The organism is Saccharothrix sp. NRRL B-16314, from assembly GCF_000716595.1.
Taxonomy (GTDB): Bacteria; Actinomycetota; Actinomycetes; order Mycobacteriales; family Pseudonocardiaceae; genus Actinosynnema.
Genome location: NZ_JNXC01000032.1, coordinates 1 through 57,671, shown reverse-complemented (window position 1 = coordinate 57,671; position 57,671 = coordinate 1). Strand labels below are relative to the sequence as shown.

General features: G+C 72.2%; 42 protein-coding genes and 2 tRNA genes (1 of these 44 running past the window's edge). 26 read left to right on the top strand and 18 right to left on the bottom strand.

From position 1 onward, the window contains the following. The 3 genes from OQ02_RS32245 to OQ02_RS46230 form a co-directional block, all read right to left on the bottom strand. A protein-coding gene (locus tag OQ02_RS32245; RefSeq protein WP_033442423.1) for a non-ribosomal peptide synthetase crosses the window boundary here: on the bottom strand, positions 1-2,195 show its 5' portion. Its footprint begins 5,521 nt before the window's first position; the window shows 2,195 of its 7,716 coding nt (coding positions 1-2,195); its start codon is at positions 2,193-2,195; the stop codon falls past the left edge of the window. Between the two features lie 92 nt (positions 2,196-2,287). Beyond that, positions 2,288-3,556: a serine hydrolase domain-containing protein gene (locus OQ02_RS32240; protein ID WP_051773061.1), complete on the bottom strand. Its 1,269-nt coding sequence runs from the start codon at positions 3,554-3,556 to the stop codon at positions 2,288-2,290. 378 nt (positions 3,557-3,934) lie between these two features. Further along, on the bottom strand, positions 3,935-4,513 hold the full coding sequence (locus tag OQ02_RS46230; RefSeq protein ID WP_051773060.1) for a CGNR zinc finger domain-containing protein: 579 nt from the start codon (positions 4,511-4,513) through the stop codon (positions 3,935-3,937). Between the two features lie 92 nt (positions 4,514-4,605). Between OQ02_RS46230 and OQ02_RS32230 the strand changes: the two genes are divergently transcribed. Both OQ02_RS32230 and OQ02_RS32225 read left to right on the top strand, forming a co-directional pair. Further along, positions 4,606-5,028 (top strand): nuclear transport factor 2 family protein, encoded by a 423-nt coding sequence (locus tag OQ02_RS32230; RefSeq protein WP_197043598.1) that lies wholly within the window; start codon positions 4,606-4,608, stop codon positions 5,026-5,028. 2 nt (positions 5,029-5,030) lie between these two features. Next, positions 5,031-5,726 (top strand): MOSC domain-containing protein, encoded by a 696-nt coding sequence (locus tag OQ02_RS32225; protein WP_033442421.1) that lies wholly within the window; start codon positions 5,031-5,033, stop codon positions 5,724-5,726. 46 nt (positions 5,727-5,772) lie between these two features. On the opposite strand, the gene OQ02_RS32220 is transcribed toward OQ02_RS32225, so the two are convergent. Then, positions 5,773-6,234 (bottom strand): VOC family protein, encoded by a 462-nt coding sequence (locus tag OQ02_RS32220; RefSeq protein WP_033442420.1) that lies wholly within the window; start codon positions 6,232-6,234, stop codon positions 5,773-5,775. 243 nt (positions 6,235-6,477) lie between these two features. Next, positions 6,478-7,092 carry a GTP pyrophosphokinase gene (locus OQ02_RS32215; protein ID WP_033442440.1) on the bottom strand — a complete coding sequence of 205 codons (615 nt, stop codon included), beginning with the start codon at positions 7,090-7,092 and terminating at the stop codon, positions 6,478-6,480. Positions 7,093-7,273: 181 nt separating this feature from the next. On the opposite strand from OQ02_RS32215, the gene OQ02_RS32210 reads away from it, so the two are divergent. After that, positions 7,274-8,119, top strand: a complete 846-nt coding sequence (locus tag OQ02_RS32210) for an EamA family transporter (protein ID WP_033442419.1) — start codon at positions 7,274-7,276, stop codon at positions 8,117-8,119. A gap of 77 nt (positions 8,120-8,196) precedes the next feature. Here the strand turns inward: OQ02_RS32210 and OQ02_RS32205 are convergent, their stop codons facing one another. Together OQ02_RS32205 and OQ02_RS32200 are read right to left on the bottom strand one after the other, a co-directional pair. Then, positions 8,197-8,697: a hypothetical protein gene (locus tag OQ02_RS32205; protein ID WP_033442418.1), complete on the bottom strand. Its 501-nt coding sequence runs from the start codon at positions 8,695-8,697 to the stop codon at positions 8,197-8,199. 411 nt (positions 8,698-9,108) lie between these two features. Further along, the gene (locus OQ02_RS32200; RefSeq protein WP_033442417.1) at positions 9,109-9,654 is read right to left on the bottom strand and encodes a YceI family protein; all 546 of its coding nucleotides are present in this window, start codon (positions 9,652-9,654) and stop codon (positions 9,109-9,111) included. 94 nt (positions 9,655-9,748) lie between these two features. On the opposite strand from OQ02_RS32200, the gene OQ02_RS32195 reads away from it, so the two are divergent. The 5 genes from OQ02_RS32195 to OQ02_RS32175 all read left to right on the top strand — a co-directional run bounded on the left by OQ02_RS32195 (position 9,749) and on the right by OQ02_RS32175 (position 17,499). Beyond that, entirely contained in the window at positions 9,749-10,240 is a 492-nt protein-coding gene (locus tag OQ02_RS32195; protein WP_033442439.1) for a MarR family winged helix-turn-helix transcriptional regulator, read from the top strand. 178 nt (positions 10,241-10,418) lie between these two features. Further along, positions 10,419-12,599 carry a hypothetical protein gene (locus OQ02_RS32190; protein WP_156077450.1) on the top strand — a complete coding sequence of 727 codons (2,181 nt, stop codon included), beginning with the start codon at positions 10,419-10,421 and terminating at the stop codon, positions 12,597-12,599. 67 nt (positions 12,600-12,666) lie between these two features. Next, positions 12,667-13,653 (top strand): AAA family ATPase, encoded by a 987-nt coding sequence (locus OQ02_RS32185; RefSeq protein WP_051773059.1) that lies wholly within the window; start codon positions 12,667-12,669, stop codon positions 13,651-13,653. Then, a complete protein-coding gene (locus OQ02_RS32180; protein WP_033442415.1) occupies positions 13,650-14,807 on the top strand; it encodes a DUF58 domain-containing protein in 1,158 nt (385 codons plus the stop codon). Before OQ02_RS32185 ends, OQ02_RS32180 begins: the two co-directional genes overlap by 4 nt. 559 nt (positions 14,808-15,366) lie before the next feature. Beyond that, positions 15,367-17,499, top strand: coding sequence for a DUF3488 and transglutaminase-like domain-containing protein (locus tag OQ02_RS32175; protein ID WP_033442414.1), 2,133 nt, complete (start codon positions 15,367-15,369; stop codon positions 17,497-17,499). Positions 17,500-17,503: 4 nt separating this feature from the next. Here OQ02_RS32175 and OQ02_RS41525 read toward each other — a convergent pair whose 3' ends face one another. Further along, the gene (locus OQ02_RS41525) at positions 17,504-19,132 is read right to left on the bottom strand and encodes a serine/threonine-protein kinase (protein ID WP_197043594.1); all 1,629 of its coding nucleotides are present in this window, start codon (positions 19,130-19,132) and stop codon (positions 17,504-17,506) included. 210 nt (positions 19,133-19,342) lie between these two features. On the opposite strand from OQ02_RS41525, the gene OQ02_RS32165 reads away from it, so the two are divergent. Continuing rightward, positions 19,343-20,635, top strand: coding sequence for an MFS transporter (locus OQ02_RS32165; protein WP_033442413.1), 1,293 nt, complete (start codon positions 19,343-19,345; stop codon positions 20,633-20,635). An 18-nt stretch (positions 20,636-20,653) separates the two neighbouring features. Here OQ02_RS32165 and OQ02_RS41520 read toward each other — a convergent pair whose 3' ends face one another. Then, complete coding sequence (locus OQ02_RS41520) at positions 20,654-21,406, bottom strand: hypothetical protein (protein WP_051773057.1); 753 nt, start codon at positions 21,404-21,406, stop codon at positions 20,654-20,656. An 80-nt stretch (positions 21,407-21,486) separates the two neighbouring features. On the opposite strand from OQ02_RS41520, the gene OQ02_RS47020 reads away from it, so the two are divergent. From OQ02_RS47020 to OQ02_RS32140, 6 genes are all read left to right on the top strand, one after another. Next, a complete protein-coding gene (locus OQ02_RS47020) occupies positions 21,487-21,783 on the top strand; it encodes a hypothetical protein (RefSeq protein WP_331281564.1) in 297 nt (98 codons plus the stop codon). A 219-nt stretch (positions 21,784-22,002) separates the two neighbouring features. After that, a complete protein-coding gene (locus OQ02_RS47015) occupies positions 22,003-22,326 on the top strand; it encodes a hypothetical protein (RefSeq protein ID WP_331281563.1) in 324 nt (107 codons plus the stop codon). Continuing rightward, complete coding sequence (locus OQ02_RS47010; RefSeq protein WP_331281562.1) at positions 22,308-22,739, top strand: cytochrome P450; 432 nt, start codon at positions 22,308-22,310, stop codon at positions 22,737-22,739. The genes OQ02_RS47015 and OQ02_RS47010 overlap by 19 nt, the downstream gene beginning before the upstream one ends. Then, complete coding sequence (locus OQ02_RS32150) at positions 22,739-24,433, top strand: cholesterol oxidase substrate-binding domain-containing protein (RefSeq protein WP_033442412.1); 1,695 nt, start codon at positions 22,739-22,741, stop codon at positions 24,431-24,433. Before OQ02_RS47010 ends, OQ02_RS32150 begins: the two co-directional genes overlap by 1 nt. 43 nt (positions 24,434-24,476) lie before the next feature. Continuing rightward, positions 24,477-26,801, top strand: a complete 2,325-nt coding sequence (locus tag OQ02_RS32145; RefSeq protein ID WP_231500318.1) for a glycoside hydrolase family 95 protein — start codon at positions 24,477-24,479, stop codon at positions 26,799-26,801. Next, positions 26,776-28,806 carry a HEAT repeat domain-containing protein gene (locus tag OQ02_RS32140; RefSeq protein WP_033442411.1) on the top strand — a complete coding sequence of 677 codons (2,031 nt, stop codon included), beginning with the start codon at positions 26,776-26,778 and terminating at the stop codon, positions 28,804-28,806. Before OQ02_RS32145 ends, OQ02_RS32140 begins: the two co-directional genes overlap by 26 nt. A gap of 291 nt (positions 28,807-29,097) precedes the next feature. On the opposite strand, the gene OQ02_RS32135 is transcribed toward OQ02_RS32140, so the two are convergent. Then, positions 29,098-31,299 (bottom strand): ATP-binding protein, encoded by a 2,202-nt coding sequence (locus OQ02_RS32135; RefSeq protein ID WP_033442410.1) that lies wholly within the window; start codon positions 31,297-31,299, stop codon positions 29,098-29,100. A gap of 299 nt (positions 31,300-31,598) precedes the next feature. Between OQ02_RS32135 and OQ02_RS32130 the strand changes: the two genes are divergently transcribed. After that, entirely contained in the window at positions 31,599-32,552 is a 954-nt protein-coding gene (locus OQ02_RS32130; RefSeq protein ID WP_033442409.1) for a hypothetical protein, read from the top strand. Here OQ02_RS32130 and OQ02_RS32125 read toward each other — a convergent pair. From OQ02_RS32125 to OQ02_RS32110, 4 genes are all read right to left on the bottom strand, one after another. Further along, positions 32,527-33,390: a toll/interleukin-1 receptor domain-containing protein gene (locus tag OQ02_RS32125; RefSeq protein ID WP_033442408.1), complete on the bottom strand. Its 864-nt coding sequence runs from the start codon at positions 33,388-33,390 to the stop codon at positions 32,527-32,529. The two genes, OQ02_RS32130 and OQ02_RS32125, sit on opposite strands and share 26 nt — an antisense overlap. Beyond that, entirely contained in the window at positions 33,374-35,998 is a 2,625-nt protein-coding gene (locus OQ02_RS32120; RefSeq protein WP_156077449.1) for a CHAT domain-containing protein, read from the bottom strand. The genes OQ02_RS32125 and OQ02_RS32120 overlap by 17 nt, the downstream gene beginning before the upstream one ends. A gap of 5 nt (positions 35,999-36,003) precedes the next feature. Continuing rightward, positions 36,004-39,210, bottom strand: coding sequence for a hypothetical protein (locus OQ02_RS32115; protein WP_156077448.1), 3,207 nt, complete (start codon positions 39,208-39,210; stop codon positions 36,004-36,006). Positions 39,211-39,478: 268 nt separating this feature from the next. Next, complete coding sequence (locus tag OQ02_RS32110) at positions 39,479-41,569, bottom strand: cellulase family glycosylhydrolase (RefSeq protein WP_231500317.1); 2,091 nt, start codon at positions 41,567-41,569, stop codon at positions 39,479-39,481. A gap of 422 nt (positions 41,570-41,991) precedes the next feature. On the opposite strand from OQ02_RS32110, the gene OQ02_RS32105 reads away from it, so the two are divergent. Beyond that, a complete protein-coding gene (locus OQ02_RS32105; protein ID WP_051773056.1) occupies positions 41,992-43,086 on the top strand; it encodes an ABC transporter substrate-binding protein in 1,095 nt (364 codons plus the stop codon). Here the strand turns inward: OQ02_RS32105 and OQ02_RS32100 are convergent. After that, positions 43,053-43,523, bottom strand: a complete 471-nt coding sequence (locus OQ02_RS32100) for an allene oxide cyclase barrel-like domain-containing protein (protein WP_033442404.1) — start codon at positions 43,521-43,523, stop codon at positions 43,053-43,055. The genes OQ02_RS32105 and OQ02_RS32100 overlap by 34 nt on opposite strands. A gap of 241 nt (positions 43,524-43,764) precedes the next feature. On the opposite strand from OQ02_RS32100, the gene OQ02_RS32095 reads away from it, so the two are divergent. The 3 genes from OQ02_RS32095 to OQ02_RS32085 all read left to right on the top strand — a co-directional run bounded on the left by OQ02_RS32095 (position 43,765) and on the right by OQ02_RS32085 (position 46,860). Then, entirely contained in the window at positions 43,765-44,484 is a 720-nt protein-coding gene (locus OQ02_RS32095; protein ID WP_033442403.1) for an SDR family NAD(P)-dependent oxidoreductase, read from the top strand. Positions 44,485-44,859: 375 nt separating this feature from the next. Next, entirely contained in the window at positions 44,860-45,435 is a 576-nt protein-coding gene (locus OQ02_RS32090) for a TIGR00730 family Rossman fold protein (RefSeq protein ID WP_033442402.1), read from the top strand. A gap of 63 nt (positions 45,436-45,498) precedes the next feature. Next, complete coding sequence (locus OQ02_RS32085; protein ID WP_033442401.1) at positions 45,499-46,860, top strand: serine hydrolase domain-containing protein; 1,362 nt, start codon at positions 45,499-45,501, stop codon at positions 46,858-46,860. On the opposite strand, the gene OQ02_RS32080 is transcribed toward OQ02_RS32085, so the two are convergent. Then, a complete protein-coding gene (locus tag OQ02_RS32080; RefSeq protein WP_033442400.1) occupies positions 46,844-47,497 on the bottom strand; it encodes a pentapeptide repeat-containing protein in 654 nt (217 codons plus the stop codon). The genes OQ02_RS32085 and OQ02_RS32080 overlap by 17 nt on opposite strands. Positions 47,498-47,758: 261 nt before the next feature. On the opposite strand from OQ02_RS32080, the gene OQ02_RS32075 reads away from it, so the two are divergent. Further along, positions 47,759-47,831 (top strand) — tRNA-Val (locus OQ02_RS32075). Positions 47,832-47,833: 2 nt separating this feature from the next. After that, positions 47,834-47,910: transfer RNA gene (locus tag OQ02_RS44325), tRNA-His, on the top strand. Positions 47,911-48,200: 290 nt separating this feature from the next. Here the strand turns inward: OQ02_RS44325 and OQ02_RS32070 are convergent. Both OQ02_RS32070 and OQ02_RS32065 read right to left on the bottom strand, forming a co-directional pair. Further along, positions 48,201-50,837 (bottom strand): RNA repair domain-containing protein, encoded by a 2,637-nt coding sequence (locus tag OQ02_RS32070; protein WP_033442433.1) that lies wholly within the window; start codon positions 50,835-50,837, stop codon positions 48,201-48,203. After that, positions 50,837-52,498: an RNA ligase family protein gene (locus OQ02_RS32065; RefSeq protein WP_033442399.1), complete on the bottom strand. Its 1,662-nt coding sequence runs from the start codon at positions 52,496-52,498 to the stop codon at positions 50,837-50,839. The genes OQ02_RS32070 and OQ02_RS32065 overlap by 1 nt, the downstream gene beginning before the upstream one ends. 186 nt (positions 52,499-52,684) lie before the next feature. On the opposite strand from OQ02_RS32065, the gene htpG reads away from it, so the two are divergent. The 4 genes from htpG to OQ02_RS32045 all read left to right on the top strand — a co-directional run. After that, positions 52,685-54,505 carry a molecular chaperone HtpG gene (gene htpG / locus OQ02_RS32060; RefSeq protein WP_051773063.1) on the top strand — a complete coding sequence of 607 codons (1,821 nt, stop codon included), beginning with the start codon at positions 52,685-52,687 and terminating at the stop codon, positions 54,503-54,505. Between the two features lie 84 nt (positions 54,506-54,589). Continuing rightward, positions 54,590-55,183, top strand: coding sequence for a hypothetical protein (locus OQ02_RS32055; protein WP_156077447.1), 594 nt, complete (start codon positions 54,590-54,592; stop codon positions 55,181-55,183). Between the two features lie 149 nt (positions 55,184-55,332). Beyond that, positions 55,333-56,388 carry a LacI family DNA-binding transcriptional regulator gene (locus OQ02_RS32050; protein ID WP_331281561.1) on the top strand — a complete coding sequence of 352 codons (1,056 nt, stop codon included), beginning with the start codon at positions 55,333-55,335 and terminating at the stop codon, positions 56,386-56,388. A 455-nt stretch (positions 56,389-56,843) separates the two neighbouring features. Continuing rightward, a partial coding sequence (locus tag OQ02_RS32045) for an endo-1,4-beta-xylanase (RefSeq protein ID WP_033442431.1) occupies positions 56,844-57,671 on the top strand: 828 nt, incomplete at its 3' end.

Sequence of the window (57,671 nt, the reverse complement as noted above, 5' to 3'; positions counted from 1 at the left end):
TCGGTGGGCAGGTCCAGCGACTCGATGCCGTCCAGCCGCTCGCGCCAGTAGGCCGGGTCGCCCTCGGACCTGCTCCGGTCCCAGACCGCGAAGTCGGGGTATTGCACCTCGGGTTCGGCCGGCTGCCCGCCCGAGTACAGCTCCGCGAGCTCTTCCAGGAGCACCTGCACCGACCAGCCGTCGGTGACGATGTGGTGCTGCACCAGGACCAGCAGGTGCTCGTCCGGCCCCAGGGGGCAGAGCACCGCACGGGTCAGCGGCCCGCGCCGCAGGTCGAACGGCTGGTCCAGGCCGAGCGCCGCCGGGTCGGAGGTCGGCAGCACGCGCAGCGGGATCGTGCCCTTGGGCGCGACCACCTGCACCGGTTCGTCGCCCAGCACGTCGAAGGTGGTGCGCAGCGCGTCGTGCCGAGCCGCCAACGCGTCCAGCGCCGTCGCCAAGCGGGGCACGTCCAGCGCACCGGTCAGTCGCAGCCCGACCGCGGTGTTCTGCTCGGCGGTGCCGTCCAGCGAGAACAGGCGGCGCTGCGCCGACGACAGCGGTAGCGGCATCCCGTCGGGCACGCGGGCGATCGCCTTCCGCTCACCGGCGGGCCGGGCGGTGCCGTCCGGCAGGGCTTCGGCGAGCGCGGCGACCGTGCGGTGGTCGAACATGGCCCGCACCGGCAGCCCGCCGAGCCGGGACAACGCCCGCACGGCCAGGATCGAGTCGCCGCCCAGGGCGAAGAAGTCGTCCAGCGCACCCACCCGCGGCACGCCCAGCACGTCCGACCACACGTCGGCGACCCGGCGTTCGGCCGGGGTGCGCGGCTCGACGTGACCCTCAGGGGCGGTGCCGACGACCGGCGCGGGCAGCGCGGCCCGGTCCAGCTTCCCGTTGGGGGTCAAGGGGAACGCGTCCAGCTCGACGAACGCCGACGGCACCAGGTAGTCCGGCAGCCGCGCCGCGAGGTGGTCCCGCAGACCGGCGGTGGCGCCGACCACGTAGGCGACCAGCCGCTTCGGCTCGTCCCGGGCCACGACCACGGCGTGCTCGACACCGGGGCACCCGCGCAGCAGCGCTTCGACCTCGCCCGGCTCGACCCGGAAGCCCCGGATCTTCACCTGGTGGTCGGCGCGGCCGACGAACTCCAGCACGCCGTCGTCACGGCGCCGGACCACGTCACCGGTGCGGTACATGCGGGTGCCGGGCCGGCCGAACGGGTCGGCCACGAACCGCTGCGCGGTGAGGCCCGGCCGGCGCAGGTAGCCGCGCGCCAGGCCGACGCCCGTGACGTACAGCTCGCCCTCGGCCACCGGGCGCAGGTCGTCGTCCAGCACCCGCACCTCGGTGCCGGGGATGGGCCTGCCGATCGGTGGCGTGCCACCGGGTTCGAGCGCCTCACTCCATGACGTGACCACGGTGGACTCGGTCGGGCCGTAGGCGTTGATCATGCGGCGGCCGGGCACCCACTTCGCCACGAGGTCCGGCGGGCAGGCGTCACCGCCGACGACGAGCGTGCGGAACGACGGCGGCGCCGGGTCGGGCACGGTGGCCAGCGCGACCGGCGGGATCAGGGCGTGCGTGACGCCGAAGTCGGTGATCACCCGGGCGAGCTGGTCGCCGAGCAGTGGTCCGGGCGGCGGGACGACGAGGGTCGCGCCGGCGGGCAGGGCCATGCACAGCTCCAGCACGGAGGCGTCGAAGCTGGGGGAGGAGAACTGGAGCACCCGGTCGCCGGGCCGCACGTCGAAGTGCGCGATCTCGGCTCTGGCGAACGCGGGTAACCCTCTGTGCGGCACCACGACGCCCTTGGGGCGGCCCGTCGAGCCGGACGTGTAGATCACGTACGCCGGGTCGTCCGGCCGGATCGTCACCTCGGGCGCGGTGGCGGGCTGGTCCGACGACTCGGGCAGGTCGTCGAGGACGAGCAGCGGTTGCGCGTCCTCGACCATGAACGCGATCCGGTCGGCCGGGTAGTCCGGGTCGATCGGCAGGTAGGCGGCGCCGGTCTTCAGCACCGCGAGCCGCGCGACCACGTTGTCCACCGAGCGGGGCAGCGCCAGCGCCACCACCCGTTCCCGGCGTGCGCCCCGCGCGATCAGCAGGTGCGCGAGCCGGTTCGCCCGGTGGTCGAGTTCCCGGTAGCTCACCACTTCCTCGGCGGACATGACCGCGGGCGCTCCGGGAGTGCGCAGCGCCTGCGCGGCGATCATTTCCGGCAGACTGTGGGCGTGCGTCATCGCGTGAGGTGCCTTTCTGGCCGAAGGGCGCGCGTACCCATTGCGCGAAGGGTTCAAACGTCGGATCAAGACATTGTCGGGACCTGCCTGCGGGCGAGTCGCCCGCCGATCTGGATCCACCGGATCCCGCCGTCTCCCGGGTCGCGCAGGAAACGCCCGGTCTGGTTGGTGTCGCCGGTGTCGGAATCACGCATCGCGAACACCAGCCCGTCGAACAACGAGAGGTCCGCGAACGGCTCGCCGTCCACGGTGAGCGCCAGCCGTTCCCGGTCCACCGCTCGCACAGCGTATTCGACATCGCCGTTGCGAAAACGGCCCGCGCAGTCCGGCGGCGGCGCGATGCGGTGGTGCAGGCCGCTCATTCCGTCGTAATCCGCCACCGGCAGGCCCGCCGCGACCAATTCCGGAACCAGGTCGCGCCACAATGCGAAACCGGTGCTGCCGTTGGTGGTCAGCGCCACCACCGTGCCGTCGGCCGGGTTGACCCGGAGGTGGCAGGACGTGCCGTCCGCCGTGCCGTCGTGACCGACCCAGCGGACGCCGTCCCGGTGGAACAGGGCGAGGCCGAGGCCCCACCCGTCGGCCATCCCGAACGGCTCGGCGTGCCGCACGGGTTCCCTCATGAGCGCCAGCTCGCCCGGGTCGATCAGGCGCGGCTCGGCGCCGCCCAGCATCCGGCCGAACACGACCAGGTCGGTCGCGCTGGCGGCCAGTGCCCCCGCCGGCGCGTCGACCGGGGCCAGTGACTGCCGCACCGGGACGACGCGGCCGGTCGCGGGGTTGACCGCGTGGCCGGTGACGACGGCGGAGTCCGGGCTGGTGGTGAATCGCGCGTGCAGCCCGAGCGGGCGGAGCAGGACCGCCTCCACCGCCTCCGACCAGGACATCCCGGTGGCCACCTCGATCAGGTGGCCGATGAGGCAGTACCCGATGTTCGAGTAGGAGAAACCCGCGCCGGGCCGGTGCAGGGGGTGCAGTTCGCGGAGGGCCTGCCGGACGTGGCGGCCGAGCGAGGTGGCGCGCACGTCGTCCGGGTCCGACGGGAGTCCGCCGGTGTGGCTGAGGAGGTGGCGCAAGGTGAGACCGTCGGCCACCACGGGCAGGTGGTCGGACAGCGGCGCGTCCAGGGCGAGGTCGCCGTCGGAGACGAGCGCCATGGCGATGGTCGCGGTGAACGTCTTGGTGATCGAGCCGATCGGCACGGCGGCCTCGGCGGGCAGGCCCACCTCGTGCGTCCACGTGCTCCCGCCGCGGTGCACGGCGATCTGCACGCCGGGCACCAGGTGGTCACGCGTGAGCGCCGTTAATCGGGTGACGATCCGGTCGGTGTCCATGATTGATCCTCTGAATTGAGCCACGATGAGCACAACGGCGGCTGCGGCCACAACGTTGGCTGTCGCCGGGAGACTGTCGCTACCGCCGAACGGAGCATTCCCGGAATGGGAATAACCCATTTACGTCGACTGTAACCCCGGGTTAGAAGGCGGCTTCGGCGGTTCACTCGAATGGCTGGTTTGGACCGCGTCGTCTCGTAAATGGCAGGCCGTGCGCGAGGACTGTTCACAATCGCACGGCAACATTTTTGCGGTCTCGGACCTGATCCTACACGCCGTAACGCGGATCACACGAAATGTGCGGGGTGGTCCGTTCAGCTGGATTTCCGCAATTCCGGGTGAAGCGTCGTAACCTTTTTTGATCGACGTCGTTTGAGGTTACCCGGCCGTAGCGGAGGTTCGGCGGTAGTGCCGGGCGGCCCGGACCCGATTGCCGCACCCCGGCGAGCACCACTCGCGCCTCGGGTGATCCTTCATGAAGTACAGGACGCAGTGGGGCGCGTAACAGGCGCGCAGCAGCGTCCGGCGGTCGCCGGTGAACAGGTCGACCGCCTCGGCGGCGGTGCCCGCCAGCGCGGAGGCCGCGGCGGAGGCGTCGGTCGTGATGATCCGGCGCGGCTCGCCGTCGCTCAGCGTGAGTTGGGGCCACGCGGACGCGGAAGTGGCCGCCCGGTTGATCTCCGCCACGGCCCGCTCGACGTCGTGGCCCGTCGCGATCGGGCGAGTGTCACCCGCCAATAGGGCGGCGAGGGCGCGCAGTGCTGCACGGAGTGATCGGAAGGCGACGAGATCGGCCTCGGCCGCCGGTGCCCCGCCCAGCCAGGCGGTCAGTTCGCCGGTGGTCGTCAGGTGGTCGTGCACGCCGGAGCGGTCCGCGCGGACGGTGTTCATCAGGCGGATCGGCCGGGGTTCCCCGGACTGCCCCGGCGGTTCGGGGCGCGCGTCCAGTGGCTGCACGCTTCTAACGCTAACACGGGCTTGCATCCGTTAGTGGTTCGTTCTAACGTTTGTTGAGTCGACCAAACGTTAGAAGGAGTGCCGTCGTGCTGCTGGTGCCACCGTTCACCGAGGACTCCGCCCGCGCCAAGGTCCGCGCGGCCGAGGACGTCTGGAACACCCGTGACCCGCAGCGGGTCGTCGCCGCGTACACATCGGACTCGGTGTGGCGCAACAGGTCCGAGTTCGTCCGCGGTCACGACGAGATCATCTCGTTTCTCACCCGGAAGTGGCAGCGGGAGCACGACTACGTGCTGCGGAAGTCGCTGTGGGCGTTCACCGGCGACCGCATCGCGGTCCGGTTCCAGTACGAGTGGCACGACGACGAAGGCCGGTGGTGGCGCAGCTACGGCAACGAGAACTGGGAGTTCGCGCCCGACGGCCTGATGCGCCGCCGCGAGGCGAGCATCAACGACGTGGAGATCGCCGCGGCCGACCGCCGCCTGCCCGGCCCGACCGAACTCCCGCTGGCGTAGCCGTGCGCGTCGACGGTCTGTGGCGGTACCCGGTGAAGTCCCTGGGAGGCGAACGCCTGACCGCCGCCGCGCTCACCGAGGACGGCGTGGCGGGCGACCGGCTGGTGCACGTGCGGGGTGACCGCGGCCCGTTGACCGGGCGCACCCGGCACGGCCTGCTGACCATCCCGGCGTCCACCGGACCCGACGGCACTCCGCTCGTGGCCGGGCACCGGTGGGACAGCGCGGCGGCCGACGCCCTCGTCGCACCGCACGGCGGGCGGCTCGTGGCGGACGCCGGTCCGGCGCGGTTCGACGTGCTGAACCTGTTGGTGGCGACGGACGGCGCCGTGGCGCACTGGGGCGCGGACCTCCGGCGGCTGCGGCCGAACATCCTCATCGGCGGCGTCGGACCGCGCGAGGAACGCGACTGGCCGGGGCACGCGCTCGTCATCGGGGAGGCCGTGATCGGGGTTCACTCGGTGCGCGGGCGGTGCGTCGTCACGTCGATCGACCCCGACACCGGCGCGCAGGACCTGGACGTGTTCCGCCGCATCCGCACCGAGTTCGGCAACGAGCTGTGCCTGAACTGCTGGGTGATCGAGCCGGGGGAGATCCGCCCCGGCGACCGGGTCGGGCTGGTGCCGACCGACGAGACGCCGGAGCGGGTCGGCGGCTGGATCACCGGCGCGCCCTACCAGCCCGACAACCGGCCGTGACCGCCCAGCCGTGACCGCCCAGCCGTGGCCGCTCAGCCGTGGCCGCTCAGTCCAAGCAGAACTCGTTGCCCTCGGGGTCGGTCATCACGATGAAGCCGGCGCTCAGCGGGGGAGCGGGCTCGTCGCGGCGGACCCGCGTCGCCCCGAGCGCGACGAGCCTGGCGCACTCGGCTTCCAGAGCGGCCATCCGCTCCTCGCCCTGGAGGCCGGGTGCCGCGCGGACGTCGAGGTGGACCCGGTTCTTGGCGACCTTGTCCTCGGGCACCTGCTGGAAGAACACCCGCGGACCGTCGCCGTCCGGGTCCTCGATGGCCGATCGCGTGTTGCGCTGGTCCTCCGGCACCCCGACCCGCGCGAGGAAGTCGTCCCACGCGGCCAGCGGGTCGGCGCCCTCGGGGAGGTCCACGCCAGGTGGGCCGGGGTGGACGTAGCCCAGCGCGTCGCGCCAGAAGGACGACAGTGCGCGCGGGTCGTGGGCGTCGAAGGTCACCTGGATGTGGCGGCTCATCGCAAAGCTCCGTTCGTGGTGGCGTCCATGCGGTCACCCTGACACCGATAGCGGACAGGTTTGGTCCGGGTAGGGGGATGGTGCACCGCAGACCGCGACCACGCCGGCGCGGACGTCGGCCACGCCGGGCGTCGGTCGCGTCGGGCGTCGGTCGCGTCGGGCGTCGGTCGCGTCGGGCGTCGGTCGCGTCGGGCGTCGGTCGCGTCGGGCGTCGGTCGTGCCGGGCCTCGGCCATGCCGGACCTCAGTCGCGTTGCACCTCGGTGTGCAGGGATTCCATCCGGGCGTCCAGCTCGGCCGCGATGGCGGCGGTGGCGGTCAGCTCCTCGACGAAGCCTGCGGGCACCTGGTCGTCGTACTTGTAGTACAGCTTGTGCTCCAGCGTGGCCCAGAAGTCCATCGCGATGGTCCGCAGCTGCACCTCGACCTTCACGTGCTCCACCCGGTCCGACAGGAACACCGGGATGCGCACGATGAGGTGCAGGCTGCGGTAGCCGTTGGGCTTGGGCGCGGCGACGTAGTCCTTGGTCTTCAGGATCTCCACGTCGTTCTGCCGCGCCAGCATGTCCCGCACCCGGTACACATCGGACACGAACGGGCAGACCACCCGCACGCCCGCCACGTCGTCCAGGTGCTCGGCCGCCAACGACAGGTCCGCCGGCAGCCCCTTGCGCCTGAGCTTGTCGAGGATCGCGTCGGGTCGCTTCACCCGCTGCGTGACGTGCTCGATGGGGTCGTGCCGGTGGACGAGGTCGAACTCCTCGCTCAGGATGCGGAGCTTCGTCATCAACTCGTCGACCGCGAACTTGTACACCACGAGCGACTGCCGCAGCACGTCGTCCGCGACGCCTGTGTCCATGATCCCCACGATACCGGCACGCCGCCCGGCTAGGATGCCGGTCGTGAACACCCACTGGCACGTGGTCCTTCCGCCGCCGTGCGCCTGACCGGGCGCACTCGCTGAAGCACACCCGCACCCACGCCTGACTCCCGCAGTGCGCCCGTTCGCGCCCTCTTCTCGTCTCGCGAACGGAGACCTCGTGTCGACCCTTGCCGTACGACTACGCGCTCGATTCACCCGCGGACCGCTGCCGATCCTGGCCGCCTGCGTCCTGTGGGGCACCACCGGCACCGCCAGTTCACTGGCACCCGACTCCGCACCGGCCTCCGCCGTCGGCGCGGCGGGTCTCGTGCTCGGTGGCTTCCTGCTCTTCGTGACCGCACGCGGCACCAACGCCGTGCTGCGGACCGCCGACCGGCGGCTGCTGTCGCTCGGTGCGCTGACCGTGGCCGGCTACGCGCTCGCCTTCTACCCGGCGGTCGAGCGCACGGGTGTGGCGGTCGCCACCACCGTGGCGTTGGCCACCGCGCCGATCGTGCTGGGCCTGCGTTCCCGACCGCTCGTCACGTCGGCAGCCGTGGTCGGCTGCGCGGTGCTCGTGCTGGGCGGCGGTGACGCGCACGTCGACCTGGTCGGCGTGGCGCTGGCCGTCATCGCGGGCCTGTCGTTCGCCGTGTACTCGGTGATCTGCGCGCACCTGATCGGGCTCGGGCACCCGTCCGGGGCGGTCGTGGGCGCGGTGTTCGGCGGCGCGTCGGTGCTGACGCTGCCGGTGCTGCTGCTGCTCGGCGTCGGGTGGGTGGCAACCCCGTCGGGCCTCGCGGTGACCGCGCACCTGGCGGTGTTCACCACGTTCGTGGCCTACCTGCTGTTCGGACGAGGCCTCCGGCGCACGAGCGCGGCGACGGCGACCACGTTGACCCTCGCCGAACCGGCGGTGGCGGCGGTGCTGGGAGTGGTCGTCCTGCACGAACGGCTGCCGTTCGCGTCGTGGTGCGGCATGGGCGTGCTGGGACTCGCCCTGCTCGCCCTCGCCCGCGGATAGATCACGCGAAACGGCCCGGCCGGCGCTCCCGCTGCGGGGCGCCGGCCGGGCCGGTCCGTTCTGGTCAGTGCTGGTCGCTAGTCGCCGCGGTGCGCGCCGCCGCCCAGCCCGTAGAGGATGCGCTGGATCACTTCCGGGTCCACGTTCGGCTCGTCGCCCAGCGCCTCGGCGGCGGGGGAGCGGCGCGGCTCACGGCGCGGCAGGGGCACGGACGAGGCGTCCATGCCGCTCGGCAGGGCCAGCTCGCACCACGCCAGGCGGCCACCCGCGGTGAGGTCGACCAGTCCCGCGCGGGTGCCGGTCAGCTCCGGCGGCAGCGCGACGCGGTTGCCCTCGACCTCGACCACCAGGTACGCGCCGGTCAGCCGGAGGCGCACGAGCAGAAAGCCGGGCGCACGCCGGTCGGCCACCTCGACCGCGGCGGCGACGAGCCGGCGGACCGTCTGCGCTGCCTCGTCCTGCATCGCCCGCAGCCGCCACTCGCCCAGCGAGAAGCGCACGAACATGTCCGCGACGCTCACCGCGGTGGGCAGCGCGACGAGTCGAAGGTCGTCGACCTGTTCGGTCTGGGCGTTCACACCGATCCTCCTCGCCTGCGTCCGGCGCGTGCTACGCCAGATGGTGCCATGAGTGCGTCCGATGTCACCCACGTGGTCTACCGACCGTGAGCGGACTGTGTCCGCTTCGAGTTCTACGCCTTCAGTGTTCACCGAAGGAAAGCCCGGGATTCACGATCTACTACGGCTGGAGACTGTGCGCGGTTCACATACGGTTGCGGCGACGCACCGGAAAGTACCGAAATGCAGGGTGAAATGGAATCACGAGCTTGTTCGCCCGGACGAGCGACTTGACCTACGCACCGTAGGGGACGAGCAGCACGAAGGGGCCACCGGCACTCCGGTGGCCCCTTCCGTGGATCGCGGCCGGACAGGCCCGGCTGATCCCGCCGGTACTGATCCCGACGGCGCTGCTCCCGCTCGCGCGGGACGTCAGGCCTGCTGCACGGCCTCGATCTCCAGCAGAATCGTGATCTTGTCGCCGACGACCGCGCCCGCCGCGCCGCCGGTCACGCCGAAGTCGCGGCGGTTGATCTCGGTGGACGCGGAGAAGCCCGCGACCTTCCCGCCGCCCATGCCGTCGCCGAAGCCGTTGATCTCCAGGCCCAGCTCGACGGTCTTGGTCACACCGCGCAGCGACAGCTCGCCGTCGACGACGAAGCCCTCGCCCTTGGCGCGCACGCCGGTGGAGGTGAAGGTCAGCTCGGGGTGCTTCTCGACGTCCAGGAAGTCCTCGCCCTTGACGTGGGCGTCGCGCTGGCCGTTGCGGGTGTCGACCGAGGCGGCGTCGATCTTGGCCTCGACGGTCGACTCCAGCGGGTTCTCGGCGGTCACGATCGTGCCCTCGAAGGTGCCGAAGTGGCCGCGGACCTTGGACACGCCGAGGTGGCGGACCACGAACGAGACGTCCGAGTGCACCGGGTCGATGGCCCACGTGCCGGTGAGGTAGCCGGGGATCTGAACGGTCTGCGTCGTCATGGGGAGAATCCTTCGCGGTTGGTTTTGTTGAACTCTCAATCGAATATAGCCCACGTTGGTTGAGGGTTCAACCACGCGGCGTATGATGTGGGACATGAGCGACGTGCGGTGGCTGAGCGCCGAGGAGCAGCAGGTGTGGCGTGCCTTCATGACCGCCGTGACCAAGTTCACCGACCACTTGGACCGGCAGTTGCAGCGGGACGCCGGGATGCCGATGGCGTACTACGAGATCCTGGTCGCGCTGTCCGAGGCGCCGGGCCGGGCGCTGCGGATGAGCGAGCTGGCGTCCGTGTGCCACTCCTCCAGGTCCCGGCTGTCGCACGCGGTGGCCCGGCTGGAGAAGGAGCACTGGGTCGAGCGGCGCGCGTGCCCGTCCGACCGGCGCGGTTCCATCGCGGCCCTCACCGACACCGGGTTCGCCGTGCTGGAACAGGCGGCGGAGGGTCACGTGACGGCGGTGCGCGAGCACCTGTTCGACGTGCTGACCCCCGCGCAGCTGCGGTCGCTCGCGGAGATCAGCCGGGCGGTGGACGCGGGCCTGGCGGTGGAGTGCGCGTCGGCGCGCGAAGAGCTCGCCGACTTCTGACGCCCGCCGACTTCTGCCGACTTCCGACTCCGGACGTCCGGCCGTCCGACCCTCCCGACGTCCCGCGCGGTGTCCGATGTGGACAGGTCGTGCATCCGGCGCAGCGCGCCATCGGCCGAGCGGAGCAGGGCCGCAACTGTGCCCGAAAACGTGATGCCGCCCGGTTAGCATCCGCTCCGTGGTAGTGAAGCTGGGTACGATCGCGCGTCGCGTCGTCGGTGCCGGTCGACGTGAGTCGGCCAGTGTCGGGGTGGCCGCGTTAGGGCTGTTGCTGTTGGCCGGAGCCGCGTTGGGCGACGGCATCGCGCGCACGGCGGTGGACGTGTCCGACGGGCTCACGTGGTTGGACGACGACCAGCGGGGCGAAGTCGTGCAGGTCAACCCCAGCTCGGCGAAACCGCAGATGCGGTTGCAGGTCAGCGGTGCGGACGCGCAGCTGGAGATCGCGCAGTCCGACGACACGTTGCTCGTGCTCGACCGCCGCACCGGGCAGATCACCGTGATCGACCTGGCCACGCTGCTCTCGTCCGGCCGACGGCAGGCGCCGCCCGGACCGTCGGCGAAGGTCCTCATCGTCGGCGACCGGGTGTTCGTGGTCGACCGCACGGCGGGATCGGTGCACCACGCCGACCCGATCACGTTGGCCGACATCGGCGCACCGTGGCTCGCGGGCCAGCCGCTGGCCGACGTGGTGGCCGACGACGACGGCGTCGTCTGGGCCGTCGACCACGGCGGCAACCTGCACGCGCTGCGGTGGTCGGAGGAAGAGCAGAACTTCTCGGAGCGGTCCAACAAGCCGGTCGCGGGCGCCGGTCCGCGCACCGCGCTGGTGCCGCACGAGCGCGGCGTGACGCTGCTCGGGTTGGAGGGCGGCGTGGTGGTGCGTGACGGCACCGGCCGCGACCTCACCGCGAGCACCGCGTCGTTGGTCGGCGAGGTGCTCGCCGCCCAGACGAGCCCGACGGGACTGGTGCCCGCGTCGGTGCCGGACGCGTCGGCGGTGGTGCTGCTGAGCGGTGACGAAGTCGTCCGGGTCGACACCGGGCAGCTCGGCTGCCCCAGGCCGGGGCGACCGGCGGTGTTCCGCGACCGCGTCTACGTGCCGTGCCGGGGTTCCGGCAAGGTCGTCGTGCTGGACCGGTCCGGCCGGCGAGGCGCGGACGACGTGCGCACGGGCGGCTCCGGAGAACCGGCGCTCGTGTTCGACGACGGCAAGCTGTTCATCAACACGCCCGGCGCGAACGAAGGCGTGATCGTGGACGCCGACGGCCGGACGCGCGGCGTGGTGATCCGCGACCCCGAGCTGCCGGTGATGGACCCGGAGCGGTCGCCGATCCCGAGCGTGCCGAGCCCACCGCCGCCGCGTCCGGACCCGCCGACGCGGAACAACCCGCGCGGTGGCCCCAACCCGCCGGCCGGCGGCACCGAGACGACGACGCCCGCGCCGCCACCGACGACGACGAGCGCCGCCGTGGCGGGCGTGGTGCCGGGACGCCCGTCCGGTGTGACGGTGTCGCAGCGCAGCAACAACGGCACGTCGGTGGTCGTCGCGGTCAGCTGGAGCGCGGTGCCCGGCGGTGGTGAGCCGATCTCCGGGTACTCGGTGACGGCGACCGGCGGGTTCGCCGGCGGCAGCAAGGAAGTCCAGGTCTCGGGCACGTCGACCGAGTTGACGCTGGCGTGCACGGGAACGTTCTGCACGAGCGGCAGGCTCGACGTGGCCGTGGCGGCGTACAACCGGTTCGGCGCGGGTGAGGCCGGCGCGGCGTCGTGGACGGTCCGCCCCGTGGCGCCACCGCCGACCACCACCCAGGCGCCGGTGCCGACCACGACCACCACGCCGCCCCCGCCTCCACCTCCGCCCCCGCCGCCACCGACCACCACGACCACGCCTCCTCCGCCCCCACCGCCCAGCCTGCCCACGGCGGGCGCCGCGGTGATCGTCTCGATCGTCAACAACGGCGGCATGTTCGAGCGGCCGGTGAACCTGGCCCCGCCGGCGGACTGGGCGAGCCACAACGGTCCGTGCGAGGTCGTCAACCTGACCCACGGCTTCGCCCAGCCGATCGCGTGCTCGGCCACGTCCACCACCATCGGGGTCGACTACGGCCAGAACGTGATCGTCGTGCGGGCGCACGCCGCGACGGGCACCGGGTCGGTCGACTCGGCGGCCCGCAGCACGACCGTGCGCGACATCGACGAGTGCGGTGGTCGGATCTGCTACCCGAAGAGCGTCCCGGCGTCCGCCGAGGGCAATCAGCTGGTCGGCGGCGGCATCGGACTGCTCGCGACCGCGTGGCTGCTGACGTACCGGAACCGGCGCGAGCGGCGCGGCGAGTCGGAGCGAGACCCCGAGTGAGACCGGCGGTGAGACCCGGCCGCTGCCGGTCGGCGGTGTGCGTGGGTGACGAGCACGAGGGGCGAATGTGACGACGACGGCGGCTCCGGCGATCGGCGCGGACGACATCGCGGCGTTCCGCGCGCTGCACGCGCGGCTCGGCGACGCGGTCGAGTCCGCGATCCGGGGCAAGCGGGACGTGGTGGACCTCGTGCTCGTGTCGCTGTTCGCGGGCGGGCACGTGCTGCTGGAGGACGTGCCCGGCACGGGCAAGACGACACTGGCCCGTGCGGTGGCGGGAGCGTTGGGCGGGGTGTCGCGGCGGGTGCAGTTCACGCCCGACCTGCTGCCGTCCGACGTCACCGGCACGTCCGTCTACGACCCGCAGACCGGTGAGGTCCGGTTCCGGCCGGGGCCGGTGTTCGCGAACGTCGTGCTGGCGGACGAGATCAACCGGGCCGCCGCCAAGACGCAGTCCGCGCTGCTCGAAGTGATGGAGGAGCACACGGTCACGGTCGACGGCGTCGCGCACGCGGTGCCCGCGCCGTTCCTCGTGGTCGCCACGCAGAACCCGATCGACCTGGACGGCACGTACCGGCTGCCGGAGGCCCAACTCGACCGGTTCATGCTGCGGACGTCCATCGGCTACCCGGCGGTGGAGCACGAGATCGACGTGCTGCGGCCGGGCAGCGGCGCCGGCCAGGTCGGCGCGGTGCCCACCGTGAGCAACCCGCACGTGGTGGCGGAGCACGGGCGTCGACTGGCGATGCTGCACGTGGCCGACCCGTTGCTGCGGTACATCAGCGACATCGGTGTGGCATCCCGCGAGGACGGCCGGTTGCGGTTGGGCGCGAGCACCCGTGGCCTGCGGGCCCTGGTGCGGTGCGTGCAGGTGTACGCCGCCGCGCAGGGCAGGCACTTCGTGGTGCCGGGCGACGTGCAGGCGCTGGCGGTGCCGGTGCTGGCGCACCGGCTGGTGCTGACCCGCGAGGCGCAGCTGGCCGGAACCACGACCGAAGAGGTCCTGGCCGACGTGCTGGCGGGTGTGGCGGTGCCGAGACCGGCCGCGCGATGACCAGGGTGCGGCTGACGGCACGCGGGCTCGGTGCCGTGCTGCTCGGCGTGCCGTTGGTGGGGTTGGGGTTGTGGTGGCGTTATCCGGGGGTGGCGGGGTTCGGCATCGCGCTCCTCGTGCTCGTGGCGGTCGGGGTGGCGTCGGTGTCGTCGCGGGCGCAGGTCGCGCCGACGCGGGTCGTGCGGCCCCGGACAGTGCAGCGGTTGGGCGCGTGCACCGGGGTCGTGGAGTTGACCGGCACCAGCAAGCGGTTCCCGGTGTGGTTCGACGCCACCGACGAGGTCGCGGGTGAGGCCGTCGCGGTGGACATCCCGCTGCTCGCGCCGGGGCAGACGGTGAAGGTCGAGTACCCGATCCCGACGCACGCCCGAGGCCTGCTCCGCATCGGACCGCTGACGTTGAGCCGTCGTGGGCCGGCAGGTCTGGCGCACGCCCGCACCGTGGTCGGTGATGTGGTGGAGGTCCGTGTGGTGCCTCGGGTGCTGCCGGTGCGCGGACTGCCCGGTGGGGTGCGGCGCGGGCACATAGGGGCGGACGAGCGGGTGGAGCGTGGCGGTACCGACCTGGTCGGGCTGCGCGAGTACGTGCCTGGTGACGACTTGCGGCGGCTGCACTGGGCGACGTCGGCGCGGACCGGGACGTTGATGATCCGCGAGGACGCAGACCCGGCCCGGCCGCACCTGGCGGTGGTGCTGGACGACCGTGCGGAGGGGTATGCGTCGGTCGCGGATTTCGAGGACGCGGTGGAGGTGGCGGCGTCGCTGGTGACGGTGGCGATCGCCGAGGGGCACCCGGTGCGGTTGGTGTCGTCGTCGGGTGCGGTGGACGTGGAGCTGCCGGCGGGGGCCGTGGGTGCGGACGCGTCGGTGGTGTTGGCGGCTTTGGCTGATCTTGCGGCGGTGGACGAGCCGTCTCCGTCTTCGGGGGCGCGACCGTTGCCGATCCGGGACCTGGACGTGGTGGCGGTGGTGTGCGGGGCGGTGGCCGAGCTGTCCGGGTTGGTGTTGGAGGCGGGCCGGGCGTCGGTCGGAGTGGTGCTCGTGGTCGATCCCGAGCCGGCGCTCGCGGTTTCGGCGGTGGGATCGGTGCTGGTGCTGCGTCACGTGAAGGCCGAGGGGCTGTTGGACGCGTGGAACACGGCGGTGTCGCGGTGAAGGTGGATGTGTCGCGGTGAAGGCGGATGCGCGGTGAGGACGGTTGCGTTGAACGCGCGGCCGGGCACGGGGCTCGGTATGGTGCTTGCGTCGGCGCCCGTCGAGCGGCCCGGTGCGTGGGAGCCAGCCGCCCCGGCCCCACGACCCGAAGATCACCCGATAGTGGAACCGGCTTCGGGGATGAATGGTAATCCCGATTTCGTTGCCAGAAAAGGGAGTCGCGGCGCCACGGCCCCCGGTCCGTCTGGGCGGTGAGCGCGTGACGGCGCGGCGACCCGGCGGCGTTGATGCGAACGGCGTCGAGGGGATCGCCCAACCAGGCGTAACCCCTCAACCGGCCACGAGCACCCAACCGGCCACGAGCACCCGCCTGAGTGCGAGTGCCAAACCGGGGACCAGTGCCAGTGCCCAGCCGGATGCCAGTGCCAGTCGCAGCGCCCGGCTGGGTGCCACTACCAGCGCCAGTACGAGCGCTGGTACCAGTGCCTCTGCCAGCGCCGGCACCAGGGCCAGCGCCGGTACCAGTGCCCGGCTGGGGTGGGCGGCGCTGCTGCTCGCAGTGGCGGCGCTGCACTTGGGCGTGGGTTGGCAGGGGTACGTGCCGTCGCTGGTGTTCGCGGGCGCGGTGGTGGTGGCGTTCCTGTGCCTGCCGCTGGTGCGGTGGGTTCCCGCTGGGCTGGTGGTGTTCGCGGCGGTGTCGTTGGCGTTGGTCGGCGGCTACTGGGTCGCACGGGACTCGGCGATCGACTCCACCGACCCGCTCCCGGTGCTGCTGGACCTGGTGCCGCGCCTGCTGACCGCCGCACGTCCAGCGCCCGCGACGCCCGAGCTGATGGTCCCGGGCGCGTTGCTGGTGTTCGGGGTGTCGCTGGGGGTGGCGTCGGCGGGCCGTGGACCGGCAGGCCGTGCACGAGCAGGCAGTGGGCGAGCAGGCAGCGGGCGGGTGGGGCGGGGCTGGAGGGGTGGGGGACGGGCCGGGCGGGGGCGGTCTTTGTTTGCGCCGGTTGTCGGGGCGGCGGTGCTCTACACGTGCACGGCGTTGTTGACCGCCGGCCAGGCGGACCGGAACGGGCTGGTTGCGGTGGTGTTGCTCGCGCTTGTCGCCGTGGGCTGGCTGGTGGTGGACCGGCTGGAGGCGGGCGGTCGGGTGTTGCTCGGGTTGCCTGCCGTGCCGGTGGCGGTGGTGGCCTTGGTCGCCACCGTGTTGCCGTCCGGCGGGGCGTTCGAGCCGCGAGAATTGGTGGAGCCGCCGGTCAGTGGCCTCGGCGTGGCGAGTCCGCTGCCGCAGTTGGCGTTCTGGGCGGGTTTGGGGGACACCGAGTTGTTCCGGATGCGTGGCCCCGAACGGGCCGTGCGTCTGGTGGCGCTGTCGGACTACTCGGGCGCGGCGTGGCGGGCGGCGTCGTTGTACGGGCCGATCGGCGCGGTAGCCGCTCCGGACCTTCCGCCGGGCGCGCGGGTGGACGAGACCGAGGTGGAGATCACCATCGGCGAGCTGAACGGCAGTTGGCTGCCGACGGTGGGGCGTCCCACGGCGGTCACGTTGGACGGCGCCATGGTGGACCCCGACTCGGGTTCGTTGGTCTCGCTGACCGAGCTGCAACCCGGCCTCAAGTACCGGGTCCGCGGCGTTCTGGACGTCCCCGACGACACGGACCTCCTCGAAGCGACCGTGCCGACCGGCGGCCGGACGCACCGGTACCTGGCGTTGCCGGGACTGCCCTACTCGCTGGCCGAGTACGCGCGGCAGGTCGTGCGCAGTGCGCGGACGCCGTACGAGCGGGCGGTGGCCATCGAGCAGGTGGTGAAGCAGGGGCGGGTGCCGGACCCGCAGGCGCCGGTCGGCTCGTCGTACGCACGGCTGGAGCGGTTCCTGTTCGGCGCTCCCGGTGAACCTGGTGCGAACGCGGGCACGGCCGAGCAGTTCGCGTCGGCGTTCGCCGTGCTGGGGCGGGCGGTGGGGTTGCCGACGCGCGTGGTCGTCGGGTTCCAGCCGGCCACGGGGGAGGAGCGGGTGGTGCGTGCCGCCGACGCGACCGCGTGGCCCGAGGTGTACTTCGCCGGGTGGGGTTGGGTGCCGTTCGACCCGGTGGCGGGTGTGTCGTCGGGCGGTTCGAGCGCGGCGCAGAAGCGCGAGGTGCTGGACCGGTTGGCGTCGATCACGGCCAGTCCGACCAGCACGCCGCTGTCCCCGCCACCCCCGTTGGTGACGCCGTCGAGCGCGGTGGCCGCCCAGGCACCGGCCGAATCGCGCCGGTGGATCGGGTACGCGGTGCTCGGCGCCCTGCCGGTGGTGCTGCTGCTGGTCCTCGGGGCGGCCCGGCTGGCGCGGCGGAGGCGTCTGCGGGCGGCGGGTGCGACCGGGGCTTGGGCCTACGTGCTCGACGGCCTGCTGTTGGCCGGTCGAACCCCGCCACGGGACCGGACCGCACCCGACATCGCATCGGGCGACATCGCATCGGGTGACATGGCGTCGGGACTGGCGGAGCAGGCTGGGGAACTGGCCGGGTTGGCCGAGTTCGCGGCCTTCGCACCGGCTGGGCAAGTGGCCGGCGGAGTGTCAGGAGGGGAGAGTTCGGAGAAGCACGCGTGGCGGTTGGCGCGTCAGGTCCGCAGTGGTTTGCGGCGCGGTGTTCCCTGGTACCGCAGGATGTTCTGGGCGGTCGATCCGCGGCCCTTGTGGCGACGTTAGAAGGTCAGCCGTTCCGCACGGCACACGTCCGGGCGGACGCCCCGCGCTGCGTCGCCGGGTCGGCCAACCCGATGGCCAGCACCTGGAAGCAGTACTGGCCGGCGGTCGGCTCCAAGCCCTCCACCACGTGTGACGTCGCACCCGCCGCCACCGTCACCAGCGGTTTGGCGGGCGACCCGGTCACGTCCACCACCACGAACTGCGCGTTGCCGCCGCTCGGGTCCGTCCAGAACAGCTCGATCCGGTCACCGTCGTCCTCCAGCCGCTTGAGCGTCGGCGTGAACGCCGGGTCACCCCCCGCCGGCACGCTCGCCATCGTCGTGGCACTGGTGGCAACCGTCGTGGTGGCAACCGCTTCGGCACCGGACGACGGCGCCACCGCGGCCCGATCGGACCACCCCGGCAGGCTCAACGCCACTCCGAAAGCCACACCAACGGCCACCGCCCCCACCGCGCCCACCGTCCACAACCGACGCTTGCGCCGCGGCGGCGGGTCCGGCGGTAGTTCCACCAGCGGGGGAGCGGGCGGCGGCAGGACGGGGCGCGGCACGGTGTGGTGGCGGACGGTCAGGTCCGCCACGTCCTCGGTCCACGTCTTCACCGGCTCGGGCGCGACGACGACGGGCTCCGCCGCGGCCTCGACCACCGGCTTGGGGCCGAAGTCGGGCAACTCGGTCGGACCCTCCGGGTACCGCTCCGGCACCTCCTGCCGCACCGCCACCGTGTGATCCGGGTCCACTGTGGACTGCGGCGTCCACGTCGGCACCGAGGCCAGCGCCGCCCGCAACGACGCCGCGTCCGGGAACCGCTCCTCCCGCGCCTTGCGCAGGCACCGCAGGATGATCGCCACCAGCTCCACCGGCACGTCGCGCCGCAGCAGCGACCGGGGCCGCGCCTCACGCACCCGCCCCAGGTACCCGAGCATGGTGTCCTCGCCGGGTGTGTCCGACGCGAACGGCGGCTGCCCGTCGAGCAGCGTGAACAGCGTCGACCCCAGCGACCACACGTCGTCCGTCGCCGCGGGCCGACGGCCGTCCACCATCTGCGGCGCGGCGTGCCGGTAGCTCACCAGCTGCAACGACGCCGTGTGCGCCGCGTCCGCACCGCGTGCGATGCCGAAGTCGGCCAGCACGTAGGACGTGGGCAGCACCAGGATGTTCTGCGGCTTCACGTCCCGGTGCAGGATGCCCTGGCCGTGCGCGAACGACAGCGCGTCCGCCACCGCGATCCCCGCCGCGACCACCTCGTGCACCGGCAGCGGCCCGCGCTGGACGAGCCGGTCGTGCAGCGATCCGAGGTCGTGGTACTCCATCACGATGCACGGCCGACCGGCGATCACGCCCGTGTCGAGCACCGTCACGATGTGCGGGTGCTGGCGGCCCAGCCGCACGGTGATCTCCAGTTCGCGGTGGAACCGGCTGACCGCGTCCGGGTCGGTCACGTCCAGCACCTTCACCGCGACGTCACGCCCCAGGCCGTCCTGGGTGGCCCGGTACACCGTGCCCTCGCCGCCGTGCGCGACGAGACGGAAGTCGCTGTAGCCGGGCAGTGCGACGGCGGGCAGTGCGACGGCGGGCGCCGTGCCCTCGCCGGGCGGGGGCGCCCAGGCCAGCAGGTCGTCGGCGGGATCCACGTCGAGGATCGTATCGGCCGACCACGACATCGGCGGACACCTTTCGGCGCACGGTCGCGCGGCGGTCGGGCGAGGTTTGACACGCCCGTCACCAGGGGCGGTCTTTCCGCCCGGTCGGCACAGCGGGCATGATCGGCACGGCGAGGTGATCGACGGGTCGGTGACGGCATCCGGCCCCCGGTCCGACCGGCGACGCAGCAGGAGAGCGGAATGGTCGCAGTGCTGGGCGGTCTGCGGGCGAATCGGGACCTGGCGCTGCTCGCGGCCGGGTCGGGGGTGTCGAGCCTCGGCACGCAGTTGACGCTGGTCGGGTTCACGCTCGTGCTGGCCGGGTCCGGGCCGTCGGCGGTCGCCGGGCTGTTCGTGGCCGCCGCTCTCGGTGCGGTCCTCGGCGCGCCGCTCGCCGGGTGGGTCGTCGACCGGTTCCGCAACCGCATGCTGCTCGCCGCCACCGTGTGCGGTCAGGTGCTGCTGCTGATCGGCCTGCTGTTCGGGTACGAGCGGGTGCCGGTGCTCTACGGGCTGGTGGTGCTGCTCGGCTTGTCCGGGGGTGTCGTCCGGACGTGCGGGTCCGTGTTGATCCCGCTGACGACCGGCGAGGACCAGTCGGTTCGCGGCTACGCCTGGATGTCGTCGGCGCAGAACACCGGGTCCGTGGCGGGCATCGTGCTCGGTGGCGTCATCGCGGCGGGGCCGGGGATCGAGGTGGCGCTGCTGCTCGACGCGGTGGCCACGTTCGTGCACCTGGTGCTGGTCCTGCGGCTCACCGTGGACCGTGAGCCGGGGCGGGACGAGGGCGCACCGGGGTTGGGCGCCCAGTGGAGCGGGACGGTGCTGCTGCGCAGCGACAGGTTGCTGGTGGGCCGGGTGGTGGCGCAGGTGGTCGGCGGCGTCGCCGTGGCGATCGCGCTGGTCAACGAGGTCTTCCTGGTGCAGGGTCCGCTGGGCGGCGGCGACTTCACCTACAGCGCCGTGCTCGCCTGCTGGACCGCCGGCCTGCTGCTGGGGTCGAACGCCGGCCGCCGCTTCACCACCGCGCGGTCGCTGGTCGGCGCGTTCGCCACCGCCGGCCTGGTGATGGCCGTCGCGCTGCTCGCGCCCGCCCTGATCCCGCACGTCGTGGTCAACGCGGTCGCGTGGGTGGTCGCCGGCGCGTGCAGCTCGGTGCAGAACGTCACGCTCAACGAGCTGGTCCGGGTGAGGACGCCGGACTGGGCCAGGGGGCGGGTGTTCGCCGCGGTCGGCGCGATCACGGTCGGCGCGGGCACGATCGGCATGGTCGCGGCCGGCGCCGTGGTGGCCGCCGCCGGCCCGCAGCGCGCCCTGGCCGTCGCCGCCGCCTTCGCCGTGGTGTCGGCGCTCATGGCCGGCCTGGCGGTGCTGCGCCGCCACCACCTGCGCCCGCCGGTCGTGTCCCCGGACTTCGAATCCGCGCCCGAACCCGCGCCCGGACCCACTCCCGGACCGGCCCCACAAGTCAGGGCGATCACCGCCGGGGACTGACCAGACCGAGAACGGCCGTCAGGTCTGGTACTCGCCCCTCGGGTAGTACTGGACGGTCAGGCGCTGCTCGCCGAACCCGTCGTGCCCCGTGGCGTAGCGCCACTTCGCGCCGATCGCGCCGTCGAACTCCTGCTCGCGCGCCAGGACCGCGCTCACCGCGTCGTCCCCGGAGATGGTGATCCAGGAACCGCCGCCCGAGACGTTGACCGCGTCACGCCCCAGGTCGAACCGGCTGGTGAGGATCTCCACCAGCGCCAACGTCTCCGCCGCCGTCACCCGGGGCAGGACTTCCCTGTAGGCGCCGTGGTCGGGGCCTTCGTACGGGTCGTCGTCCTCCTCGTCTTCGTCCTCCTGTTCCGCCCACACGTACTTCTCGACGCTGTGCAGATCGCTGATCAGGTCGAACGCCTGCCGGTCGATGACGGACAGGCCGATCTCGCGCCCGTCGGCGAGGGTGAGGTCGAGTTCCGCTTCCAGGAAGTCGCCCGGGTCGACCTTGATGCCGCCGATCACGTGCCCGGCCACCGGCAGCGGGGCGGCGGCGGTGTCGGCGACCAGCTTCGCGGCGATCCAGAACGAGTGCGCGTCGCCGAAGGCGTCCGAGCCGGCGGCGTAGCGGGTGCCGATGCCGTCGTCCACCCTGATCACGCCGAGCGAGGCGGCCGGGTCCCATTCGGCGACGACGTTCACCATGCCGACGTGCCTGGTGTAGGTCTCCTTGCCGTCCCGGCCGGTGGTGGCGGCCCAGCCCGCGGGTTCGAAGGTGGTCATCTGTTGATCTTGCCAGACCGCGGCCCGCCGCCGGTCCGGCAACCCTTGTGCTTGCGTTGCGAGTATCGAACGAGGTGCGCATGAGTCCCAGCCCGTACGTGCTCGACCCGACCGGTGGCGACCTCCACGCCGAAGCGGCACTGCTGCGCGCGCGGGGATCGGTGACACCGGTCGAACTGCCGGGCGGCGTCACGGCGTGGTCGATCGGCCGCATCGACCTGGTCCGCCGGCTGCTCGCCGACCCGCGGGTGTCGAAGGACCCGGGCCGGCACTGGCGCGCCTGGCGGAACGGCGACATCCCGGACGACTGGCCGCTGAACCCCCGGTCGCGGGCGACGACATGGTCAACGCCTACGGCGCCGAGCACCGCAGGCTGAGATCGTTGGCGTCGAGGGCTTTCACCGCCCGCAGGGTCGCGGCGCTGGGGCCACGGGTCGACCGGATCGTGGCCGAGCTGCTGGACCGGCTCGCGGCCGGTCCGAACGTGGTCGACCTGCGCGCCGAGGTACGCCTACCCGCTGCTGATCGAGGTCGTCTGCCACCTGTTCGGCATCCCCGACGACGCCTGCCCCGGCCTGCGCGCGAGCGTGGACGGCGTGGTCGACACGACGACGACCCCCGAGCGGTCGCAGGCCGACCACCACCGGGTCCAGGAGATCCTGAACGACCTCGTCGCCGCCAAGCGCGCCGCACCGGGCGACGACCTCACCAGCGGCCTGATCGCGGCCCGCGAGGAGGACGGTGCGACGCTCACCGAGGACGAGCTGGTCAACACCCTGTTCCTGGTGATCGCCGCCGGTTTCGAGACCACGGTCAACCCCTTGACCACGCCGTCACCGCGCTGCTCACCCACCCCGACCACCTGCGCCTGGTCGTCTCGGGTGAACGCACGTGGGCCGACGTGGTCGACGAGACGCTGAGGTGGCAGGCGCCGGTCGCGAACCCGCCGCTGCGCTACGCAGTCGAGAACATCACCGTGGACGGCGTGGACATCCGTCGAGGCGACGCGATCCTGGTGAACTACGCGGCGGCCGGACGCGGCCCGGCCCACCACGGCGCCACCGCCGACGAGTACGACCTCACCCGGGCCGACAAGTCGCACCTCGCCTTCGGCCACGGCGTCCACTACTGCCTCGGCGCACCCCTGGCGCGGGTCGAGGCCGAAGTGGCGTTGCGAGCTTTGTTCGGCCGCTTCCCGGATCTCGCGCTCGCCGTGCCGGTCGACGAGCTGCGGCCGGTCCGGTCGTTCATCACGAACGGCCACCTCACCCTGCCGGTCGCGCTCACGCCCCGTCGGTTGTGGCCCGCCGCGTCCGGTCCTATGGTCGGATGATGAGCCGGCTCGGTGATTCCCTGTCCCGGCGCCACTTCCTCGGCGCGTCCGCACTGGCGTGGTTACCCGTCCCGACACCGGGAGGAGTGCCCGCCGGTGATCCGCCGCCGGACTTCCCGGCGGGCATCGACCTGTACCGGCAGGCGTACGAGAACTGGGCGGGGGAGATCCGGACCGACGAGCTGTGGACGTGCGTCCCGCGAACGCCGGCGGACGTGGTGCTCCTCGCGAACTGGGCGCACGGCCACGGGTTCACCCTGCGGCCCAGGGGTTTCCGGCACGGGTGGTCGCCGCTCACCGTCACGCCGGGCACGACCGGAGCGGACCGGGTCGTGCTGGTCGACACCACCCGGCACCTGACCGCGATGACGGTCCTGCCGGGCGCGGTGCGGACGCAGACCGGTGCGTCGATGGACGACCTGCTGGCGTTCCTGGAGGACGCGGGCCTCGGCGTGACCAACACGCCGGCGCCCGGCGACCTCACCGTCGGCGGCGTGCTGGCGATCAACGGCCACGGCACGTCCGTCCCCGCGATCGGGGAAACCCGCGCACCCGGCCACACCTACGGCTCCCTGAGCAACATGATCGTCTCGCTGACGGCCGTGGTGTGGGACGGCGGCGAGTACCGACTCCGCACGTTCCAGCGCGACGAACCGGGGTGCGCCGCGCTGCTCACGCACGTGGGGCGCGCGTTCCTGACCGAAGTCACCCTGCGCGTGGGCGCGAACCAGAACCTGCGGTGCGTCAGCAGGGTCGACATCCCGACGAGCGAGCTGTTCGCGCCGCCGGGGAGCGGTGCGTCCCGCACGTTCGCGAGCTTCCTCGACCGGGCCGGACGGGTCGAGGCCATCTGGTTCGCCTTCACCGACCACCCGTGGCTGAAGGTGTGGAGCGTGTCGCCGAACCGGCCGCTGACGTCGCGACCCGTTGTCGCGCCGTACAACTACCCGTTCTCCGACAACGTCCCCGAGCTCGTCTCCGACCTCGCCGACCAGTTGATCAACGGCGCCTGGTACCTCACGCCGACGTTCGGCCGGTTGCAGTACACCACCGCGGCCACCGGGTTGACCGCCACGCTCTCCACCGACCTGTGGGGTCCGTCGAAGAACCTCCTGCTGTACGTCAAACCGACCACCCTGCGCGAGACCGCGAACGGGTACGCGGTGCTCACCAGCCGTGCCGAGGTCCAACGCGTCGTCAGCGACTTCGCTGCGTTCTACGAACAGCTCCTGACGTCCTACGCGGAACGCGGCCTGTTCCCCGTCACGGGTCAGGTGGAGATCCGCGTCGGCGGCCTGGACGACCCGTCGCACGTCGGCGTGCCCGGCGCCGAACCGCCCGCGCTGTCGGCGGTGCGACCGCGTGGGGACCACCCCGAGTGGGACGTCGCGGTGTGGTTCGACGTGCTCACGTTCCCCACCGCGCCCGGTGCGGCGGCGTTCTACCGGGAGTTGGAGCAGTTCTTCTTCACCCGGTACACCGGCGGGTACGCCACGACGCGCGCCGAGTGGTCCAAGGGCTGGGCCTACACCACCGAAGCGGCGTGGGCGGACCACGCGGTGATCACCGGGACGGTGCCCGACTCCTACCGCCGGGGCCCCGACCCGACGTGGGACGCCGCGCTCGCGACCCTCGACGCGCACGACCCGCACCGGGTGTTCAGCAACCCGTTCCTCGACGTCCTGCTGCCCTGACCGCTTGATACCGTCACCGCCACACGAATCGGGCGGTGGGATCTTGCTGACCTTGTGGTACGACCGGCCGGCCGCCGACTGGGAGGCCGAGACGCTGCCCATCGGCAACGGCGCGCTGGGCGGCGGCGTGTTCGGCACCGTGGCCGCGGAACGGGTCCAGCTCAACGAGAAGACGTTGTGGACCGGCGGTCCCGGCTCGGCCGGGGGCTACGACTTCGGCAACTGGACCAGCCCGCGACCGGACGCCCTGAGCGGTGTGCGGGCCTTGATCGAACGCGACCACAAGGCCGATCCGGACACCGTCGCGGCGGCGCTGGGCCAGGAGCGGCGCGGGTTCGGGGCGTACCAGCCGTTCGGCGAACTCGGCCTGAGGCTGACGGACCCGCCCGCCGAGGTCACCGACTACCGCCGTGACCTCGACCTGTCCTGCGCGGTCGCCTCGGTGTCGTACGTGGCGGACGGCGTGCGGCACACGAGGGAGTACTTCGCCAGCGCCGCAGACGGCGTGATCGTCGCCCGGCTGTCCGCCGACCGGCCCGGCCGCGTCGGCTTCACCGCGTCCATCACCGCCCCCGACAACCGCACCCGGCGGACCACGGCCGTCGACGGCCGTTCGACGTTCACGGGTGCCCTGCACGACAACGGGCTGCGGTTCGAGGCCCAGTTCCAGGTGCTCACCGACGGCGGCGTCCGGACCGACGACGCCGACGGCTCGGTCACCGTCGCGGACGCCGACAGCGTGGTGCTGGTCCTCGCGGCGGGCACCGACTACGCCGAGGACTACCCGACCTACCGGGGCGCCGACCCCCATCGGCGGGTGACGGCGGCCGTCGACGCGGCGTCCGCGAAGTCGTGGGCCGAACTGCTCGACGCCCACCGGCGCGACTACCGCGAGCTGTTCGACCGCGTGCGCCTGGACCTCGGGCAGCAGCCGGTGGACGTGCCGACCGACGAACTCCTGCGCGGCTACGCGACCGCCCCCGCGCCGCACCGCCGCGCGCTGGAAGCCCTGTACTTCCAGTACGGCCGCTACCTGCTGATCTCCTCCTCGCGGCCCGGCTCGCTGCCCGCGAACCTGCAAGGCGTGTGGAACGACTCCGTGTCGCCGCCGTGGAGCGCGGACTACCACACCAACATCAACGTCCAGATGAACTACTGGCCGGCCGAGACGACGAACCTGTCCGAGACCACCGCGCCGCTGTTCTCCTACGTGGACGGGCTGCGCGAACCCGGCGCGGTCACGGCTCGCCTGCTGCACGCCGCCCGGGGTTGGGTCGTCAACAACGAGATCAACCCGTTCGGCTTCAGCGGTGTGCACGACTGGGCGACCGCGTTCTGGTTCCCGGAAGCCGGCGCGTGGCTCGCGCGGCACTTCTACGAGCACTACCTGTTCACGCGGGACCTCCGGTTCCTGCGGGAGCGGGCGTACCCGGTGATGAAGGAGCTGGCGCAGTTCTGGCTGGACGAGCTGAAGGTCGACCCGCGTGACGGCACGCTCGTCGTCACGCCGAGCTTCTCGCCGGAGCACGGCGACTTCTCGGCCGGCGCGGCGATGTCGCAGCAGATCGTCGGGCAGCTGTTCGCCGACGTCGTCGCGTCCGCCGATGTCCTGGGCGACGACTTCGGCGCCGAGGTGCGCGACGCGCTCCAGCGGCTCGACCCGGGCACCCGGATCGGGTCGTGGGGCCAGTTGCGGGAGTGGAAGGAGGACTGGGACGACCCGGCGGACGAGCACCGGCACGTGTCACACCTGTTCGCCCTGTTCCCCGGCAACGGGATCGGCGCCCGGACGACACCGGAACTGGCCGAGGCCGCCAAGGTCTCGCTGACCGCGCGCGGTGACGGCGGCACCGGGTGGAGCAAGGCGTGGAAGATCAACTTCTGGGCCCGGCTGCTCGACGGCGACCACGCGCACCGCATGCTGGCGGAACAACTCCTCACCAGCACCACCGCGAACCTCTGGGACACCCACCCGCCGTTCCAGATCGACGGGAACTTCGGCGCGACCGCCGGTGTGGCGGAAATGCTGCTGCAGAGCCAGGACGGCGTCGTCCACGTCCTGCCCGCGCTGCCCGGCGAGTGGCCGACCGGCTCGTACACCGGGCTGCGCGCCCGTGGTGACATCACGGTCGACGTCCGCTGGTCCGACGGCGCGGCAACGGAGATCACCCTGACGACCGGCCAGGACGGTCCGGTCACGGTCCGCAGCACGCTGTTCCGGGAGACCTTCCGGGTGGTCGACGCCTTGACGGGGCAGGAGGTTCCGGCGCGGGTGGACGGCGACGCGGCCACGTTCACCGGGCAGGCCCGGCACCGCTACGCGGCGTCGGTAACCTCGTCCGGTGGATCTCCTCACCGGCTTGGATGACATCGACTGGAGCGCGCTGGAGCACGCCTACGGGCCGGCGCACGAGGTGCCGGACCTGCTGCGCGGTCTGGTGTCCGACGACCCGGAGGTCCGGGAGACGGCGCTGGACGGCATGTACGCCGCCGTGCACCACCAGGAGTCCATCTACGACAGCACGCTGGCCGCGATCCCGTTCCTGATCCGGATCGCCGGCCAGGGCGGGCTGCCGGGGCGGTCCGACGTGCTGGAGCTGCTGGCGAGCATCGGCGACCCCGAAGGGGACTTCGAGCCGGGAACCCCGGAGCGGCAGGCGACCGACGCGGTGGCCGAGGCGTTCCCGCTGTTCCTGGCCGCGCTGGACGACCCGGACCCGGACGTGCGGCAGGCCGCGTGCGAGGCGCTGACGGTGTGCCGCGCCGAGACCGCCGAGGTCGTCGGCGCCCTGGTCGACAGGCTGCGGATCGAGACCGACGCCGGAGCGCGCAGCGCCATCGTGACGGCGCTCGGGACGTTCGGCGCGCGTGCCGGCGCGGAACTGCCGTCGCTCCCGGTCAGGCTGGCGGAGGTGGCGGACGACCACACCGACCCGGCGCTGCGGATCACCGCGCTCACCGAGCTGGCGGGCTTCGCCCCGGACGCCCTGCCGGACGACGTGGTCGCCGTCGCGTCAGGGCTGATCGCCGAGGTCTACGCCGCCGGCACGCCGACCGTGGAGCCGGCCGGGTTCTCCACCCCCACGCTGCTGGGAGCGCTGCGGGAACAGACCGAGCAGAGCGCGGTCGGCCGGCGCGCTCCTGACGCGTTCCTCCTGGTGGCCGGGCTGAGCCGGGCGCTCGGCGACCGGGTCGAGGACCGGACCGCGCTGCTCGTCCCGCTGTTGGAGTCCGCCGACTGGGAGCAGCGGATCGACGCCGTCCACGCCGCGAGCGCGCTGATCCAGGGCCGGCGCGGCGACCACGAGCGGCTGGTCCGGCTGATCGGGGCACAGCTCCACGCCCCGGAACCGCGCGTGCCCGGGGCCGCCGCGTCCGCGTTGCAGCACCTCGGCGAGGTGGCCGCGCCGGCCGCCGACGCGCTCGCCGCCAGCGTCGCAGCCGCACCGCGGGAGGCGCCGCACAGCGACGAGACCGGTCCGCCGGCGTGGTTGACGCTGTGGCCGCAGGGCCTGCCCGGCACAGGGCCGACCTTGCACGCCTTGGCGGCCCTGCGTGACCCGAGGGCGGTGGAGCCGGTCCGGTGGGCGCTCGAACGCCCGGAACCGCCGTCGGACATCGGGCACGTCGTCTGCGCGCTCGGCCCGCCGGCGGCCGACTTCGTGCCCCTGATCCGGGCGCGGCTGCGGGACCTGCCGGTCACCGAGGGGTTCGACTCCCGCCGCAGCGGCCTGGTCCGGGCGCTCGGGCCGCTGGGTGCGGCGGAAGCCGTGCCGGACATCGTGGAGTTCCTCCCGGAGACCTCCGCCCTGGAGTCGCTCGGCGCACTCGGGCCGCGCGCCGCCGAAGCGGTACCGGCGCTGCGCGGCCTCCTGGACGACCCGAACACGTCGGTGGCGGTCGCCGCCGCCACCGCGTTGTGGCGCGTGGACGGGGACGCCGACCGCGTGCGGTCGACCTTGGCGCGTCACCTCGACAACGTCCACGCGGTGGCGGCGCTCGGGGAACTGGGGGAGGCCGCCGAACCGCACCTGCCCGCACTGCGGGCGCTGCTCACCAAGCCCGACGACTACGGCTGGACGAGGCTGCACGTCGCGGAGGCGTTGTGGCGGCTGACGGGCGACGCCGACACCGTGCTCCCGCTCCTGACCGCCGTGTGGACGGTGAACGCCCACACCCGGCGCGCGGCCGTCCGCTGCATGGCCGACATGGGGCCCGCCGCCGCGCCGGCCGCGCCGCTGCTGCGGGAAGAACTGGCGCGACCCCGGCGGCACACGGCGAAGGACGACGGGTGGAGCAGCGACCAGGTTCGTGCCGACGAGGAGTTGTTGCGGTTGTGCCGGGGTGCGCTTGTCGCTCTCGGCGTGGAGTAGGTAGGTGCCGGCCAGCGTGCAGCGACGAGGTTCGTGCTGAGGAGGGGCGGTTGCGGCGGTGCCGGGACGCGTTCGTTGCTCTCGGCGTGGACTAGGCCGGGGTCGGCCCGCGTGCAGCGACCAGGTTCGTGCCGACGAGGAGTTGTTGCGGTTGTGCCGGGGCGCGCTCGTCGCTCTCGGCGGGGAGTAGGTCGGGGTCTGCCCGCGTGCAGCGACCAGGTTCGTGCTGACGAGGGGCGGTTGCGGCGGTGCCGGGAGGCGCTCGTTGCCCTCGGTGCGGAGTAGGCCGGGTCAGCCCGCGATCAGTGCCCGCCTGACCCGCTCCTCACCCACCATGACCGGGTCGAGGGGCGTGCCGGCGGCGGACGTCCAGAGGCGGTGGGCGGTGTCCTGGTCGCCGGTCGTCGCGGCTGCGTTGGCCAGGCCCGTCTCGGCCCGCGCGACCTCGTGGACGCTGCCGCACCGGGCGGCCTGCTCGGCGGCTCGGTCGTACCAGGCCACGGCTTCGTCGGGCCGCCCGGCGCGGAAGTGGGTCCAGGCCAGGCAGTTCAGGGCCATCGCCAGGTCCAGGTCCAGCCCGAGGGCGACGAACTCGTCGTGCGCCTCGACGCCGTGGCGCACCGCGTCCTCGAACGCGCCCAGCTCCGTCTCCGTCAACGCCATCCCGCGCAACGTGATCGCGGCGTTGCGGCGGGAACCCGAGCGGCGGTACGACTCCAGCGCGGTACCCATGTCCCGCAACGCTTTCCGGTGCTCGCCCAGGTACAGGTTCACCCACGCCAGGTTCGACAGGGCACTGGTCGTCCCGTGCTCGTCCGCCGAAGACCGGAACAGCGCCAGCGCCTCCTCGTAGTGCTCCGACGCGGCCTCCAGATCACCCCGGTCCACGTGCGCCATGCCGAGGTTGTTCAACGTCATCGCCAGCGCGTTCACGTCACCCGCCGCCCGCGCCGCCGCCGCCGCGAGCCGGTGGGTGTGGATCCACGCGTCCCACAGCTTCGCGCGGAAGAAGAAGTCCCGCAGCAGGAACGCCAACTGCCAGCACTTCCGGTGCCAGCCCTTCGCCGACGCCATGCCGCACAACGCCACCAGGTTCGGCCACTCCGCGTCCAGCCACGCCAGCGCCGACTCCGCGTCGGTGAACCCCTCGACCACCGGCGGCGGATCGTCCAGCTCCAGCGCGGGCCGGTAGCGCTGCGGCACCAGCAACTCGTCGCTCGCCGCGGTGGTGGCCAGCGCCAGGTCGGACAACCGGCGCACGGCGGCGTCCCGGTCGTCGGCGGGGATCGCGGGCAGCGCGTGCTCCAGCGCGAACGCCCGCATCAGGTCGTGGAACCCCGTGTAACCGCCGGGCCGCTGCGTGACCAGGTACGCGTCGTACAACCGGGCCAGCAGCCGCTCGGCCTCCGCGAGACCGACCCCCGCCAGCGCGGCGGCACTGCGCACGCCCACCTCACGCCCGGGGTGCAGGGCGAGCAGGCCGAACATCCGCCGCTGGTCCGCCGCCAGGCCCCGGTACGACAGGGTGAACGCGGCCGTGACGCTGCGCTCGCCGTCGTCCAGCGTGCCCAGCCGCACCGTCTCGTCCGCCAGCCGCGCGACGAAGTCCGGCAACGTCCACATCGGGCTGCCGCGGAACCGGGCGGCGGCGATCCGCACGGCCAGCGGCAGCCGCCCGCAGTGCTCGACGATGCGCTCCACCACCCCGTCGTCGGCGGGCGGAACCCGTTCCCCCGCCACCGCGCGGAACAGTTCGACGGCCTGCGCGGTGGACAGCATGCCCACCGACACGTGCACCGCGTCGTCCAGCGCGTTCAGGCGGTTCCTGCTGGTGATCAGCACTCGGCACCTCGGTTCGGCCGGTAGCAGGGGCAGGACCTGCCGGGCGCTGCGGACGTTGTCGAACACCAACAGCATCCGCTTGCCCCGCAGTCGGTCGCGGTAGAAGTTGGCCCGGCCGTCCTCGTCGCGCGGCGCGTCCTCGGCCGGGACGCCGAGCATGCGCAGCAGGCGGTCGAGCACGTCGTCACCGGTCGGGCCGGTGTCGCCGGGGGTGAAGCCGCGCAGGTCCAGGAACAGGCAGCCGTCCGGGAAGTGGGTTTCGGCGGTCCACGCCGCCCGCAGCGCGAGCGCCGTCTTGCCCACGCCCGCCATGCCGTCGAGCACGCACACCGACGCCGAACCGCCGACCAGCGCCGCGTTGATCCGGCGCAGCTCCTCGTCCCGCCCGGTGAAGTGCGACGTCACCGCCGGCAGCCCGGAGAACCCGACCGGTTCCGGCACCGCGACCAGGGCTGCCAGCGCACCGCCCGCGTGGAGCACGGAATCGCACGCCACCGCGAATTCCCGGTTCGCCGTGGCATGGCCGTTCTCCACCTTGCTCAGGTGGCTCTTGCTGTAGTGGACCCGCGCCGTGAACGCCGTCAGCGACAACCCCGCCGCCTCACGTCGCCGCCGCAGTTCCCTGCCGAACTCCGTCGCCCGATCGGTCACCGCCGCATTATGGCCCGGCGGGAGCACCGCCGGGTGCCCGCTCAGCCGAACGGGAAACCGCAGATCAGCATGAGGATCGCGTTGGAGTGTGTGTGCATTGCCGGCTCACCTCCTCTTATCGGTGCCGGCACCGGAAATGTCCGACACCAGGAAGGATGCCGATCCCACTCCGCGCCGGACAGTGGTTTCCGGCCGGGGGAAACAATCGGAAACCCGGGAAACGCCGGTGTCGGCACCCGCCTGCACCGCACCGGGACGTGGCACGCTGGGGCGCATCGGTACCCAGGGGAGGTGCGGGGGTGGAGCTCAGCGTCGCCGAACTCGTGGCCGAGCTGAAATCGCTGCGCAAGGGGCGGGGGATCGAGAGCGCCGACGTCGACACGCGGGTCGCGCCGCCGCTGCGCCGGCTCGTCGGCCTCGGCGACGACGACGGTCCCGCGCGGGTCCGCCGGCAGCTCAGGGACTGGCTCACGACCCACGCCAAGGGCCTGCCCGAAGACCTGCGGACGGCGGCGTGCCAGGCGTTCGGGCTCGACGGCGACGCCCGGCTCTACCAGGAACGGGTCCGCTCGGTGGCGCTCCTGATCGAGCGCGACGACCGCACCGCCCGTCGCCGCATCGACGACGCCCTGCTGAGGATCGCCCAACGCGCGCTCGACCCGGACGCCCGCCGCCCCGCCCCCGACCTGCCCTGGCGCACCGCCGAGCTGAGCGCCGTCGTGGTGCTCGACCTGCCGGTGCCGGAAGTGATCGAGACCCGGCGGATCGTCGCCCAGCACGACGGGCTGGCCGAGGTCGAGCTGTCCGTGACGCTGGAGCCGCCGGACCCCGGCCGGGGCCCGCTGGACGACATCGGCCTGGACGTCCTGTACGGCGGGGTGCTGACCGACCGTGCCCGCAGGTCCACCAACCGGATCGGGTTCGCGCTGCGCCTACCGGAACCGTTGCGGCGCAACGAGGAGCACGAGTACTCGTTCCGCATCCGGCTCTCACCCGAACGCGGCATCGCGCCCTACTACGTGTGCACCCCGCGCTTCCCGTGCGCGTCGTTCCGCCTGCACGTCCGGTTCGGCCCCGGCCGGGTGCCCGGTGCGATCTGGCGGCTCCAGGACACCCTGCCGATCGAACTGGCCGACCCCGAGTCGAGCCGCGAGCGCGTCACCGCGAACGGGTCCGGTGAGGTGCACTTGGCGTTCACCGACCTGAAGCCGAACCTGTCCTACGGCGTCACCTGGGGCGACGCCGCGGGATGAGGTGCTCGAACGCCGACCTGACCAGCGTCTCCACCATCTCCGGCGGCAGCCCGCCGGCCGACGGCGAGTCCAGGTACGTGGACTTCGCGAACGTGCCATCCGGTCCGAACGACTCCATCCGCACCGCCAGGTCGACCGTGTCGCCGTCGTCCAGCGACGTGATCGGCACCGGCTCGTCGGGGATCGACTCGCCCGCGCGCCGCAGCTCGTAGTCGAACCTGATCCCCACCGCGCCGCCGAACTTCGTCTCCTGGTCGGGCAGCGCGAGCGCCTGCCGCACCGCGTCCTTCAGCCCGCTGCCGGTGGTCACGGCCGGCACGGCGACCTCGTGCGCCACCGCCAGCGCGTGGTTCCGCACGTACAGGGTGATCGTCGGACCGGACGGGACGGACCGGACGGGAGCCGGCAGCACGGGTTCACCGACAGCGGAGTCCCGCTGCCACACGGCGGTCAGCGCCTCGGCCACGGCAGGTAGGTCCCCTCGGGCGTCGAGGTACTTGCGCGGTGCGAGCAGCGTAGGCAAGGGGGTGTCGTCCAACCGGACCACGAACAGGAAGCAGTGCCGCTGGTCGAGGTCGCGGGCGAGCGCCGCCGTCCACTCCGCCGCCACCCACTTGCGGTCCACCGTGTGCCGCGACCACAGCAGCACGAAGAAGTGGGACTCCTCGATGCCCTGGTTGATCGCGAGCAGCAGGTCGTCGCCCGCCTTGATGCTCAGCTCGTCCACGAACGCCGCGAAACCGCGTGCGCCCAACTCCTTCCCGAGCAGCCGGGCGGATTCCCGGTCGTTCCCGGAGAACGACAGGAACACCTTCGGGCGGTCAACGGTTCGCGGCACGACGCCTCCAGTTGTCGAATGTCCGGCGCAGCAGCCGACGCAAGGGTCCGGCCGCGGTCTGCCACCCCGCGTCGCCGTAGACGGTCCAGCAGGCCCAGCGCGCCGGGTGGTCCTGATCGGGCACCGGTGTCGGGACGTCGTCGACGAGCGCGTGCGCGACGACCTCACCCCGCACCACGTCGCCCTGGGCGCGTTGGAGCGCGACGTCACGGGGCAGGTAGCGGGCGTACTCCCCGAACCGGTCGAGCACGGCCGTGGCGACCGCCTCGTCGGCCACCCACCGGGCCGCGACGACCGAGGCCGCGCCCGCCTGCAACCCGGCGCGCACCAGGCCGACCGGCTCGTCCTGGCCCACCCGGTTCGCCATCCCGGATTCGCAGGCGCCCATCACGAGCGTGCCGCAGCCGGACAGGTCGAGCCCTTGCAGCTGGTCGGACCGCAGCCACCCGTCCGGGCCGTCCGGTGCGAGTTGCAGCCACGACCGGGCCGGGTCCTCGCGGTCGTGCTCACCGTGGCCGTGGACGCGGACCTGGTGGTGCCGACGCCGGGCCAGTTCGGCGCGCAGCCCCGCCGGGGTGGCGGCCTCGCCGTCGAGGAGCGTGTGGCCGGGTCGTTCCGCGGCGGCGGCGGCGAGCCTGCCGCGCATCGGGCTCACCAGCAGCACCCGGTCGCCGCGCCGGCGGCGGGCCCGGTGCAGCAGCGGGCGCCGCGCGGACAGGCACGGCAGGTCGGACAACGCGAACCGGTCTCCGAGCCGCTGCCGCTGTCCGCCGGGCAGCACCAGCGCGGCGAACGGCACGTCGGCCAGCACACCGCCCACCATGACCGCGACCCGGTGGACGTGCGGCGGGAGTTCCCCGGTCAACGGGGCGAGGTCGAGCAGGTCCGCGATGTCCGCGAGCCGCTGCTCGAAGTCGCCCGTCCTGATCCCCAGGTCCAGCACGGACTTGCCCCACCACGACTTCAGCCCCTTCACCGCGGCCACGAGGTGTTCCCGGGCCACCGGCGCGGACCAGTGCCGCAGCACGCCGTGACCCAGCAGGACGTGGTGCACGCGGTGCGGGGTGGCGTGCAGCATCCACACCACCTGGGACTTCGGCAGGTCTCGGGTCACGTCACCCACCCACCGCCACGCGGCGTCCAGGTCGGTGATCCGGGGCAAATCGCGGAGGAACCCCGCCCCGCCGGGCAGCAGGCCGTCCAGGATCGTCGCGCCGCGCGCCTGCTCCACCGCCACGACGACCCCCGCCACGGCGTGCGGCCCACGCCCGGTCACCGCGTCGTGGGCCGCACGGACCCGCTCGTCGTGCTCGTCCGCGGCCGACAGCAGCATCCGCACCCGCACGGCGTCGCTGTCCTGCCGTGCGGCGATCCGCTCCTCCAACCCGTGCGCCTCGACCCAGCACGCGTCCGCCCGGTCCTCGTGCTCCAGCTTGAACAGCACCCGGCCGAGCAGCCGCAACGCCAGCACCCGCGTCTCGGTGAGCGCCGTCGACGCGGCCCGCCCGGCCGCCGCGGTGAAGTGGCCGACCGCCTCGCGCAGGGACGACTCGTCACCGGACTCGTGGAACCGGCCCCACTCCAGCTCACCGGCGGTCAGGTGCCACGACGCCACGTCACGGTCGCCGTGCGCCAGGTCGCGGAGTTCGACGAGCAGCTTCTCCGCCTCCTCCAGCCGCCCGGCGACGAGCAGCCGGCGGGCGTACTCGACCCGCCGCTCGAACCGGGGCGACCGGTCGGGGTCGACGATGCCGTCGGGCGACAGCCGTTCCACCTCCCGCCGCGCCGCCACCGGGTCGGGGGCGTGTTCGGCGGCGTCGAGCAGCATCGGGCGCAGCCGTTCGGCCAATTCAGGCCGGCGCGTCAACCACAGCAGCGCGGTGAGGTCCGCCAGCACGGGCAGCCGCAGCGCCGGGTCGACCTCCGTCCGCTCCAGGCACTCCAGCAACGTCCGGCACGCCTCCTCGTACCGCAGCTCACGGCGGAACGCCAAGGCGCGCAGCAGGTAGTCGGCGGTGGTGCGCGGCGCCGGCCCCGACACCACGTCCGACACCGCCGACTCCACACCGTGCCGGACCGCGAGCGTGAGCAGGTCGCCGTCGACGCCGGCCACGCCCTGCTCGTGGTCCAGCACCAGGAACGCGTCCCTCGCCTCGCCGAGCTTCCGCTCGGCGAGCAGCAGCTCACTGCGGTCGGCGGCCACCAGCCCGTCCAGCCGCAGCAGCCGCGCGTGGTCCTCGGGGTCGAGCACCGCGCCGCGGGCGAGGGCGGCCCGCACCGCTTCCACGTCGTCCCCGGCGCGCGCCTGGTCACCGGCGGCGCTGCTGATCTCGGCCCGCAGCAACGACAACCCGACGTGGTCCGCGCCCAGCGACCCGGCGTACTCCGCGCACCGCTTCGCCGCCCGCGCCACCGCGCCCGACGTCAGCAGCGCCGCCACGTGGTCGATCGCGACCGACTCGCCGAGCGGCCCACCGCCGGCCAGCTCGAACACCGTCTCGTAGGCGGCGTCGGCCCGCCGGACGTCACCCCGCGCGACCGCCCGCCGCGCCGCGGTGAGGGCACGTCCGACCGGGCTGTCCGGGTCGACCTCGAAGTCACCGGCCATCGACGTCACCCACCACCGCAGCCGGCCGGTTCGTCGTCGGTGTCCGGGCAGATCAGCAGGACGGTCGCCACCCGACCCGGCGTGGCGGCGCCACCGGGCACCGAGGGCGCGGTCGGCGCGGACGAGGCCGACGGGGTCGGCGTGTTGCCGCCGTTGGCGGTGACCACACCGCGCGGCGTGTCGACCCCGCGCCACTCCGCACCCGCGTGCGACCGCACGTCCGGCCGGGCGATGAAGTCGAGCAGCGGCGTACCCACGACGACCGCCTCCCGGACCCTCACCTTGGTGTCACGCGGGATCGTCGAGGCGACGATCCGCCCGTTCTCGATCGTCATCGACTCGCGGAAGCGCTCGTGCACGTACGGGTCGGTCGTGCGCTGGTCGACGGCCTCGCCGAACGTCATGTCGCGGCGCGGCCCGACTTCGAGCGGACCCCGGTCGACCAGGACGAGCTGATCGCCCTCGAACCGCACCAGCACCGCCCGGGACGCGTCGCCGTGCAGCGCGGCCCGCACGCGGAAGCTCCACGCGTCACCGGCCGCCGGCAACCTGATCTCCGACGCGCCCACCAGCGCCACGGCGCCGTCCAGCGGCACCGGCCGGTACAGGCCGTCGTCCGCCGTCACGGCCTGCTTCCGGGCCTCCAGCACGCGCGGGAACCCGGCGGTGAGCGCCATGCCCTCCGGCGTGCCGAACACCGGGTCACCGGCCGGGTGGCGGACGTGGTCGCCCACGACGTGCAGCGTCGACGTCGACCCGCCCTTGGCGGTCACCGTGACGGTCCCCGCGTCACCCGCCGGCCGGTCCGAGAAGACCACCGTCGCGGCCTGGTCGGCCGTGGCGGGCGCGATGTCCACCCAGCTGTCGGCGACCGGCTCGGTCCTCTTCTCCAGCTTCCCGTACAGGAAACGCGGCCCCTCACCGCCCGGACTGGGCGAGCCGAGCCGGAACGTCACACCACCCGGCGGCGGCTGGTCACCGCCGATCGACACCGACCACTCGGCGTCCACCAGGTGCTCCACCCGCCCGGACGGGTGCTGAAGCGTCTGCAGCACACCGTCCTTCACCGGCGGCAGCGCTTCGGACGGCGACGCCGTGAGCCGCTTCTGAACGGATTCGAGCGCGGTCCGGACCCGGTCGAACACCCCGCGCCGCCAGTGGACCGCGACCACGCCGCCGTCCTTCACCGCGGTCAGCTCGCCCACCTCGTGGTCAAGGTACTCGGACCGCTGCGACACCTTGCCGCCCTGCGCCTCGATCCGCGTCTTCACCGCGCGGTTGCCGTCCAGCAGCAGCTTCAGGCCACCGAAGGACACCACCTTGCGCGGACCACCCACCGCCTCCACGGTGGTGCCGCCGCCGTCCGTGGTGATCCGGTGTTCCAGGCTGTCGACGACCTTGCCCTCGGCGTCCAGGGCCTTCTGCTTGACCGAACCCCGGCCGGTAGCCGGGTCGAAGGTCGAGTCACCGCCCGCGCCCGCGCGGTTCACCGGCCCCGGCAGGTCCGCGCGCTTCGCCTCCGCGCCCTTGCGGGAGATCACGTCGCCGAGCGACACACCGCCGTAGATCGACCGGTACCCGCAGCTGTCGAACGTCCGCGACGGCGCGGGCGCGACCGCCTCGTCGGTGGCCGAAGGCGGGGTGACGAACCGGATCGGCGCGCGCTCGCGCAACGCGGAGTTCCCCGCGTACCACTCGGCGAAGGTGAGGTCGGACCGGATCTCCGAGTCGTCCAGCTGCGGCAGCCGGGCCGACGTCTTGGCGACCAGCCACTCCAGCGCGCCGCTCCACCGCATGATCTGGTCCAGCCGCTGGTACTGCGGCTCGTAGTCCGCCACCGCCTGGTAGTTGCGGTCCCACCACTCCAAGCCCCGGCCGAACGCGTAGCTGGGCTCGACCTCGCCGCCGTCGTCACCGTCCGACCGGGAGAACAGCCGCGTGGACTGCGCGCCGATGCTGATGGACTTGTCGTCGAACGCGAACGCGGAGTCGTTCTGGCCCAGCCACAACCGGCCGCTCTCGCTGATCGTGCCGGTGTCGCAGTGGCTCCACGGCGTCTGCGCGTCCGGGTCGGGGACGAAACCCGCCACGGCCTTCGCCGGCACGCCCGTGCCCACGCCGTTCGCCCAGTCCTTGGCCACGTAGTCGGTGTAGAAGAGCGTGGCGCCGATCGTGGTGCCGGCCAACCCGCCGTCGTACCGGGCCTGGCTGTACACCGACCGGCCGGACACCGCGGCGAGCAGGCCCCACAGCTGCACCCGGTCGTCGGTCAGGCCGAACTGCGCCAACTCCGCCGGTGGCACCGCGTCGAAGTACAGGAAGTCCTCGACGTAGCCGGTGAGGTCGTCGGCCGAGACGAACGGCGAACCGGTCCAGTCGTCGGCCAGCACCCGGTCGATGATCTCGCCGCTGACGTTCGGCAGCACGGCCCGCAAATCCTCGGCGGTCTCCTCCGGACCGGGGTCGAGCGAGAAGCCGGGAGTCGGCGAACCGGCCGCGTAACCGCGCTGGAGCGTCGACACCTCCTCCAGCGTGAGGCCCGCCCCGTCACCCGGCCAGTCCCAGCCGCCCGCCCACACGCCGCCGTCCCGGCTCTCCAACGTGGACAGCGCTTCCGTCTTGGCCAGGAACTCCGTCAACGCGGCCTTGTCACCGTCCACGCGCATCGACACGTACCCGTTCGCGGCACGCACGTCGGCGGCGGACGCCGGTTCCTCGGCGGTGATGTCGACCGTGTTCGTGTCGGGGCGCACCGTGTACGGGTGGACACGAACCCGCTGCGGATCGCCGCCCGAGTCGGTGCGGTGCTGGTCCAGCAGTTGCGCGATGGTGCGGGCGCGGTGCCCGTCGTCGGTGGCCACCAGCAGGTGCAGCGTCTCGCCGTCGAACAGCGACCGCCCGGGACCGGTGGTCTGCCGGGACAGGTCGGTGAACCCGTCGTCGCGCACCGGCAGCGTGTCGTAGGCCGTGTCGCGCAGCTTCGCGCTGTCCAGCTCCAGGTGGGCGGCGAGCGCGGTGCGCGCCCAATCCCGGACCTGCGCGGCGGACTCGACCGCGTCCAGCCCGTCGAGCCGCCCGGCCGCGCCCGCGTAGGACACCACGAAATCGGCGCTCTCCGGCCGCCGGGTTTCCTGCTCCGGCGGACTTCCGGTGCAGCTCAGGAGCAGTGCTGTCGCGAGCGGCAGCATCAATGTCGACTGGAACCTGCGCATGGCGTTCCTTCGGCCTACGGCTGAATGGGGGAGTTCGCAGCATAGCCACAGCCGGAACGCTTATCGGGTCGGGTGAATTCGTGTCAGCTTTGTGTCCGGAAGTTGTCCACAGGCGCGCTTTCGGTCACCGTTCACACGCGATTCGCCCGATTATTGCGGTCTCACCGGTGAAAAGGCCGACGGCCCGGAGCGGTGTGCTCCGGGCCGTCGGCTTTCGGCAGGGCAGTGCCGGTCGGTGCCGCCGCCGTTCAGGTCAGGTCAGGTCAGGTCACGTCAGGCTGCCGGTCACCGACGTGCCGGACTTCGTGACGTAGTACGTCACCTTCGCGCCGCTCCAGTAGTGGAACGTGAGCGTCACCTTCGCCCCGTCCGTCACCTCGGCGAAGAACGCCGGCTTCAGCGTGGTCGCGTTGGCGGCGTAGTCGGGCGCGAACGCCTGGTCGAACTCCTTGTACGACGTCCAGTTGTGCGGCCCGGCGTTGGAGCCGTCCGCGTACTTGGCCTCCATCGTGGCCAGCTGGTCGCCGCGGAACGTGGTCGGGACGGCGAACGCCGCCGTCGTCCCGGTCGCGTTCTGGAGCACCGGCGTGTCGTACGTGACCAGGTTGATCCGCCACGGCACACCCGCCGAGAAACGGGCCGACAGCGTCGCGTTCGTCCCGTACGCCCGCGAGCCGCTCAACCGGGTGATCGCGGAGGCCGTGATCGTCAGCTGGTCGCCCGACACCGTGTAGTCCGTGCCGCGCACGAGGTCCGTGGTGCCGTGGCGCAACCCCACGAACGACGTGCCGTTCAGGTTGAGCGTCAACGCCTTGCCGGTGATCGCGGACGCGCGAGCGCTGAACACCTGGTCCGACGACGCCGTGCCCGACCGCGTGGTCCAGCTCGACTTGATCTGCGCGAACAGCTCCGGGTCGCTCCACTGGAACGACGTGCGGCCGAAGTGCTGACCGTTGTCCCACAACTGGGTCGTGAGCTGCTTGCTGCGCGCGTAGTGGCCCAGGAACTCGAAGAACTTCAGCTTCTCGCCCTGCTGGATGGTCCCGATGTGCCGGTCGAAGCCCAGCAGGCCGTACTCGCCGATGATGACCGGGATGCCCCGCGAGACGAACGCCGCGTGCACCCGGTCGAACGAGTCGGTCAGGTCCTTCTGCACGGCCGCGTCGAACCGCGTGCCACCCGCGACGTTCACGCTGAACGGCCAGTAGCCGTAGAAGTGCACGGTCGCGATGAGGTTGGGGTCGTTGAGCGAGTTGAACGTGGTGACCAACTCGTCAACCCGGGCCTGCTCCGACGACGTGTGCAGCGTCGGCAGCACCAGCAGGCGGGTGGCGTTGTTGCCGCCCGACCGGCGCACGATGCCATGGAACGACGTGTTCAGCTCGTGCAGCAGTTGCGCGTTCTGCGCGTCACCGGAGCTGTTGGCGAACTGCGGCTCGTTGACGCTCTCCAGGATCAGCTTGGTCGACGAGTCGCGGAACTTGGTGGCCAGCTGCGTCCACAGCGAGTTGTAGCGGGCCAGCACGTTCGTGCGGTCGGTCGGCATGGCGTTGATCCACTGCCACGAGTCGTGGTGCACGTTGACCATCACGTAGAAACCGTCCGCCAACGCCCAGTCCACCACCTCCTTCACGCGGTTCAGGTACGCCGCGTCGACGGTGTAGCCGGGAGCGGGCCCCTGGTGCGCGCTCCACGTCACCGGGATGCGGATGCTCTTGAACCCCTGCGCGCGGACGTTGTCCAGCAGGGCCTCGGTGATCCGGGGGTTGCCCCACGCGGTCTCGTCGCTGCCGACGGCGTCCAGCGAGTTGCCGAGGTTCCAGCCGGGCTGCATCGCGGCGACCTGGGCCATCGCGTCGCCGGCCGGCGGGTTTGTGGTCGTGGTCGTCGTCGTGGTGGTGGTGGTGCTGGTGGTCGTCGTCGTGCCACCGGTGCACGTGACACCGTTGAGCGCGAACGAGGTCGGAGCGGTGTTCGTGCCCGTCCACGAGCCGTTGAACCCGAACGACACCGTGCCGTTCGTGCCGATGGCCGCGTTGTAGCCGACGTTGGTCGCGGTGACGTCGGCGCCCGAAGCGGTGACCGACGCGTTCCACGCCTGGGTGATCTGCTGGCCGGACGGGAAGGTCCACGTGAGCCGCCACCCGGTGACCGGGTCACCCAGGTTGGTGATGCCCACGTTGCCGCTGAAGCCGCCCTGCCACTGGCTGGGCACCGAGTAGACCACCTTGCAGCCCGCCGCCGCCTGGGCGTCGGTCACCGCGACCAGACCCACGCCCGCGAGCAGCGAGGCCATTCCGCCCGCCAGCAGGCCAACCCGCCGACGAATTCTTCTCAGCTTGCCGCGCATATCGGCCATGACGCTCCTCGTAATCGCATGCGGCAGCGGGAAGGGAGGGAACCGAACGCGCGCCGGGAACAGGTGGGCGCGGCGGCGTGTTCCAGCGCTGCCTCGCCATGATGTTGGCGGTAGTAGAAGGGTCACGCAAGGGTTTCGACGCGAATCGACTGGCAACGCGGTTCCGGGGTGCGGGCGTCCGGTATCGCGTCGACGTGTTCGACGGAAATCAGGTCGGCTATTCGACCGCAAGAATCGAATGCATTCGACGACCGGTGCGGTGAACCGGATTGTTCGGTGGCGGGCGAAATGCGATCCGGTGCAGGTTCCGGTCCGGGGTTCCGGTTCGGGTTCCGGGTAGTGGTTCGGGGTAGTGGTTCGGGGTAGTGGTTCGGGTAGGGATCGCCCGATCGTGGACGAGGGCGCGTCGGTACGTTGCCGGCGTGTCGCGTCCCGGGATCGGAGTCGTCCTCGCGGCGACCGGAAGGCTGGCGCCGCTCGGCGCGCCGCTGGAGTTCGTCGCCCGCGCCCTGCCCTGGCCCGCCGAGGTGGTGCTGCGGGACAGCGGGTCGACGCCCGAGGGCGCCCGCGCGGCGACCCGGTCGCTGGTCGAGGACGGTGTGCGGGTGGTGGTGACGTTGGGCGGCACGACGACGTTGCCCGCGGTGGTGGACGAGTGCGCCGCGCACGAGGTGCCGTGCGTGTCCACGACGTTGCCGTGGCAGGTGTTCGCCGCCGCCCGATCAGGCCCCGGCCGTTCCCGTCCGGGCTGGGCGTTCCACTTCTGCTGGGGGCTGGACGACATCGCGTCCGTGTTCGCAGACCTGTGGGAGCACGTCGGGCCGGCGCGGACCGTCGGCTGCGTGTGGAACGACGGGCCGCAGGGGGTCGCGTTGCGGCGGTGGTTCCGGCCTGTCGCCGTCGAGCGCGGGCACGAGCTGGTCGACCTGCCGTACCGGGAGTCGAGCGGTGTGGTGCCCGCGATCGGGGACGTGGAGGTGGTGACCAGCGCCGCGACCGCCGCCGACCTGGCTGCCGTGGTGCGTGCCCGGCGGCCCCGGCTGGTGACGTGCTCGCGGTGGCTGACCTACCCGTTCGGCGTGGCCCGGCACGGTCTGGACCGGGTGGCGACGATCGTGTCGTGGACGCCCGAGCACGAGCACGTCGCCGGGAACGGGTGGACGCCGCGGGAACTGGCGCGGGCGTACGAGGAGGCGACCGGATCGCCCTGGCTGCAACCGCTCGGGCTCGCGCACGCGTTGTTCGAGGTCGCGGCGCACGCCGTGGACGCGGCCGACTCGACCACGTCGGTGGCCGAGGTGCTGGCGGCCACGCGGCTGACGACGATGGCCGGCGTGCTCGACTGGACCCGCGGGCCCGCGACCGGCGTCGCGACGATCCCGCTGGCGGGCGGGCAGTGGCGGGGTGGCCCGCGCCCGGTGTTGGCCGTGGTGGACAACCGCCGCTCACCGCTCGTGCCGCTGTCCGGTGAACTGGAGGTCGGTCAGCCGTCGGTCACGGTGAAGACGAACCTGTAGGCGACGTCGGACGAGGACGACCGCGTCACCTTGGCCTCACCGCGGGCGTCCGAGTAGGCGCCGGTGCCGCCCAAGATCGCCATGGTCGTGTCCTCGAAGCCCAGCGCGATGGACTTGTAGGTGCGCATGCTGGAGAGGTGGAGTTCTCCGTCCGCCAACCGGTACGTGGACGTGCAGTGCGCGGTCACCGCCGGCGGCACGTCCACGGAAACCGACAGCACACCGCAATGCGAATAGCCGTCACCGGCCTTGGTGGCGCCGTCGGGGGTGAAGAGTTCACCGCCGGCGACGAACCCGCCGCCGACCCCCGGTGCGGCCGGGGCGGACATCAGCCCGCGTTTAGCCACCACCTCGATGGTCGCTTCCCTGGAACCGACCTGGTCGGCGCCGAGAAGACCGCCTGCGAGCGCGAGAACCAGCCATGGGTGGACCTGCACGACCAAACACCTCCGGAGCGTGGGAACGCACTTCTGTGCGGACGCTAGTGCGGGAGGCGTGCGGGGGGACGGTCAATTCCACCTTCGACTGAAAATGAACCTTCGAACGTGGTAGGCACTTTCACCCGACCGCGACCGGGTGCGTCGGGACGGGGGCGTGATCACAAATGTGAACAATCGCGGGAATTATTGGGCCGACGAGCGGATCGACCCGGCCGAATCGCGCTGATAGGACCATGGCATGACGAGAACAGCGGTCGTGACCGGTGGTGGGACGGGGATCGGCAAGGCAGTGGCGGCCGGGTTGGTGAAGCAGGGGCTGGACGTCGTGGTGACAGGTCGGCGCGCGGACGTGCTCGGCGCGGCGGCGGCGGAGATCGGCGCGCGGGCGGTGGTGTTCGACGCCGCCGACCCGGCACAGGTGCAGGCGGCGTTGGACGAGTTGCCGGAGCGGGTGGACGTGTTGGTGAACAACGCGGGCGGCAACATGGCCCGCCGCCGCCCCGCGCCGGACGGGTTGGCGGACGTGCGCGAGCTGTGGCTCGCGAACTTCGAGTCGAACGTCCTCACCGCCGTCCTCGTCACCACCGCCCTCGAGCCGCGCTTGGCCGACGACGCCCGGGTGGTCACGATCGGCTCCATCGCGGCCCGACGCGGTTCGGGCAGCTACGGGCCGGCGAAGGCGGCGATCGAAGCGTGGACCGCGGACTTGGCGTTCGGGTTGGGCGGTCGCGGCATCACGGTGAACGTGGTGGCGCCGGGGGTCACCGAGGAGACCGAGTTCTTCGGCGGCACGCTGTCCGAGGAGCGGCGCAAGAAGCTGGTCGGACAACCCGCCAACGGCCGCACCGGCAAACCCTCCGACGTGGCCGCGGCGGTGGCGTTCCTGACGTCACCGGAGGCGGGGCACATCACCGGCCAGGTCATCGGCGTCAACGGAGGCGCCGGCCTGGGTCGCTGACCACCCCGACGGCCCGGCAGCCGACTCCGTTCTGGAGCTGCCGGGCCGCTGACCGTCCTCGGCTGACCGTCCCTCGGCGGCCCGCAGCCAACCTTCCCTAGCTGTTCCGCCCCCGACCTTCTCTCCGGCTTCCAGACTCCCGGGCTCCCGGACACCCTGGCTTCCGGACTCCCGGGCTCCTGGACTGCCCGGCCACCCAGGACTGCCCGGCCACCCAGGACTGCCCGGCCACCCAGGTCCTACCCCGAGCATGAGTGGCCGAGTGCCACACCTTTCTTCTTCGGCAACAATTCCGGCGATTCCATTCATGCCCGAATTCGGCCCCCCTTTCGGGTGATCTCGGCCGCCTCGCCGCCGACGTCCTACCGTGGGTGCATGCGGGTGTGTGTGTTCTGCGGTTCGTCCGGCGGCCGGGTTCGGCACGTCGAGGTCGCCGCGCTGGTCGGCCGCACCTTGGCCGAACGCGGCACCGAGGTGGTTTACGGGGGCGGGCGGGTCGGCACGATGGGGGCGTTGGCCGACGCGGCACTGGCTGCCGGCGGCTCGGTCACCGGGGTGATCCCGCGCAGCCTGGTCGACTGGGAGGTGGCGCACGGAAATCTCACAAAACTGCACGTGGTCGAGTCGATGCACGAGCGCAAGGCGTTGATGGCGACCCTGGCCGACGCCTTCATCACGCTCCCCGGCGGCGCGGGCACGTTGGAGGAGCTCTTCGAGGTCTGGACGTGGGCTCAATTGGGCCTGCACACCAAGCCGGTCGGCCTGCTGGACGTCGACGGCTACTTCGGGCACCTGCTGAAGATGATCGACCACATGGTGGAGGAGGGATTCCTCAAGCCGCCGTACCGCGAGATGCTGCTGGTGGACCACGACCTCGACCGGCTCCTCTCCCGCTGCCGCGACTACCGCCCGCCCGACTACACCTGGTCGGAGGAAAGCGCCCTCCCGTAGATCACAGAGTCGGTTAACGTGTTGGTACGACGGTATTTTCGCGGCATCCGGGGGGAGCGGGCGATGGACATCGACCACTGGAAGAACCGGCTTGCGGAGCTGTGCGAAGAGCATCGGGTGCCAGGCGCGTCACTGGCCGTCCTGGTCGACGGTGAGATCCACGAGTGCGCGACCGGCGTGCTGCACGTCGGCACCGGAGTCGAGGCGACCACCGACTCGCTGTTCCAGATCGGCTCGATCACCAAGCTGTACACCGCCACACTGATCATGCAGCTGGTCGCGGAGGGCCGGCTCGACCTGGACGCACCGGTCGCGTCGGTGCTGCCGGGCTTCGCGGTCGCCGACCCGGTGGCCACGAAGACCGTGACGCCCCGCCAGCTGCTCTCGCACACGAGCGGCATCGACGGTGACTTCTTCCACGACACCGGGCGCGGCGACGACTGCCTGGCCGTGTACGTCGCGGCGTGCGCGGCGCTGGGGCAGAACCACCCGCCGGGCGTCACGATGTCCTACTGCAACAGCGGTTTCAGCATCCTCGGCCGGATCGTCGAGGTGCTCACCGACCAGGTCTGGGACGTCGCGCTGCGAGAACGCATCCTCACCCCGTTGGGTGTGCGGAGCACGATGACGCTCCCGGAGGAGGCGCTGAGGTTCCGCGCGGCCCTGGGCCATCTCGGTGAACCCGGTGAGGACCCGGTGCCCGCGCCCGTGTGGAACCTCGCCCGTTCCGCCGGCCCGGCCGGGACCATCACCGCGACCGCCGCCGACGTCGTCCGGTTCGCCCGACTGCACATGGACGGCGGACGCGCGCCGGACGGCACCGTGATCCTGCCCGCCGAGCAGGTCGCCGCGATGCGCGAACCGCAGGTGTCGCCGCCGTTCCGCCGTGCCTCGCACCTGGACTGGGGCCTCGGCTGGATCCTCTACGACTGGCCCGGCCGTCGCGTCATCGGCCACGACGGCGCGACGATCGGCCAGAAGGCGGTGCTGCGGGTGGTTCCGGAGGCGGGGGTGGCGGTGGCGCTGCTCGCCAACGGCGGTGTCGCCAACGAGGTCTACTCCCGGTTGTTCAGCGAGTTGCTGACCGAGTGCGCCGGTGTCGCCGTGCCGCGTTTCGCACCGCCCGCCGAGCCGCCGGTGGTGGACATCGCCCAGTACGTCGGCTGCTACCCGCGTGAGGGCTTCACGGTGGAGGTGACCGAGCGGGACGGCGTGCTGCACCTGCGCGGCGTGAACAGCGGTGAGCTGGCCAAGGTCAGCACGCCGCTGGACATGGACCTCGTGCCGGTCGGGGACGGGATCTTCGCGGCACGGCGCAACGAGCACGACCCGTGGGCACCCGTGGTGTTCTACGACCTGCCCGACGGTTCGCCCTACCTGCACTTCGGGTTCCGCGCGGCGCCGAGGGTCAGTCCTTCACCGTGATGCCGAGCGTGTGGGCGAACACCGGGGCCAGGTCCAACGCCTGGGCGAGGGTGATCGTCGCGCCCTTGAGCGAGTCGACACCGTTGCGGATGCCCAGTTCGGCGGCTTCGCGCAGGTCCACCTTCTTGAGCTTGACCTGCGCGAACCGGGTGTCTTCGAGGGTGGAGCCGGGGAAGGACACGTTGGTCAGCTCGGCTTCGGTGAAGTCCACGTCGCGCAGGATGCTGTTCACGAACGTGACGTCGCGCAGCTTCGCGCCGCGGAGGTTGATCGAGACGAGCTTGCAGCCGAAGAACACCACGCGGCTCATGGACGACTCGAACAGCGCCACCCCGGCGAACGCGCTGTTCACGATCTCCGCGTCGAGCCAGCCCGTTTCGGCCAGGTCGGTGCCGATGACCTGGACGCCGTGCAGCCAGACGTCGTTGAACCGGGACCGCCGCAACGACCCGTCGGTGAACCTGACGGTGGACATCGCCGACTCGCTGAACCTCGCGTTCCCCGCCGCCTGGGCGGGGAACTCCCGGTCGGCGAAGCGCACGACGTTGTAGTCGCCGCCCGGCTCCAGGTGTTCTCCGTCGTGGTCCTCCAGGTAGGAGGCGAAGGGGAGGTCCGCGAGGGTGCGGGGTTCCGGCATGCGGTGGATCGTAGCCGAGCGATTGCATGAAGGGCTTGGTAAAGGCGTTGCACCACTTGGAGTCCGACAGGCATGCTTGCCCCACACCACAGCGGAAGGAGCGGACATCATGATGACCATGCGACACGCGGTCCATCCCGTCCATTCGATGCTCCTGCGCTGCACGGACTTCCTGCCATGACGTGACCTTCGTCGTGACCGGGGAGCCGCCCATCGGGAAACCGATCCGGGCGGCTCTTCTGTTCGTGCCGTGGCAGAAGACGTCCTGTAGCTCAGCCGGTAGAGCATCCGCTCGACATGCGGAAGGTCCCAGGTTCGAAGCCTGGCGGGACGACTGTGGCCGAAGCCGAAGTAGACGAGGCGCCAGATTGTGGATCTGGTCGAAGCCGGTGCGAGTCCGGTCGGTCACCCCAAGACCCCGCCCACCCGATCAGCGGTGGGCGGTCACGCGCGTGGCCCGGCGGCCACCTGGAGCTCATAACTCCGGAGTGCCTGGATCGACACCAGGACGCGCGACCAGCGGATCATCGGTATCGGATGATCAGGCAGCCCGTGGTGACGTCGGTGATCCGCGCGGACAGGACTCCGACTGCCGCGTGGACCGCCGCCGCCCTGGCTGGGCGGCGGACACCGTGTCGGCCCAGCTGACTTCGACGTGCCCGTTCGCCGGCCACCGCTGATCGGATCCACCCCAGGACGGGCCTCAGCGCAGGGTCGGTACATCGCCGTTCCCGACCCGGACGACCTCGACACCGCGCAGCCCGCTCCGCCACGACGCGACCACCTCGGCGAGCACGGCGGCGGACACGGGACGGCGGCCCAAGCCGATCGCGAACCGCACCGAGTCCGGCTCCCGCCCGACCGGTCGGGGCCAAGCGTGGGCGTCCGGTGCGCCCGCCACCTCCAACGCCGTGAGCAGCGCACGCATCCGGCCGCGCACCGGACCCACGAGCCCGCGCGGCACGGTGACCAACGCCCAAGCGGCGTGCGTGCGGTGCGCGTCGGGTGGGGCGGACAGGCCGGGTCCACCGGCCGCCACGATCTCCCACGCCCGGTACAGCTCGGCCGTCAGCAGGTCCCGGAATCCGGGGCCGACCTGCTCGGTGCAGGAACGCACGGGAGCGGTCGGGGTCATGATCGTCACCGGAGCGCCGGTGCTCGCGGGTGCTGCGACCAGACCGATCGGGTCGCGCCAGTCCCACGCGGCCCACTGGGTGAAGAAACCGGCGAGCAGGTCGGGGCCGTCCCAGTCGCGCACGGTCCTCGCCGCGAGCACCGACCAGCCGAGACCCGGGACACCTCCGAACGGCGCCGAGTCCAACCCGCGTGCCCGAGCCCACCTCTTCACCTCACGGGCAAGACGTCGGAACTCGTCGACCCGACCCCCGACCGCCGCCGACACCGCGTCCGCGTCCGAGATCGCGCTCATCGCCACCTCGCGGTCCGCCGCACCGCCGGCCACCACCGCGAGGTCCACGTCCAGCCCGTCCACGGCCATCCGGAACCCCGGCGTCCGGGCGCCGATCACCGGTCGAACCGCCACCCCCGGCAGCGCGGCGGCCACCCGGTCGGCCACGGTCGTCGGATCCGCCGCCACGACGACCAGGTCCAGGTCCGCGTCGGGCAGGCCACAGCCCATCCGCCGCGACCCGACCACGTGCACCACGTCCAACGCGGGGGTCAACGCGCGGGCAACGCGTTCGGCCACCGCGTCCAGTGACGGTCCCGCTTCACTCGCGGGCTCCTCGAACCACCGCACCTCACCGGTCCCCAACGCGACCGCCGCGCGCGGGAGCATCGGGCCGTCGCCCCGGCGCGACAGCACCACCACCTCGTCCACCCGCCCCGACCACTCGCCGATCCGCTCGGCCGCGCGTGCGGACCCGCCGACCGTCAGGTGCGGGGTGAAGCGGTCACGGCTCCGGCAGCCGGGGAACCGCCGCCGCACCGCGTCGTGCAGCGCCGTCCACGGCGTGACGCCCGCCGCCGCCGGGTCGAGCCACACCACGTCCTGCCCGAACGAACGCACCCCCGCCACCCGCACCGGGAACGCCGGCACCTCCGCCACCGCCTCGGACAGCAGCGGCACGGCCTGGTCGAAGTCGGATTCCGGGACGAACCCGAACAGCACGGTCACGTGGGGCGGCCACCGGTCGGCGCGCGGGTCGTGGTCACGGCGGACGCGCTCGACCTCCTCCCACGGCCCCGGCAGCCACACCACGGCCGTGCGCGGGGTCGGTTCCGAGTCCAGCGAGCCGGACGGCACGGAGGGCGCCAGGCTCGCCAGCACCCCGTAGTGATCGCTCACGAACAGGCCGTCGGTGGACTCGGTGCCCAGGAGTTCGGTCCCGACGCACCGCAGCCGGCCGCGCACGAACACCCGGTCGAGTCGCGAGGCGCGGCCCGACAGCGACGAGACAGCGGCCAGGGGATTCGCCACGGGGTCGAACGTCGGCGGCTCGTCGGACCGCGCTTCCAGCCAGGTGTCCCGCATCCCGAGCACCTCGGCCGGCCGCCGTCCGCCGTCGTTGAAGTCCCCGACCAGCAGCACCTCGCCCTCGACCCCGGCGAACGCCTCGGCCACCCGCACCAGCTGCGCCCGCCGCTTCGACGGACCGTTGGCGGTGTGGTCGCTGGTCAGGTGCGTGGCGGCGACCACGAGCGGCCCGCCGGCGGTCTCCACGACGACCGCGGCGACGGCCTTGTGCGCACCGAGCGACAACCGACCGGCCTCGATCACGGGCAGCCGGCTCAACACCACCACACCCGTGCGGTCGACGTCCGGGCCGAGCGGGTCGACGTCGACGGTGTAGCTCTGGCGCACCCACGGCTGGGCGAGGAGCGCGACGAGCAGCTCCGGCTCGACCTCCTGCAACGCGATCACGTCCGCGTCGGCCGCCGCCAGCTCGGCGAACAGCAGCGGACGGCGGCGGGCCGTGTCGATGCGGTCGCTGTCGTAGCGGTCCCACAGCACGTTCCACGTCAACACCCGCACGGTCTCCACGGTCGTCCCCACCGGTTCGGCGGGCACCCAACCGTTGTCCCAGGCGTGTGGCGTGCCGGCGGTGAACACCGGTGCGCGCAACCGGCGCGGGGCACGCACTCGCCCGGCGCCCGACGAACCGACGCGGTCGAGTCCGGTGGCCCGGTCCCAGACCACCTCGCCGTCGGCCTCCACGAACAGCACCCGGTGCCACGGCACCTCGCCACCCGGCACGAACGACGACAGCGCGACCCGCTTCGGCCTGGCGCCACGCTGTTGCACGCCGAACACGAACCGGGCCGGGTCGAACCGCGGGTCCCAGCGGATCCGGTGGTAGACCTCTTCGCTGGTGCGCATCACAGGTCCCCTTCGTCGAGCGCGGAGGCGCCGTCCGCGCCGACGTACCAGGTCCGGTGGGCCTGCCACGGGTACGGCGGGCTGAACCGGCGTGCTTGCGCGTCGAGAACCGCCGCCGGCACCGCGTGCTCCCGCATCCCGTTGCGCCGGGCCACTTCGCGCTCGTCCACCAACACCACCGCGTGCGTCACCATCGCGTCGTGCCGCCGCGCGACCGCGTGCACCAGCGACCTCTGCTGGTCGACCAGCGAGGTCGCGTCCCACACCACGGTCCGGTGGACGCGCAGCGCCGCGTCGAGCCGGTCGAGCCCGGCGCGCAGCACCCGGCCGTTGGCCCGCTGGTCGGCCCGGTCACCAGCGTCGGCACGCAGGTCGTCCAGCGACACGCGCTCGTCCACGTCGGGCAGCCCGGCGGCGAACGTGGTCTTGCCGCTCCCGGAGAGCCCCACCAGCTGCACCAACGCCGGGAAGTCACCCGAGCGCCACCGCCAGGTCGCGGCCTCCGCTTCCGCCACGTCCAGCACCCGCCCCGCCCGGAGGCTCGCGTCCCGCGCCTCGGCCCAGCACCGATCACCGACCGGGCCGTGCCCCAGCCGCTCCCGCAACCCCGCGCGCAGCCGCTCCCACGACCCGACTTCCTCGGCGTGCAGCGCGGACCAGGCCACCTGGTTACGCGCGGCGCGGTCGTCGGAGACGGCGGCCGACACGGCGTGCAGCACGTCCAGGTCGACGGCCGTCGACATGCGCAGCAACCCCGCCCGGCGCGCCTCGTCGGGGAACGGCTCGTGCAGCAGGCGGTGCAGGCCCACGAGATCACCCACGCGCCGTGCCACCCCGACCCCGACCGGCCCCGCCAGCAAGGGCATCACCCGTCCGCGTCGAACCCGGTGCAACCCGGCCGCCAGGACGGCGGCGAGCCGCGCGTCGCCTGTCCCACCGGCGCACACGGCCAGCGCCGGCTCCGCATCACCCGCGACACCGACCGCCGAGAACAGGGCCGCGGCGTCGAACGGCGCACCGGACCGCACGTCCCACAGCACCGACGCCGGGCCGAGCCCGTTCTCGACCACCGGTGCCGTCATCCAGTGCTGGTCGGTCCGCACGTGCCGGGCGCGCACCCACTTCGCCACCCGCTGCCCGAACTCCGCGCGCGGGAACCCGTCGACGGTCCGCACGACGAAGCCCTCCTGCCGCTCGGTGTCGACCCGCAGCTTCCGGAGCGCCCGCTCGTCGAACACCCCGCGCCACAGCACCGGGGGAGCGGGCACACCCACGTCCCGCAGGAAGCGCACCGTGCGGTCCCAGTCGAGGCAGCGGTCGCCGTCCCACACGGAGAACCCGTAGAACCAGCTCGCCAGGTCCGAATAGCCGATCGAGTGACGGGCGTAGACGTTCTCACCGCAGACGCGCCACCCGCGCGGCAGCCGTGACCCGATCCGGCCCTGGAGCCCCTTGACCCACGACCGGGACGGGTGGTGCGCCGAATCGAGCGACCGCGCGTGCACCCCGTCCGCGTACAGGGTGGTGTTCTCCCCGTCCAGCTTCTCGGTGACCACCACTTCACGGCCGCGCAGCCGCCCCAGGTCGGCGATCCGCACGTCGTCCGCCGACACCCCTGGCGACCACGGGAGGTGCGGCGTGCGCGGGTACGGCGTGCGCATGACCCCTCCCACCACTCGATCAGGGAGAACCATAGAGATCGGCACCACGGATGGCCGACCGGTTTTCCACACCGCACCCGGCCACCGGGAGAACGGATACGATCACGGGTCGACGGCGGTAGGACAGAAAGGACGAACGTGGAAACGCTCGAGTTCCAGTCGGAGGCACGTCAGCTGCTCCGACTGATGATCCACTCGGTCTACTCGAACAAGGACACGTTCCTGCGCGAACTGGTGTCGAACGCCTCGGACGCGTTGGACAAGCTGAGGCTGGAGACGTTCCGCGACAAGGACCTCGTCGCGGACACGTCGGACCTCCACGTGGCCATCGAGGTGGACCGGGAGGCGCGCGAGCTCACCATCCGGGACAACGGCATCGGCATGACCCGCGAGGACGTCATCGGGCTGATCGGCACGATCGCCAAGTCCGGCACGGCCGAGTTCCTGGACAAGCTGCGCGAGACGAAGGACGCCGCCGCGTCGCAGGACCTGATCGGGCAGTTCGGCATCGGCTTCTACTCGTCGTTCATGGTCGCGGACAAGGTCACGCTGGTGACGAAGCACCCGCGTTCGGCGGAGGGCGTCCGGTGGGAGTCGAGCGGTGAGGGCACCTACACGATCGAGGACGTCGCCGACGTGCCGCAGGGCACCTCGGTGACCCTGCACCTCAAGCCGGCGGACAGCGAGGACCACCTCGCCGACTACACGTCCACCGCGAAGATCAAGGAAGTCGTCAAGCGGTACGCGGACTTCATCACGTGGCCGATCCGGATGGCGACCGAGGACGGCGCCGAGCCCGCCACGATCAACTCCCGCAAGGCCCTGTGGGCGCGCCCGGCCTCCGACGTCACCGAGGACGAGTACGCCGAGTTCTACCGGCACGTCAGCCACGACTGGAACAAGCCGCTCGAAACCATCCGCATGCACGGCGAGGGGGTCTTCGAGTACCAGGCGCTGCTGTTCATCCCGTCGCAGGCGCCGCTCGACCTGTTCATGCGCGAGCGCAAGCGCGGCGTGCAGCTCTACGTCAAGCGGGTCTTCATCATGGAGAACTGCGAAGAGCTGATGCCGGAGTACCTCCGGTTCGTCAAGGGCGTCGTGGACGCGCACGACCTGTCGCTGAACGTGTCGCGGGAGATCCTCCAGCACGACCGCCAGATCCAGAGCGTGCGCCGCCGGCTGGTGAAGAAGGTGCTGTCCACCGTCAAGTCCCTGATGGCGGACAAGCCCGAGTCGTACGAGACGTTCTGGCGCGAGTTCGGCGCGGCGGTCAAGGAAGGCCTGCTCAGCGACACCGAGAACCAGGACGCCATCCTCGACGTCGCGTCGTTCGCCTCGACCGATGACGCCGAGCGGCCGACCACGCTCGCGCAGTACGTCGAGCGGATGAAGGACGACCAGCAGCACATCTACTACATGACGGGTGACTCGCGGGCGACCGTGGAGAACTCGCCGCACCTGGAAGCGCTGCGCGCCAAGGGCTTCGAGGTGCTGATCCTCACCGACCCGATCGACGAGATGTGGGTCGACGCCGTGCCCGGTTACCAGGGGAAGGCGTTCCAGTCGATCGCCAAGGGGCAGGTCGACCTGGAGACGGAGGAGGAAAAGGCCCAGGCGGAGGAGCGGCAGAAGGACTTCGCCGACTTCCTGGCGTGGATGACGACCACGCTGACCGACCGGGTCAAGGAGGTGCGGCTGTCCTCGCGCCTCACCACCTCGCCCGCCTGCGTGGTCGGCGACGCCCACGACCTGACCCCGACCCTGGAGAAGATGTACCGGGCGATGGGGCAGGAGCTGCCGCCGGTGAAGCGGGTGCTGGAGCTCAACCCCGGCCACGCCCTGGTCACCAGGCTGCACACGGCGTTCGCCGGGAACGACGACCACAGCCGGCTGGCCGAGTCCGCCGAGCTGCTGCACGGCATGGCGCTGCTCGCGGAGGGCGGCGACCTCCCCGACCCGTCCCGTTTCGTCAGGCTGATGGCGGACCACCTGGAACGCGGCCTCTGAGGTGGACCCCGCGTCGGTGGAGCCTCCGGACCGGGGGCTCCACCGACGCGGTTGCCTGGCGGCAGGGCGGTTACAGTGCCGATCATGACCCGCCACGCCGCCTTCCCGGCATCGGCAGCGGCGCTGGTGGCCTTCGCTCTCGTAGCGGGCTGCTCGGCCGCGCCCGCCGAACCCGCCGCCGCTCCTCCGTCGTCGTCGACGCGCACCGTCCCGCCCTCCCTGCCCCCCGACCAGGCGGAGATGTGGGCCGAGGAGGTCGACCGCCCCAAGCAGACCGTCCCCGCCGACGACCTGTGCGGCCTCCTCACCGCCCTGGAGATCACTGCGGCCACGGGCGTCCAGGCGGTGGAGGGCATCGCGACCGGGCCGGACAAGTGCACGTGGCCGCTCGGCGGCACCACCGACGCGAAGGGCGTCCCCGACTCCGGTCTGGTGATCCAGACGCCGAAGGCGGTCGCGTGGTTGGGGGAGCGGATCGTCCTCGACGGCAACCCCGCGCGGCGCGGCGGTGGTGGCGAGGTCTGCATGATCAAGGTCCTGCTCCGCGAACCGGTCGAGGTCCCGGACGACAGGCCGGCGCTGCTGGCGGTGCTGGCAGTCAAGCAGGGCCCCGAGGACCGCTGTCCGGCACTGGAGTCGCTGCTCCTGCTCGCCCTCGACCGGCTGCCCCCGGCCTGACACCGCCCGCGCCGATCACCGCGGACCGGGCCGTGGTCGACGCTGCGGTGTGATCGACCAAGACTTCATGTTTACGCAAACATGGCGGCGCTATAGTGGCGGCGCGGTGCCGTGGCGTCAAGGCTCGGCGCGGAAGGGAGCAGTCGAGCGTGAGCCTGACCAGGCCGGCGGCCGAAGGGCCGACTGATCCACCCGGACGCCCTGCTCGTCGGGTGTCGATGGCGGACGTCGCCCGCCGCGCCGGTGTGTCGGCGCAGACCGTCTCGCGCGTGTCCAACGGCCATCCGAGCGTCGTCGGCTCGACCCGCGAACAGGTGCTGGCAGCCATGCGGGAGTTGGGGTACCGCCCCAACAGCGCGGCCCGCGCGCTGAAGTACGGCCAGTTCCGCACGATCGGCGTCATCCTGTTCACGCTGTCGTCCGTCGGGAACAGCCGGACCCTCGAAGCGATCGTGGACCAGGCCGCCGAGGAGGGCTACGCGATCACGCTCATCCCGGTCGCCGTGCCCACCCGGGACGGCGTGCTCGGCGCGTTCACCCGGCTCGGCGAGCTGGCCGTCGACGCGGTGATCGTGATCATGGAGATCCACCTGCTCGACGCCGCCACGGTGAGCCTGCCGGCGGGCGTGCCGGTCGTCGTCGTGGACTCCGACGCGGACGACCGCTACACCGTCGTGGACACCGACCAGGTCGACGGCGCCCGGCAGGCCGTGCGCCACCTGCTCGACCTCGGCCACCGCACGGTGTGGCACGTGGCCGGGCCGGAGGAGTCGTTCGCGGCCGAGCGGCGCGCGACGGCGTGGCGGACGGAACTCGAAGGGGCCGGCCGGGTCGTCCCGCCGCTGTCACGCGGCGACTGGTCCGCCGAGTCCGGGTACCGCGCCGGTCTGGCGCTGGCCGGCGAGCCCGACTGCACGGCCGTGTTCGCGGCCAACGACCAGATGGCGTTGGGGCTGCTGCGGGCGTTCCACGAGAAGGGCAAGGTCGTGCCGCGCGACGTGAGCGTCGTCGGCTTCGACGACATCCCCGACTCCGGCTCCTTCGTGCCGCCGCTCACCACCGTGCACCAGGACTTCACCGAGGTCGGCCGCCGCTGCGTGGAACGCGTCGTGCGCCAGGTCCGCAACGAACCGGTCGGTCCCGGCACGACGCTCGTCCCGACCCGCCTCGTCTTGCGCGCCAGCACCGCCGGGCCGCCCGCGTAGCGGAGAAAGTTGCGAACATTTTTTCGAGTTGTTTCGATGGTGATCGAGGATAGTTGTCGTTCTGCTGCTGTCGCAGCGAGAATCGGTTCAGATGCGGTCGGTATGGCGGTTCATGTGCGTTTTTCCGGGTGGATCTCCGGGTCGGACCGGTAGGCGCGGGCCCGGCGCGGCGGGTGTTCGCCGTGTCCACGTTGGCGACGTGCAGTGCGGGAGTCCGCAAAATGCGACTGTTCCGGCGCTTGCCAGACCGATCTGTTTCGGTTGATACTGCTAAATGTTTCAGGCAGTCCTGCCGGACGGGCGGACCACTGATGTTGGCGGGGAGGGGAACCCGTGGCACCGGGCCCTGCTGTCGCCGACCTGCGGATCCGCGCCACCCCGCCCTGGTGGCCCGGGTCGCCTACCACCCAACCCACCTGCCGCCAGACCGCAGGTGCTCCCAGAAGGTGCGAAACATGAAGCTGACATCGAGGTCAGTGTCACGGGCAGTGCTCGTGTCGACGTTGGTGACCGCCACCGCGGGTGCGGCGGTGCTCCTGGCGTCGACCGCGAGCGCCGGGACCACTCTCGGGGCCTCGGCGGCCGAGACCGGTCGTTACTTCGGCACGGCGGTCGCGGCCAACAAGCTGAGCGACTCCACCTACGTCGGCATTCTCAACCGTGAGTTCAAGATGGTCACGGCCGAGAACGAGATGAAGATGGACGCGACCGAGCCGAACCAGAACCAGTTCAGCTACGGCAACGCCGACCGGATCGTCAACCACGCCCGCGCGCAGGGCATGCAGATCCGCGGGCACGCCCTGGCGTGGCACTCGCAGCAGCCGGGCTGGATGCAGAACATGTCCGGCACCTCCCTGCGCAACGCCATGCTCAACCACATCACCCAGGTCGCCACCTACTACCGCGGCAAGATCCATTCGTGGGACGTGGTGAACGAGGCGTTCCAGGACGGTTCGTCGGGTGCGCGTCGTGACTCGAACCTGCAGCGGACCGGCAACGACTGGATCGAGGCGGCGTTCCGGGCGGCGCGGTCGGCGGACCCGGGCGCGAAGCTCTGCTACAACGACTACAACACCGACGACTGGACGCACGCGAAGACGCAGGCGGTCTACCGGATGGTGCAGGACTTCAAGTCCCGGGGTGTGCCGATCGACTGCGTCGGGTTCCAGTCGCACTTCAACAGCCAGAGCCCGGTGCCGTCCAACTACCAGACCACGTTGCAGAACTTCGCGAACCTCGGTGTGGACGTGCAGATCACCGAGTTGGACATCGAGGGTTCGGGT

Bases quoted from the DNA above. Each gene is read 5' to 3' on its own strand.
- OQ02_RS32240 (WP_051773061.1), bottom strand. From the start codon at position 3,556: ATGGACACCGACCGGATCGTCACCCGATTAACGGCGCTCACGCGTGAC.
- OQ02_RS32220 (WP_033442420.1), bottom strand. From the start codon at position 6,234: ATGAGCCGCCACATCCAGGTGACCTTCGACGCCCACGACCCGCGCGCA.
- OQ02_RS32215 (WP_033442440.1), bottom strand. From the start codon at position 7,092: ATGGACACAGGCGTCGCGGACGACGTGCTGCGGCAGTCGCTCGTGGTG.
- OQ02_RS32200 (WP_033442417.1), bottom strand. From the start codon at position 9,654: ATGACGACGCAGACCGTTCAGATCCCCGGCTACCTCACCGGCACGTGG.
- OQ02_RS32195 (WP_033442439.1), top strand. From the start codon at position 9,749: ATGAGCGACGTGCGGTGGCTGAGCGCCGAGGAGCAGCAGGTGTGGCGT.
- OQ02_RS32180 (WP_033442415.1), top strand. From the start codon at position 13,650: ATGACCAGGGTGCGGCTGACGGCACGCGGGCTCGGTGCCGTGCTGCTC.
- OQ02_RS32165 (WP_033442413.1), top strand. From the start codon at position 19,343: ATGGTCGCAGTGCTGGGCGGTCTGCGGGCGAATCGGGACCTGGCGCTG.
- OQ02_RS41520 (WP_051773057.1), bottom strand. From the start codon at position 21,406: ATGACCACCTTCGAACCCGCGGGCTGGGCCGCCACCACCGGCCGGGAC.
- OQ02_RS47020 (WP_331281564.1), top strand. From the start codon at position 21,487: ATGAGTCCCAGCCCGTACGTGCTCGACCCGACCGGTGGCGACCTCCAC.
- OQ02_RS32150 (WP_033442412.1), top strand. From the start codon at position 22,739: ATGAGCCGGCTCGGTGATTCCCTGTCCCGGCGCCACTTCCTCGGCGCG.
- OQ02_RS32120 (WP_156077449.1), bottom strand. From the start codon at position 35,998: ATGGCCGGTGACTTCGAGGTCGACCCGGACAGCCCGGTCGGACGTGCC.
- OQ02_RS32115 (WP_156077448.1), bottom strand. From the start codon at position 39,210: ATGCGCAGGTTCCAGTCGACATTGATGCTGCCGCTCGCGACAGCACTG.
- OQ02_RS32110 (WP_231500317.1), bottom strand. From the start codon at position 41,569: ATGGCCGATATGCGCGGCAAGCTGAGAAGAATTCGTCGGCGGGTTGGC.
- OQ02_RS32095 (WP_033442403.1), top strand. From the start codon at position 43,765: ATGACGAGAACAGCGGTCGTGACCGGTGGTGGGACGGGGATCGGCAAG.
- OQ02_RS32090 (WP_033442402.1), top strand. From the start codon at position 44,860: ATGCGGGTGTGTGTGTTCTGCGGTTCGTCCGGCGGCCGGGTTCGGCAC.
- OQ02_RS32085 (WP_033442401.1), top strand. From the start codon at position 45,499: ATGGACATCGACCACTGGAAGAACCGGCTTGCGGAGCTGTGCGAAGAG.
- OQ02_RS32080 (WP_033442400.1), bottom strand. From the start codon at position 47,497: ATGCCGGAACCCCGCACCCTCGCGGACCTCCCCTTCGCCTCCTACCTG.
- OQ02_RS32070 (WP_033442433.1), bottom strand. From the start codon at position 50,837: ATGCGCACCAGCGAAGAGGTCTACCACCGGATCCGCTGGGACCCGCGG.
- OQ02_RS32065 (WP_033442399.1), bottom strand. From the start codon at position 52,498: ATGCGCACGCCGTACCCGCGCACGCCGCACCTCCCGTGGTCGCCAGGG.
- htpG (WP_051773063.1), top strand. From the start codon at position 52,685: ATGATCCACTCGGTCTACTCGAACAAGGACACGTTCCTGCGCGAACTG.
- OQ02_RS32055 (WP_156077447.1), top strand. From the start codon at position 54,590: ATGACCCGCCACGCCGCCTTCCCGGCATCGGCAGCGGCGCTGGTGGCC.